Source organism: Ensifer sp. GW101-20A05 (genome assembly GCF_059424735.1).
On sequence record NZ_JBWKZT010000004.1, the window covers coordinates 55,642 to 112,519 of the forward strand.

Annotated in this window: 52 protein-coding genes (1 of these 52 cut by a window edge); 39 read left to right on the forward strand and 13 right to left on the reverse strand. The window is 62.0% G+C overall.

Going from position 1 to position 56,878, the window contains the following annotated elements; translation table 11 throughout:
• The first annotated feature begins 153 nt into the window (after positions 1-153).
• The 22 genes from AC070A_RS12190 (at position 154) to AC070A_RS12295 (ending at position 20,522) form a co-directional block, all read left to right on the forward strand.
• Positions 154-1,101, forward strand: coding sequence for a flagellin N-terminal helical domain-containing protein (locus tag AC070A_RS12190; protein ID WP_192494620.1), 948 nt, complete (start codon positions 154-156; stop codon positions 1,099-1,101).
• A 275-nt stretch (positions 1,102-1,376) separates the two neighbouring features.
• A complete protein-coding gene (locus tag AC070A_RS12195; RefSeq protein WP_058325385.1) occupies positions 1,377-2,324 on the forward strand; it encodes a flagellin N-terminal helical domain-containing protein in 948 nt (315 codons plus the stop codon).
• Positions 2,325-2,682: 358 nt separating this feature from the next.
• Positions 2,683-3,654, forward strand: coding sequence for a flagellin N-terminal helical domain-containing protein (locus tag AC070A_RS12200; RefSeq protein ID WP_058320502.1), 972 nt, complete (start codon positions 2,683-2,685; stop codon positions 3,652-3,654).
• 446 nt (positions 3,655-4,100) lie between these two features.
• Entirely contained in the window at positions 4,101-4,754 is a 654-nt protein-coding gene (locus AC070A_RS12205; protein WP_058325386.1) for a hypothetical protein, read from the forward strand.
• Positions 4,751-5,986: a MotB family protein gene (locus AC070A_RS12210; protein ID WP_058325387.1), complete on the forward strand. Its 1,236-nt coding sequence runs from the start codon at positions 4,751-4,753 to the stop codon at positions 5,984-5,986. Before AC070A_RS12205 ends, AC070A_RS12210 begins: the two co-directional genes overlap by 4 nt.
• Positions 5,987-5,991: 5 nt before the next feature.
• Positions 5,992-7,293 (forward strand): chemotaxis protein MotC, encoded by a 1,302-nt coding sequence (gene motC / locus AC070A_RS12215; protein ID WP_113736756.1) that lies wholly within the window; start codon positions 5,992-5,994, stop codon positions 7,291-7,293.
• Positions 7,290-8,726, forward strand: a complete 1,437-nt coding sequence (fliK, locus tag AC070A_RS12220; protein ID WP_112994595.1) for a flagellar hook-length control protein FliK — start codon at positions 7,290-7,292, stop codon at positions 8,724-8,726. Before motC ends, fliK begins: the two co-directional genes overlap by 4 nt.
• Positions 8,677-9,228, forward strand: coding sequence for a transglycosylase SLT domain-containing protein (locus AC070A_RS12225; protein ID WP_057251064.1), 552 nt, complete (start codon positions 8,677-8,679; stop codon positions 9,226-9,228). The genes fliK and AC070A_RS12225 overlap by 50 nt, the downstream gene beginning before the upstream one ends.
• A gap of 270 nt (positions 9,229-9,498) precedes the next feature.
• Positions 9,499-10,170, forward strand: coding sequence for a transcriptional activator Rem (gene rem, locus AC070A_RS12230; RefSeq protein WP_057251062.1), 672 nt, complete (start codon positions 9,499-9,501; stop codon positions 10,168-10,170).
• A gap of 91 nt (positions 10,171-10,261) precedes the next feature.
• Positions 10,262-11,494 (forward strand): flagellar hook protein FlgE, encoded by a 1,233-nt coding sequence (locus AC070A_RS12235; protein WP_113736745.1) that lies wholly within the window; start codon positions 10,262-10,264, stop codon positions 11,492-11,494.
• 23 nt (positions 11,495-11,517) lie between these two features.
• Positions 11,518-12,966, forward strand: coding sequence for a flagellar hook-associated protein FlgK (gene flgK, locus AC070A_RS12240; RefSeq protein ID WP_057251059.1), 1,449 nt, complete (start codon positions 11,518-11,520; stop codon positions 12,964-12,966).
• Between the two features lie 2 nt (positions 12,967-12,968).
• Positions 12,969-14,027: a flagellar hook-associated family protein gene (locus tag AC070A_RS12245; RefSeq protein WP_057251057.1), complete on the forward strand. Its 1,059-nt coding sequence runs from the start codon at positions 12,969-12,971 to the stop codon at positions 14,025-14,027.
• 34 nt (positions 14,028-14,061) lie between these two features.
• Positions 14,062-14,409, forward strand: a complete 348-nt coding sequence (gene flaF, locus AC070A_RS12250) for a flagellar biosynthesis regulator FlaF (protein WP_034800744.1) — start codon at positions 14,062-14,064, stop codon at positions 14,407-14,409.
• Entirely contained in the window at positions 14,406-14,855 is a 450-nt protein-coding gene (gene flbT, locus AC070A_RS12255; protein WP_025425943.1) for a flagellar biosynthesis repressor FlbT, read from the forward strand. The genes flaF and flbT overlap by 4 nt, the downstream gene beginning before the upstream one ends.
• Entirely contained in the window at positions 14,846-15,256 is a 411-nt protein-coding gene (gene flgD, locus AC070A_RS12260) for a flagellar hook assembly protein FlgD (protein WP_057251055.1), read from the forward strand. The genes flbT and flgD overlap by 10 nt, the downstream gene beginning before the upstream one ends.
• A 7-nt stretch (positions 15,257-15,263) precedes the next feature.
• On the forward strand, positions 15,264-15,530 hold the full coding sequence (fliQ, locus tag AC070A_RS12265) for a flagellar biosynthesis protein FliQ (protein ID WP_043624946.1): 267 nt from the start codon (positions 15,264-15,266) through the stop codon (positions 15,528-15,530).
• A 133-nt stretch (positions 15,531-15,663) separates the two neighbouring features.
• Positions 15,664-17,751 carry a flagellar biosynthesis protein FlhA gene (gene flhA / locus AC070A_RS12270; protein ID WP_058320495.1) on the forward strand — a complete coding sequence of 696 codons (2,088 nt, stop codon included), beginning with the start codon at positions 15,664-15,666 and terminating at the stop codon, positions 17,749-17,751.
• The gene (fliR, locus tag AC070A_RS12275) at positions 17,748-18,500 is read left to right on the forward strand and encodes a flagellar biosynthetic protein FliR (RefSeq protein WP_058320494.1); all 753 of its coding nucleotides are present in this window, start codon (positions 17,748-17,750) and stop codon (positions 18,498-18,500) included. Before flhA ends, fliR begins: the two co-directional genes overlap by 4 nt.
• Positions 18,501-18,504: 4 nt before the next feature.
• Positions 18,505-18,918 carry a hypothetical protein gene (locus AC070A_RS12280; protein ID WP_058320493.1) on the forward strand — a complete coding sequence of 138 codons (414 nt, stop codon included), beginning with the start codon at positions 18,505-18,507 and terminating at the stop codon, positions 18,916-18,918.
• A 103-nt stretch (positions 18,919-19,021) separates the two neighbouring features.
• Positions 19,022-19,573 carry a rod-binding protein gene (locus AC070A_RS12285; protein WP_057251047.1) on the forward strand — a complete coding sequence of 184 codons (552 nt, stop codon included), beginning with the start codon at positions 19,022-19,024 and terminating at the stop codon, positions 19,571-19,573.
• A gap of 14 nt (positions 19,574-19,587) precedes the next feature.
• Positions 19,588-19,956, forward strand: a complete 369-nt coding sequence (locus AC070A_RS12290; RefSeq protein ID WP_058320491.1) for a hypothetical protein — start codon at positions 19,588-19,590, stop codon at positions 19,954-19,956.
• Entirely contained in the window at positions 19,956-20,522 is a 567-nt protein-coding gene (locus AC070A_RS12295; protein ID WP_058325392.1) for a hypothetical protein, read from the forward strand. The genes AC070A_RS12290 and AC070A_RS12295 overlap by 1 nt, the downstream gene beginning before the upstream one ends.
• 128 nt (positions 20,523-20,650) lie before the next feature.
• On the opposite strand, the gene AC070A_RS12300 is transcribed toward AC070A_RS12295, so the two are convergent.
• Positions 20,651-21,640, reverse strand: a complete 990-nt coding sequence (locus AC070A_RS12300) for a glycosyltransferase family 2 protein (RefSeq protein ID WP_057251114.1) — start codon at positions 21,638-21,640, stop codon at positions 20,651-20,653.
• A 155-nt stretch (positions 21,641-21,795) separates the two neighbouring features.
• On the opposite strand from AC070A_RS12300, the gene AC070A_RS12305 reads away from it, so the two are divergent.
• Genes AC070A_RS12305 through AC070A_RS12315 form a run of 3 tightly spaced genes read left to right on the forward strand, consistent with a single transcriptional unit; the run spans position 21,796 to position 24,736 of the window.
• On the forward strand, positions 21,796-23,034 hold the full coding sequence (locus AC070A_RS12305; protein WP_492384489.1) for a glycosyltransferase: 1,239 nt from the start codon (positions 21,796-21,798) through the stop codon (positions 23,032-23,034).
• Positions 23,031-23,846, forward strand: a complete 816-nt coding sequence (locus AC070A_RS12310) for a WecB/TagA/CpsF family glycosyltransferase (protein WP_244495602.1) — start codon at positions 23,031-23,033, stop codon at positions 23,844-23,846. The genes AC070A_RS12305 and AC070A_RS12310 overlap by 4 nt, the downstream gene beginning before the upstream one ends.
• Positions 23,843-24,736, forward strand: coding sequence for a DUF6492 family protein (locus AC070A_RS12315; protein WP_492384490.1), 894 nt, complete (start codon positions 23,843-23,845; stop codon positions 24,734-24,736). Before AC070A_RS12310 ends, AC070A_RS12315 begins: the two co-directional genes overlap by 4 nt.
• A gap of 14 nt (positions 24,737-24,750) precedes the next feature.
• Here AC070A_RS12315 and AC070A_RS12320 read toward each other — a convergent pair whose 3' ends face one another.
• Positions 24,751-26,016, reverse strand: a complete 1,266-nt coding sequence (locus AC070A_RS12320; protein ID WP_057251040.1) for a lipopolysaccharide biosynthesis protein — start codon at positions 26,014-26,016, stop codon at positions 24,751-24,753.
• A 266-nt stretch (positions 26,017-26,282) separates the two neighbouring features.
• Between AC070A_RS12320 and AC070A_RS12325 the strand changes: the two genes are divergently transcribed.
• Entirely contained in the window at positions 26,283-28,292 is a 2,010-nt protein-coding gene (locus AC070A_RS12325; protein ID WP_112994592.1) for a GumC family protein, read from the forward strand.
• A 252-nt stretch (positions 28,293-28,544) separates the two neighbouring features.
• On the forward strand, positions 28,545-29,444 hold the full coding sequence (folD, locus tag AC070A_RS12330) for a bifunctional methylenetetrahydrofolate dehydrogenase/methenyltetrahydrofolate cyclohydrolase FolD (RefSeq protein ID WP_112994591.1): 900 nt from the start codon (positions 28,545-28,547) through the stop codon (positions 29,442-29,444).
• Positions 29,445-29,492: 48 nt separating this feature from the next.
• On the opposite strand, the gene AC070A_RS12335 is transcribed toward folD, so the two are convergent.
• Positions 29,493-30,524 carry a LacI family DNA-binding transcriptional regulator gene (locus tag AC070A_RS12335; RefSeq protein ID WP_057251034.1) on the reverse strand — a complete coding sequence of 344 codons (1,032 nt, stop codon included), beginning with the start codon at positions 30,522-30,524 and terminating at the stop codon, positions 29,493-29,495.
• A gap of 292 nt (positions 30,525-30,816) precedes the next feature.
• On the opposite strand from AC070A_RS12335, the gene AC070A_RS12340 reads away from it, so the two are divergent.
• The 7 genes from AC070A_RS12340 (at position 30,817) to AC070A_RS12370 (ending at position 38,563) form a co-directional block, all read left to right on the forward strand.
• Positions 30,817-32,175, forward strand: coding sequence for an ABC transporter substrate-binding protein (locus AC070A_RS12340; RefSeq protein ID WP_057251032.1), 1,359 nt, complete (start codon positions 30,817-30,819; stop codon positions 32,173-32,175).
• A 192-nt stretch (positions 32,176-32,367) separates the two neighbouring features.
• Positions 32,368-33,381 (forward strand): carbohydrate ABC transporter permease, encoded by a 1,014-nt coding sequence (locus AC070A_RS12345; protein WP_093231965.1) that lies wholly within the window; start codon positions 32,368-32,370, stop codon positions 33,379-33,381.
• 1 nt (position 33,382) lies between these two features.
• Positions 33,383-34,528, forward strand: coding sequence for a carbohydrate ABC transporter permease (locus AC070A_RS12350; RefSeq protein ID WP_093231966.1), 1,146 nt, complete (start codon positions 33,383-33,385; stop codon positions 34,526-34,528).
• A gap of 28 nt (positions 34,529-34,556) precedes the next feature.
• Positions 34,557-36,209 (forward strand): beta-galactosidase BglA, encoded by a 1,653-nt coding sequence (gene bglA, locus AC070A_RS12355; protein ID WP_494773565.1) that lies wholly within the window; start codon positions 34,557-34,559, stop codon positions 36,207-36,209.
• Positions 36,210-36,268: 59 nt separating this feature from the next.
• Positions 36,269-37,357, forward strand: coding sequence for an ABC transporter ATP-binding protein (locus tag AC070A_RS12360; RefSeq protein ID WP_058320484.1), 1,089 nt, complete (start codon positions 36,269-36,271; stop codon positions 37,355-37,357).
• Positions 37,358-37,697: 340 nt separating this feature from the next.
• Positions 37,698-38,108 (forward strand): hypothetical protein, encoded by a 411-nt coding sequence (locus AC070A_RS12365; protein ID WP_057251024.1) that lies wholly within the window; start codon positions 37,698-37,700, stop codon positions 38,106-38,108.
• An 89-nt stretch (positions 38,109-38,197) separates the two neighbouring features.
• The gene (locus tag AC070A_RS12370; RefSeq protein ID WP_058325398.1) at positions 38,198-38,563 is read left to right on the forward strand and encodes a GFA family protein; all 366 of its coding nucleotides are present in this window, start codon (positions 38,198-38,200) and stop codon (positions 38,561-38,563) included.
• A gap of 95 nt (positions 38,564-38,658) precedes the next feature.
• On the opposite strand, the gene edd is transcribed toward AC070A_RS12370, so the two are convergent.
• The 5 genes from edd to AC070A_RS12395 form a co-directional block, all read right to left on the reverse strand.
• Positions 38,659-40,479, reverse strand: a complete 1,821-nt coding sequence (gene edd, locus AC070A_RS12375) for a phosphogluconate dehydratase (RefSeq protein WP_058325399.1) — start codon at positions 40,477-40,479, stop codon at positions 38,659-38,661.
• Positions 40,480-40,674: 195 nt separating this feature from the next.
• On the reverse strand, positions 40,675-41,373 hold the full coding sequence (pgl, locus tag AC070A_RS12380; protein ID WP_057251018.1) for a 6-phosphogluconolactonase: 699 nt from the start codon (positions 41,371-41,373) through the stop codon (positions 40,675-40,677).
• 8 nt (positions 41,374-41,381) lie between these two features.
• On the reverse strand, positions 41,382-42,857 hold the full coding sequence (zwf, locus tag AC070A_RS12385) for a glucose-6-phosphate dehydrogenase (protein ID WP_057251016.1): 1,476 nt from the start codon (positions 42,855-42,857) through the stop codon (positions 41,382-41,384).
• 96 nt (positions 42,858-42,953) lie between these two features.
• Positions 42,954-44,240, reverse strand: a complete 1,287-nt coding sequence (locus AC070A_RS12390; RefSeq protein WP_112994588.1) for an NAD(P)/FAD-dependent oxidoreductase — start codon at positions 44,238-44,240, stop codon at positions 42,954-42,956.
• A 15-nt stretch (positions 44,241-44,255) separates the two neighbouring features.
• Positions 44,256-45,692 (reverse strand): glutamine synthetase family protein, encoded by a 1,437-nt coding sequence (locus tag AC070A_RS12395; protein ID WP_057251012.1) that lies wholly within the window; start codon positions 45,690-45,692, stop codon positions 44,256-44,258.
• A 124-nt stretch (positions 45,693-45,816) separates the two neighbouring features.
• On the opposite strand from AC070A_RS12395, the gene AC070A_RS12400 reads away from it, so the two are divergent.
• The 3 genes from AC070A_RS12400 (at position 45,817) to AC070A_RS12410 (ending at position 50,258) form a co-directional block, all read left to right on the forward strand.
• Complete coding sequence (locus tag AC070A_RS12400; protein ID WP_058320542.1) at positions 45,817-47,001, forward strand: BaiN/RdsA family NAD(P)/FAD-dependent oxidoreductase; 1,185 nt, start codon at positions 45,817-45,819, stop codon at positions 46,999-47,001.
• A 235-nt stretch (positions 47,002-47,236) separates the two neighbouring features.
• A complete protein-coding gene (locus AC070A_RS12405) occupies positions 47,237-47,383 on the forward strand; it encodes a hypothetical protein (RefSeq protein WP_218372965.1) in 147 nt (48 codons plus the stop codon).
• Positions 47,384-47,735: 352 nt separating this feature from the next.
• On the forward strand, positions 47,736-50,258 hold the full coding sequence (locus AC070A_RS12410) for a methyl-accepting chemotaxis protein (RefSeq protein WP_058320479.1): 2,523 nt from the start codon (positions 47,736-47,738) through the stop codon (positions 50,256-50,258).
• Positions 50,259-50,354: 96 nt separating this feature from the next.
• Here AC070A_RS12410 and AC070A_RS12415 read toward each other — a convergent pair whose 3' ends face one another.
• Positions 50,355-50,558 (reverse strand): hypothetical protein, encoded by a 204-nt coding sequence (locus tag AC070A_RS12415; RefSeq protein WP_057251007.1) that lies wholly within the window; start codon positions 50,556-50,558, stop codon positions 50,355-50,357.
• Between the two features lie 89 nt (positions 50,559-50,647).
• Between AC070A_RS12415 and AC070A_RS12420 the strand changes: the two genes are divergently transcribed.
• Positions 50,648-51,517 carry a LysR family transcriptional regulator gene (locus AC070A_RS12420; RefSeq protein ID WP_057251006.1) on the forward strand — a complete coding sequence of 290 codons (870 nt, stop codon included), beginning with the start codon at positions 50,648-50,650 and terminating at the stop codon, positions 51,515-51,517.
• A 58-nt stretch (positions 51,518-51,575) separates the two neighbouring features.
• Here the strand turns inward: AC070A_RS12420 and AC070A_RS12425 are convergent, their stop codons facing one another.
• The 3 genes from AC070A_RS12425 to aceA all read right to left on the reverse strand — a co-directional run bounded on the left by AC070A_RS12425 (position 51,576) and on the right by aceA (position 54,630).
• Positions 51,576-52,685, reverse strand: coding sequence for a helix-turn-helix transcriptional regulator (locus AC070A_RS12425; protein WP_112994587.1), 1,110 nt, complete (start codon positions 52,683-52,685; stop codon positions 51,576-51,578).
• Between the two features lie 281 nt (positions 52,686-52,966).
• Positions 52,967-53,206 carry an SMc00767 family acetate metabolism repressor gene (locus AC070A_RS12430; protein ID WP_034800815.1) on the reverse strand — a complete coding sequence of 80 codons (240 nt, stop codon included), beginning with the start codon at positions 53,204-53,206 and terminating at the stop codon, positions 52,967-52,969.
• Between the two features lie 134 nt (positions 53,207-53,340).
• Positions 53,341-54,630: an isocitrate lyase gene (aceA, locus tag AC070A_RS12435; RefSeq protein WP_112994586.1), complete on the reverse strand. Its 1,290-nt coding sequence runs from the start codon at positions 54,628-54,630 to the stop codon at positions 53,341-53,343.
• 228 nt (positions 54,631-54,858) lie between these two features.
• Between aceA and AC070A_RS12440 the strand changes: the two genes are divergently transcribed.
• Positions 54,859-56,268, forward strand: coding sequence for a helix-turn-helix domain-containing protein (locus AC070A_RS12440; RefSeq protein WP_112994585.1), 1,410 nt, complete (start codon positions 54,859-54,861; stop codon positions 56,266-56,268).
• Here AC070A_RS12440 and AC070A_RS12445 read toward each other — a convergent pair.
• Positions 56,262-56,878: the 3' portion of a fatty acid desaturase family protein gene (locus AC070A_RS12445; RefSeq protein WP_113736746.1), read on the reverse strand. It continues 367 nt past the right edge of the window; only the last 617 of its 984 coding nucleotides appear in the window; its start codon lies off the right edge, out of view; the stop codon is at positions 56,262-56,264. The genes AC070A_RS12440 and AC070A_RS12445 overlap by 7 nt on opposite strands.

The following is a 56,878-nucleotide window of genomic DNA, read 5'->3' on the forward strand; positions in this document are numbered from 1 at the left end:
CCGTTAACCACGATGGTGTTTGCTGTGTCCATCGAAGGAGCGGGTTAACCAACAACAACAACCGGTTAACAGGCATGAGGCTGACCGCTGCTTCCCGGTAGCTCCCGGAATGTCCCTTTTTCACGAGTATTGCCAACAAGGGGCACTCAGCCAATGACCAGCATCATGACGAACACCGCCGCAATGGCGGCTCTCTCCACTCTGCGTTCGATCAATTCGGATATGGAAACCACCCAGGACCGCATCTCGTCGGGCCTGCGCGTCGGTTCCGCTGCCGACAACGCCGCTTACTGGTCGATCGCGACCACCATGCGTTCGGACAACAAGGCTCTCGGCACGGTTCAGGACGCCCTCGGCCTCGGCGCTGCCAAGACCGACGTTGCCTACACCGCCATGGAAAACTCCAAGGACGTCGTCGACGAGATCAAGAAGAAGCTGGTTGCCGCCAGCGAGCCGGGTGTTGACAAGAGCAAGATCCAGAAGGAAATCAAGGAGCTGCAGAACCAGCTCATCAGCATTTCCAAGTCGGCTTCGTTCTCCGGCGAAAACTGGGTCTACAACGACGCCAACAACACGGCTGCCACCAAGTCGATCGTCGGTTCGTTCAACCGCGACGCCCAGGGCAATGTCAGCCTGACGACGCTCCAGTTCGATACGAACAAGAGCTCGCTGATCCAGGTCGACGCTACCGGCGCTAACGTCACGACCGGCGGCACCGGCCTGCTCTCCAGCTACATGGAATACAAGCTGGCGACCAACGGTGCGACGGTTACGACCGGCTACAGCGTGCTGTCGCTCGACATCACCAACATGACGGTGGGCGCTCTGGCCGAAGCCATCTCGGGCGTTGATGCGACGCTCCTGCAGATGACCGACGCTGCTGCCGATCTCGGTGCGCTCAACAGCCGCGTTGAACTGCAGAAGAACTTCGTTCAGGACCTCTCGGACTCGATCGAGAAGGGCATCGGCAAGCTTGTCGACGCTGACATGAACGAAGAGTCGACCCGCCTGAAGGCTCTGCAGACGCAGCAGCAGCTCGGTATCCAGGCGCTCACGATCGCCAACTCGAACTCGCAGAACATCCTGTCGCTGTTCCGTTAATCGGGCGCCAGGCGGCGCGGGTCCCGGCTCGCGCCCGACTGCAGAAAATCGAAACCGCGCTTCGCAAGAGGCGCGGTTTTTTGTTGGTCTATTTCAGCCACGCGTGCCGAAATTATCGACTGAGCTTCAGCATTTGTTAACCACGATGGTGTTTTCTGTGGCCAACGAAACGGCGGGTTAATCAACATTAACAGGCATGAGGCTGACCGCTGCTTCCCGGTAATCCCGGAATGTCCCTTTTCATTCCAAATCAGCCAACAAGGGGCACTCAGCCAATGACCAGCATCATGACGAACACCGCCGCAATGTCGGCTCTTCAGACCCTGCGTTCGATCAATTCCTCGATGGAAACCACCCAGGACCGCATCTCATCGGGCCTGCGCGTCGGTAGCGCTGCCGACAACGCCGCTTACTGGTCGATCGCAACCACCATGCGTTCGGACAACAAGGCACTCTCGACCGTTGAAGACGCTCTTGGCCTCGGCGCTGCCAAGACCGACGTTGCCTACACGGCCATGGAAAACTCCAAGGACGTCGTCGACGAGATCAAGAAAAAGCTGGTTGCCGCCAGCGAGCCGGGCGTCGACAAGAGCAAGATCCAGAAGGAAATCAAGGAGCTGCAGAGCCAGCTAGTGAGCATTGCCAAGTCAGCTTCGTTCTCCGGCGAAAACTGGGTCTACAACGACGCCAACAACACGGCTGCCACCAAGTCGATCGTCGGTTCGTTCAACCGCGACGCCCAGGGCAACGTCAGCCTGACGACGCTCCAGTTCGACACGAACAAGAGCTCGCTGATCCAGGTCGACGCCACCGGCGCTAACGTTACGACCGGCGGCACCGGCCTGCTCTCCAGCTACATGGAATACAAGCTGGCGACCAACGGTGCGACGGTTACGACCGGCTACAGCGTGCTGTCGCTCGACATCACCAACATGACGATGGGCGCTCTGGCAGAAGCCATCTCGGGCGTTGACGCAACGCTTCTGCAGATGACCGACGCTGCTGCCGATCTCGGTGCGCTCAACAGCCGCGTTGAACTGCAGCAGAACTTCGTCCGCGACCTCTCGGACTCGATCGAGAAGGGCGTTGGCCGCCTCGTCGACGCTGACATGAACGAAGAGTCGACCCGCCTGAAGGCTCTGCAGACGCAGCAGCAGCTCGGTATCCAGGCGCTCACGATCGCCAACACCAACTCGCAGAACATCCTGTCGCTGTTCCGCTAAGCGAACGACAGGCAAGACGGGCGACTTTTCGCCCCTCTTTCGCACACAGCAGAAAGACCGCACGCCCAACGGGGTCGTGCGGTCTTTTTCGTTTTGCGCTTCAAATTTTCCCAGGCGCGTTGGCAGCGTGCGCGATCCGCCTTTAACCTTTCATCCATATTCCCTTATTTTTGTTCACCTTTGTTACCGACTTACTAACGGCGTTAACCATTTGTTAACCATGCAATCGTTACATGTTGGTTAAGAGCGAAGGGTCGCCTCCAGGGCAAAACAGGGGCGATTCGCATGATGCCAGTCCCATCGCTGCCGGTTCTGCACTCCGGAATGTCTTCAGAAATTCATTCCGGGCAGGTGACCAATGACCAGCATTATGACCAATACCGCCGCCATGGCGGCGCTTCAGACCTTGCGTTCCATCAATACCGACATGGCCGAGGTCCAGGATCGGATTTCCTCCGGCTACCGCGTGCAGACCGCTGCGGATAATGCCGCCTACTGGTCGATCGCGACCACCATGCGCTCCGACAATGCCGCGCTGTCGACCGTCGAAGACGCACTCGGCCTCGGTGCAGCCAAGATCGACACGGCCTATGCGGCGATGAATTCGTCGATAGACGTCGTCAGCGAGATCAAGCGCAAGCTGGTTGCCGCGCGCGAGCCGGGCGTCGACAAGCTGAAGATCGACAAGGAAATCACCGAACTCAAGAACCAGCTCCTGGCTGCCGCGCAGTCCGCATCCTTCTCCAGCGAAAACTGGCTCTATAACGCGAATGCGGCTTCCGTCGGCACCAAGTCGATCGTTGCCTCGTTCAACCGCGATGCCAACGGCAACGTGTCGGTCACCACGCTCGACTTCGACACGGCGCAATCCATGCTGATCGATACGGCCAACGCGAGCCGTGGCCTCCTGACCAGAAGCTACGACGCCTCGCTGCTCACGTCGCCGGTCGGCACATCGGCCAAGCTTTTCCACCTGATCGGCGCACCGGTGACCACCCCGAATGCGACCTCGTCGGAAGTCAAGCTGACGGCAGCGACCACCGACGCCCAGATGGACGACATGATCCGCGTCGTCGACCACATCCTCGGCCAGTTGACCGATGCCGGCTCCACGCTCGGCGCCATCACCAAGCGCATCGACATGCAGGAAAGTTTCATCGCCAACCTGATGGATACGATCGACAAGGGAGTCGGTCGCCTGGTCGATGCCGACATGAACGAGGAATCGACGCGCCTCAAGGCACTGCAGACGCAACAGCAGCTCGGCATCCAGGCGCTCTCGATCGCCAATACGAACTCCGAGAACATCCTGCGCCTGTTCCAACAGTAAGGCGCATCGGCGGAGAGTGGCCGGCTGCGCCCGGCGGATCCGCCAAAACGCTTCCGCTTTCCCGGAATGGGGGCGGCAAAGTTTGAGTTCTGCCACGTCGTCGGTCACGGCACCCGGTGGAAACGGTTGGACCGCGCTAATTGCCCTGGCGCGGTCCAACACATTCATTTTCGCACAAGTTTGACCGAATAGCCTTCTCTCGCAGTCCTGTCGCATGACTGCCGGCCAAAATGAATCTTGGCCGCCGCCTGCATCGGATCGCTCCGGGAACGACTAGCCCGAACATCGCCGATGTACGTCAAGAATGTTGGGTTCTTCGCATCCGCGGCTGGACCCGTGGGAGACATGTCAGCAGTGCCAGGAGCCATGGAAATCCGCGCCAGAGGGTGCCGTCTCGTGATCAGACGGGGATTGCCGCATCGCTGCGCCGCCGCGAGTGACCGGTCATGAGTGCGATGCTCTCCCGCTACCTCAAGGATTTCAGCGCGCCGAAAGTCGAGCTGTCGCTGATGCCCCAAAAATATTTCCCCGATCTGGACAGCGACTATGCCGATGGCGACCGCCTCGGCGCGAGGCCAGCCATGCCAGAGATTGACATCGACGCGGAGCGCCGACGCGCCTTCGCAGAAGGCCGCGCCGAGGCGACGGCCGAGCTCGTCTTCGAACACGAGCGCCAGATTGCCGACCTGCAGGCGGCCCATGCGGCCGAGCTCGCGGCCTTGACCCAACGCCTCGAAGCAGAGACCGCCAACCGCCTGGCAGAGCGTTTTGCCGACATGGCCGACAGTCTGGTGGCCGCGCTCGGAGACCAGACCGCTCGGGTTCTTGCGCCGGTCATGGAGGATGCCCTCCTGCAGCGCGCCGTCGCCGATATGGCGCAGATGATTAAGCAGGGCCTGGTGGCCGGCGAAGGTTGCACCCTCGTCGTCAAGGGCCCAACCCAACTCTTCGAGGCGCTGAAGCGCCAGCTCGGGGAGGACATGCCTTTGTTCCGCCACGTCGAAACCGACGACATCGATCTCGCTGTCGAAATGGACGGTGCGATCCTGGTGACACGCATGGCCGCCTGGGCCGATACCGTCCGGAAAGTTCTCGCATGAGCGACGAAAACCATCACAACGGCAAACATGAGATCATTATCGTCAAGCGCCACAACGGTGGCCATGACGGGCATCACGGCGGCTCGTGGAAGATCGCCTATGCCGACTTCATGACGGCAATGATGGCCTTCTTCCTCGTCATGTGGCTGATCAACGCTGCCAACGAGGAAACGAAGGCGGCGATCGCCTCCTATTTCAATCCGGTGCAATTGACCGACCAGAAGCCTGCCGAACGCGGCTTGAAGGATCCGGCGAAGGATGCGCAGGGCGAGGAGACGCAGCAGCGCTCCAAGGTCGATGGCGAGCAGGAAAAGTCCGGTGGGTCGGCCAAGACCGGCGACCAGTTGACGGCGACCTCGGGCGAAGAAACGAAGTATTCCGACGCAGACTTCTTCGAGAACCCCTATTCGGTGCTCTCCGAAATCGCCCGCGAAGTCGGCCAGCAGGCCAACATCAGCGTGAAGGGTGAGGGCGGAGCGGCTCAGTCCGGTCCGGCAACCGGCGCCGACGGCGGCGAAGCCTATCGCGATCCGTTCGATCCGGATTTCTGGACCAAACAGGTCGAACTGACCGAAGCGGGCAATACGACCAAGAGCGACGTGGCGCTCGCCGCGGCATCTGCGATGCAGGCAGGTGGCGCGCCCGCGGTCGACAAGACCGAGGATGAAAAACAGGCGGAGCAGGCGAAGGCAGGAGACGGCACGGACAAAACGGCCGAGAGCGACGCCGGCGACAAGCCGAAGACCGACACGGCCGAGGCGACCGCGGAGAAACAGGCCGAAGAACTCCAGGCCGAGCTCAAGAAGGAGCTTGCCGGTGAGGCTGGCCAGCTGGCGGAAGGCCTCGTCGTAACGCCGGCCGAGGGCGGTCTCATGGTTACGATCAGCGAGCGCACGGACGCGCAGATGTTCGCCATCGGTTCGGCCGTGCCGCAGAAGGAACTGGTACTGGCGATGGAAAAGATCGGCCATCTGCTCGCCGAGCGGCAGGGTGCTGTCGCGATCCGCGGCCACACCGACGGCCGCCCGTTCAAGGACGGCACCTATGACAACTGGCGGCTCTCCGCCGCACGCGCCCAGAGTGCCTATTACATGCTCGTTCGCGGTGGTCTGAAGGAAGACCGCGTCAGCCAGATCACTGGCTTCGCCGACCGGCGGTTGCAGATCCCGGCTGATCCCTATGCGCCGGGCAACCGGCGCATCGAGATCCTGCTGCAATCGGCTCCGGGTTAAACATGATGCTGAGACGCCTGCGATCGATCCTGATGACCTGCTGCGTGCTGGCGACCCCGTTTGCAATCGGGAGCGCCAGGGCGAACGATATCGAGGAACTCGCACCCTTCAAGATGATCCGGTCGCTGCAATATGTGCAGGACTCCGTGGTGCTCGGCGATCACTCCGCGATCGAGATGCAGCGTTTCATGCTCGGGGCGATCGACAAGCGGTTGCGCGCCGCCGATGCCTCGGTGTTTAGCGACCCGCGCAACGTCGATGCGGCGCTTGTCTATGCGATGAGCGGCGGCAATCCCGAGACGCTGAAGTACCTTTCGGATCATGACGTGGCCGGCAATTTCGATTCCCGCGTGACCGAAGCGCTACGGCAGTATCTGAACGGCAAGGGTGGTCTGATCGTCGAGAACCTGTCCAAGGCTGCCCCGGAATATCGAAACGCCCGCATCGGTCCGTATCTCTATCTCATTCTTGGCAATGCGACGTCGCAGCAGGATCCGGTTGCGGCGATGAAGTATTACGACTGGGCGCGTTTGACGGCTCCCGGCACGATCATCGAGGAGGCGGCCTTGCGTCGCTCGGTGTTCCTTGCGGTGCAGGCCGACGCGCCGGACAAGGGCTTTCACTACGCGCTGACCTATGCGCGCCGCTACCTGACGTCTCCCTATGCCAGCCAGTTCGCCGACGTCTTCGTCGAGCTTGCCGTCGCGCATTTCGACGGAGAAGCCCAGGGGCGGATCTCCGAGATTCTCGACTTCATGGACGCGCCGCGCCAGCGCGAGGTCTATCTGCGTGTCGCCCGGCGCGCAGCGATTGCCGGCAAGCAGGTATTGGCGAAGCAGGCTTCTGAGCGGGCAGAAGCGCTTGGTGCCGACGGCGCAATGCAGCCGAAGGTGCTCGCGGGCTTCTATGCGGGCCTTGCGTCCGTTCCCTCCAGCGACGTGTTCGCCGCGACAGCGAGCATAGCAGCGATACCGGATGCGGAGCTTTCGCCACGCGACCGTGCGCTGCGAGATGCCGCAAGAGCCGTCGCAGATGCGGTCGTCAGGCCGCCGAATGATGAAAGCCTCACGCAAGCGTTTGCGTCTAAACCCGATAGACCGGTCGAAGCCGACGGCTCGCAAACGGGTGAGGAGACAGGCAGTGGCCTAAGCCCCTTCGGCAATACGCCGATCCCGGTGGCCGCAGCCGAAGGCGCGGCGGAAATCGACGCCGGTGCGGCCGGCGATCCCGAACACGACGGGTTCGTGGCGAAGGGGAGGTCGAAGATCGAAGAGATCGATGCTCTCCTGAAGGGAGAAGGGAAATGAGGGCTCTTGATGATAGCCTGCGCGGCCTGCCCCCGGCCCCTGCCGGCAAGGGAAATGGGCGCGCCGGCGGCAAGGAGCAGGCGGGTGGCGCCTTCGAGGACGCCGTGGCAAATGCTGGACGGCAGAAGGCGAATGATCAGGCGGGAACCGGCAAGGGCCTCGGTGACACCGCTGCCGGCGACGACGCGGAGGCTGGAGCCTTGATCGACAAGGACAACATTGCCAAGACCGCCGGCAGGCACGGTGCGGCGACGCGCAGCATTGCCATCGGCCGCGACGAACAAGCACTTGGCGAACACGCCCCCCACGACCGTTTTCCAGCAACTGAACGCGACCTTGGCGCGCGGCGCGCGGCGAACAAGGCTGAGACGGCCAAGGCGAACGCGGATCCGGCCGGTTTGAACAACGCGACCGTCCCGGACGAACTCGCAGAGCGCATTGCCGCCCTTGCGGAACGGCTGGCAAAGGTGCAGGCAAACGGCGAGACGACGGCGGTAGGCGACGCCGATGCCGCCAATGGCGAGGGCAGCGAAGCGACGTCGGCATCGAAGACGGATATGGATGACCTGTTGACGCTGCTTGGCGGCGGCCAGGCAGTCGGGCAGGCGCTCGGCGAAACGACCAAGGCCGGCCGTCAGCCGGCGACTGGCACGGGCGAGGCTGCAGGCATGCATGTCGCTGGGACCGGCGAGCACGGCGCCAAGGCCGAGTCTGCGGCAGGCGAGGGCGACGCGGATCGGCTCTTCCGCTTCGCCCGGGCCGACGGCAAGGGACAGGCCGTAACCATGAGCCTCTCCAAGGATGGAGAGGCGGCGTTCGACGGCACCCGTTCGCAGGCTGCCAAGGTCGAGAACGTCACGGTGCTTGAGGCTCGGCGCTATCTGGGCATCTCGATGAATCCGAACACGAGCGCCGTGGCGGACGCGATCGCAGGCGAAGTCGGCGCCAGCCCGTTGCAGCCGAGCGCGGCACTCAGCCAGCCAGGCGCCTGGACCCAGGCAGGCAAGACGCTGAACACGCTGAAGATCCAGCTCCATCCGATCGAACTCGGTCTCGTCACCGCCACGCTGAGGCTCAAGGACGACGAATTGCAGGTCGAGCTGAAGGTGGAGACCGGCGAAGCGTTCCGGCAGTTGCGCGACGACCAGAGCGAGATGGTGAAGGCCCTGCGTGCGCAGGGCTTCGCGGTCGACCAGGTCAACATCGTGTTCAATTCGGGCGGCGACACGTCCACGGGCGGAGGCTCGCAGGCTCAGGCACAAGCCCAGGCCGGGCAGCAGGGACGCGAGCGGGCTGACGGCAACGCCCAGGGACGTCAGCAGCGACAGGACGACGGCCAGGCTTCGATGGCGGAAAGGTGGGTTGGCAATGGCGGGACGGACGATGCGGCTGCCGGCACTGAGCGCTCTCGCACTGGTCACGTCTACATGTAGTGCCTTGGCCAGCGCCGGCGTCTGCGAACGCGAGATCATGAACGCCGCAGCGAAATACGACATCCCTGCCGGGATACTCTATTCCGTCGGGCTGACCGAAACTGGCCGCAAGGGCTCGCTGCAGCCCTATGCGATGAACATCGAAGGCAAGGCCTATTTTGGCACCAGTGAACAGGACGTTCTCACGCAGTTCGGCAATGCCCGTGCGCAGGGCGCCAAGCTCATCGATCTTGGCTGCATGCAGATCAACTATTACTTCCATGGCGAGCATTTCAGCTCGCCGCAGGAGATGCTTGACCCGCGCAAGAATGTCGAATATGCCGCGCGCTTCCTGGCCAATCTGCACGCCAAGCATGAGACTTGGACTATGGCTGTCGCCCGCTATCACGCGGGCCCGAACAACGACCCGGCGCAGAAGAAATATGTCTGTCGGGTGATCGCGAATCTTGTCGCAACGGGCTACGGCAAGTGGACGCCGAACGCCACGCAGTTCTGTCAGTGAGCAATCAATAATTGTATTTTTGAAGACGCTGCCGCATTGTGGCGACAATGCGTGGACAATGTGACGGCAAGCAGATTTGTCGTAGTCCGTTAACTTTTCCACATTATTTTAGTGCCGCTGTTAACGGGGTGCCACTAGATATAGATCAAATCGGCGAAACATGGTTAATCAATTATTAATTCCACCCAGTAACTTCCTCTAGTTGTTCATGAATCCCTCGATTCGTACCTCTCGATCAGTGCGGAGCCATACTGATTCGGAGGCGGGCGAATGATCGTAGTGGTTGATGAAAGAGAGCTTGTGAAGGACGGCTATACGTCGCTCTTCGGGCGTGAAGGAATTCCCTCGACGGGCTTCGACCCCAGGGAGTTTGGCGAGTGGGTAAACGCGGCGGCTGATTCGGATATCGATGCCGTCGAGGCCTTCCTGATCGGTCAGGGCGACGCCACCTTCGCACTGCCTCGTGCCATCCGCGACCGGTCGATGGCGCCCGTCATCGCCGTCAGCGACACCCCCTCTCTCGAAAACACGCTTGCGCTCTTTGATTGTGGCGTCGACGACGTCGTGCGCAAGCCGGTTCACCCCCGCGAAATCCTCGCCCGCGTCGCCGCAATCCGCCGCCGCCTGAAGGCGATTACCAACTTCACCGACATTGGTCCGATCCGCGTCTTTGCCGACGGTCGTGATCCCGAGATCAACGGCGACGTCTTCGCACTGCCGCGCCGCGAACGGCGGATTCTCGAGTATTTGGTCGCAAACCGCGGCCGCCGCGTATCCAAGTCGCAGATCTTCAACGCGATCTACGGGATCTTCGACGAGGATGTCGAAGAAAACGTCGTCGAGAGCCACATCAGCAAGTTGCGCAAGAAACTGCGCAAGAAGCTCGGCTTCGATCCGATCGATTCCAAGCGCTTCCTTGGCTACTGCATCGACTGGAACTGAACGCCACGCGGTTGAGCGGGCGCCGAACCAAGACAGGTTCACGCAAGGCCCGCTTCCTAGTGTCGCCGTAACAAGGAAATGAGGATCCGATATGAGTCTCTATGGCAGCATGAGAACGGGCGTGTCCGGTATGAACGCCCAGTCCAACCGTCTCGGCACGGTCGCCGAAAACATCGCGAACGCGAACACGACGGGCTACAAGCGCGCCTCGACCGAGTTCTCGTCGATGATCCTGCCTTCGGGCGGCGGCAACTACAATTCCGGCGGCGTCGAGACCCAGGTGCGCTACAGCATCTCGCAGCAGGGCGGCACGAGCTACACGACGTCGGCAAGTGACTTGGCCATCAACGGTGGCGGCTTCTTCATCGTCCAGGGCAATGGCGGCCAGAATTTCCTGACGCGTGCCGGCTCCTTCGTCCCCGACAAGGACGGCAACCTCGTCAACACCGCCGGCTTCACGCTGATGGGTTACGAATACAAGGCCGGCGCTGATCCGACGGTTGTTGTCAACGGCTTTGACGGCTTGACGCAGGTCAAGCTCAAGGACGAAGGCCTGGTGGCCTCCGGTTCGACCAAGGGCGCGATGGAAGCCAACCTGCCGTCGGGTGCAGCGATCGGCGACGAAAAGCCGACCTCGCTCGTCGTCTATGACAGCCAGGGCAACACCCGTATCCTCGATTTCGTCTACAAGAAAACCAACGTCAATGAGTGGTCGCTGGAGATCCGCGACCGGGCGACTTACTCGGCCGGCCCGCCGATCACCGGTGTGATCGGCTCTCAGGTCATGACTTTCGACGCGGCCGGCAAGCGCACCGGCGCGGTCCCTGCCACACTGACGACGACGGCTATCAACAACCTGCCGGGCACCGGCGCCAATCTCGGCGCTCTGACGATCGACACCACTAAGACCACGCAGCTCGGCGGTGACTTCACCAGCACCGGCGGCGGCATCGACGGCAGCAAGCCGAGCAAGATGTCGGGCTTCGAGATCGACAAGGAAGGCATCGTCTACGTCAAGTACGGCGACGGCAACCTCGTTCCGAAGTATCGCATCGCGCTGGCGACCGTGCAGAGCCCGGACAAGCTGCAGCCGGAATCGGGCAACGTCTATTCGCAGGGCACCGATTCCGGCGTCATCGTCACCGGTTTTGCCGGCTCCGGGGCATTCGGCAACATCCAGTCCAAGGCGCTTGAAAACTCCAACGTCGACATCGCCAACGAACTGACCTCGATGATCGAGGCGCAGCGCAACTACACGGCAAACTCCAAGGTGTTCCAGACCGCCTCGGACCTGCTTGAAGTGCTGGTCAACCTGAAACGGTAATTGAAAGAGATACGGTCCGCGTCATGTCGCTGTCCTCCGCAATATCCATCGCACAGCAGGCCTTCAGCAATACGGCGCAGCAGACCGCGACCGTGTCGAAGAACATCGCGAATGCGGGCAATGCGGATTATTCGCGTCGTCTCGCTCTCTTGGGCAGCACGCCGAACGGGGCGCAGGTCGTATCCATTTACCGGGCCCAGAACGAGGCGCTGCTCAAGCAGAGCATCGCCAGCATCGGCGAAGCCTCGGGCCAGGCCCGACTTCGCGACGGGCTGGAACTGCTGAAGTCGGCGCTCGGCGGCAACAACTATGAAACGGCGCCGTCGAAGCTGCTCTCGGACTTCCGCAACAGCCTACAGACCTTGGCTGCGACGCCGGGGAACAAGACGATCGCGGCGACGGCCGTCTCCGATGCGCAGGATCTCGCCGACTCGCTCAACAAAACCTCCACCACGGTGCAGGACCTGCGCAAGGATGCCGACAAGGAAATCGCCCTTGAGGTCGACAAGCTGAACGGCTTGCTGGCGGATTTCGAGAAGGCCAACAACGCCGTCAAGTCGGCGACGGCTCTAGGCAGTGACGCCAGCGACGCGCTCGACCAGCGCGACAAGATCCTGAAGCAGGTTTCGGAGATCATCGGCATCTCCACCGTCACGCGCGGCAACAGCGATACGGTGATCTTCACCACCGACGGCACGGTGCTCTTCGAGAACATTCCGCGTCAGGTCACTTTCGCTCCTACCACCACATTCGACGCCACCGTCACAGGAAACAAGATTTTCGTCGATGGCGTGCCGATCGCAGCCGGAACCGGCGCGGACACGACAGCCAAGGGCAAGCTCGCGAGCCTGGTGCAGTTGCGCGACGATATCGCGCCGAAGTTCCAGTCGCAGCTGGACGAGATCGCGCGCGGTCTGGTCGAGCTTTTCAAGGAAGGCAGCCCGCCGGCAATCGCGTATCAGCCCGGTCTGTTCACCTGGGGAAGTGCTGGCGTTCCGCCAACGGGCACCATCGTCCCCGGCATGGCGTCCAAGATCACCGTCAACGCCTTGGCCAAAGCGAACCCGTTGCTGCTGCGAGACGGCGGCTTCAATGGCGTGGTGTCGAACCCGGGCGGTGCGGCCAATCCGAGCCCCGGCTATACCGCGCTGCTCGACGGCTTCATCAACAAGATGGGCGAGAACATGTCGTTCGCCCCGTCCACTGGCCTCGATAGTAATAGCAGCCTTTTGAACTTTGCGACCGGTTCGGTTGGCTGGCTCGAGCAGACACGCAAGACGGCCTCGACCGCGGACGACAACAAGCAGGCAATGCTTGCGCGCACCCAGGAAGCACTCAGCAAGCAGACGGGCGTCAGCATCGACGAAGAACTGTCGCTGCTGCTCGATCTCGAACAATCCTACAAAGCATCGGCCAAGCTGGTCAGTACCGTGGATGCCATGATGGCAGCCCTTATGGAAGCCGTGAGGTAATCATGAAGACGTCCTACGTTTCTAATCTGGCGATCCAGAGCGCAATGCGCCTGACGATCCAGCAGAATCAGTCGGAGCTGCTCAAACTCACCCAGGAGCAGACCACCGGCCGCCACTATGACGTTGGCCTGGCGCTTGGTGCGACGGCGTCACGTTCACTCAACCTTCAGCGCGAGCTGGACCGGCTGAACTCGATGAAGAGCACGAACTCGGTCGTGACCCAGCGTCTCTCCGGTTCGCAGGGCGCTCTCGAGACCATGGCGAAGGCGGCGGAAAAGGTGCGCGACACGCTCGTCACCTACAAGGGCAACGATGCTGCCAGCCAGTTGAAGATCCAGAAGACCGAGATCATGGGCGCGCTGCAGACCTTTACTGCTGCGGCCAACACTTCTTTCAATGGCGAGTTCCTGTTTTCGGGCATCAACACGGATGCCAAGCCGGTTGCCGATTACGACACGACACCGCCGTCGGCCGCCAAGACTGCTTTCGACAATGCACTCTCGACCTTCATGGCTGCGCAGGTTCCGCCGCTGACCGGCATGAACCAGTTCTCCGTCACGCAAATGCAGGACTTCATCAAGAACACCGTCGAACCGATGTTCACCGGACCTGGCTGGGATGCCAACTGGTCCGACGCTTCGAACCAGAACATGACGAGCCGGATCAGCACCAGCGAAGTCATCGAGAGCTCGACCAACGCCAATACCAAGGGTTTCCGGATGTTCGCGGTGGCAAGCGTGATCGCCGCTGAACTGATGGACAAGAACGTAACGCCTGAGGTGCGCTCGGCCATTGGCGTCGCAGCCCTCGACTACGCGGAACAGGGGATTGCCGGCCTCAACGCGGAGCGCAGCTCGCTCGGTATCTCTGAAGCGCGCGTCAAGAAGGCGAATACCTCCATCGAAGCGCAGCTCAAGCTCGTCAACACGCATGTCGCCGACATCGAGGGCGTCGATCCGATCGAGACATCGACCCGGATCAACACGCTAAAGGTGCAGTTGGAAACGTCCTATACACTAACGTCGCGACTACAGCAGATGAGCTTGCTCAATTTCCTCTAGTATGGGGAACCGGACAAACATGAAGGATGTCTGAATGTATCAGTTTTCCTATGCCGAGATCATGGAGGACGGCGTCGCCGACTCCAAAAATCGAGAACGGCAGGTACTCGATCGCTCGATCGCGCTCATGGAAGCAGCGAAACAGCAGAAAGGGTATTCGAGAGAGGCCATCGAGGCCATCTACTTCACCCGGCGTCTGTGGATCCGCTTCATCGAGGATCTGCGCGCTCCGGAAAACCAGCTCAACGAAGAGCTGCGCGCCAATCTGATTTCGATCGCCATCTGGATACTCAACGAGACAGAGAAGATCCGCAAACGCGAATCCTCCAACTTCCAGGGCATAATTGACATTACCACCATCATCAGGGATGGACTGAAATGAAGAGCACACTGCGTATTTCGCTGAAGTCGGGCGAACGGATTTTTGTTAACGGCGCGGTGCTTCGCGTTGACCGCAAGGTCGCAGTCGAATTTCTGAACGACGTGACCTTCCTGCTCGAAAACCACGTGCTGCAGCCGGAAGACGCGACGACGCCGCTGAAGCAGCTCTACTTCATCGCGCAGATGATCCTCATCAATCCGGAAGGTGCGGAACAGTCGACCGCCATGTTCCGCAAGTCGGTCGTCATGCTGCTCAACTGCTTCAAGAACGAAGAGATTCTGGCCGAACTGAAGCGCGTCGACGGTCTCGTCACCAACGGCCGCGCCTTCGAGGCGCTGAAAGCGATCCGTGGCCTCTACGCGATCGAAGATCGCATTCTCAACACGCAGGAAATCACGCCGGCGACGGTCGAGCAGATTCGCAAGGAGATCGCACCGTGGCGGTAAGCGGCGTCAACAACAACAGCTACACCCCGATCGTTTCCGGCCAGGATTCGGGCGGCGACGCGGCCAAGGCATCGCTCAACTACGAGAGCTTCCTGAAGCTGCTGGTCGCCCAGATGAAAAACCAGGATCCGACGCAACCTATGGATGCGACCCAGCAGATCGCCCAGCTCGCGACCTTTTCGCAGGTGGAACAGACGATCAAGACCAACAAGAACCTCGAGAGCCTCCTCCAGCGCACGTCGCTGAGCGAAGCCGATGCCGTGATCGGACGCACCGTCACCAGCGAGGACGGCAAGACCACTGGCGTGGTTAAGGAAGTGAAACTATACTCTGACGGAATCATTGCGGTGCTGGATAGCGGCAAGGAGCTTGTTATCGGCCCGGGCGTCAAGGTGAAGTGAACCATCCATGAATGAGGCGGATGCCCTCGATATCGTACAGGCCGCGATCTGGACCGTGATCGTGGCCTCGGGGCCCGCCGTACTCGCCGCGATGATCGTCGGCGTCGTCATCGCCTTCATTCAGGCGCTGACGCAGGTTCAGGAAATGACGCTGACCTTCGTGCCGAAGATTCTTGCGGTCATGATCACGGTTGCCGTTTCTGCGCCCTTCATCGGCGCCCAGATCTCCATTTTCACCGACATCATCTTTTCGCGCATCCAATCCGGTTTCTGATCCGCTCGCAGTGCGGGGCGATCTGCACGTGCGGCCGTGAAACCCTCGCGCAAGCTTGGGCCGCTATTTCCATCTCTAAAGTGGGGCAGCGCGTGTGAATGCTGCCTTGTTCTCATGATGAGACGGAAGAGACATGGCACAACAAGCAGCGCTGATCATCCCGAAAGTCGCACCGAAGGGCCGCGACGTCGGCTTTGCGCTCGGCATCGTGATGATCCTGTCGATCCTCTTCCTGCCCATTCCACCGTTCCTGATCGACATGGGGCTGGCGTTTTCGATCGCCTTTTCGGTTCTGATCCTGATGGTCTCGCTGTGGATCCAGCGCCCGCTCGAGTTCTCCTCATTCCCGACGATTCTGCTGATCTCGACCATGGTGCGTCTGGCGCTGAACATCGCCACGACCCGCGTCATCCTTTCGCATGGCCATGAAGGTCATGGTGCTGCCGGTGGCGTCATTTCGGGCTTTGCCAGCCTCGTCATGTCCGGCGATTTCGTCATCGGTCTGATCGTCTTCCTGATCCTGATCACCGTGAACTTCATCGTCATCACCAAGGGTGCGACGCGTATCGCCGAAGTTGGCGCGCGCTTCACCCTCGATGCGATCCCAGGCAAGCAGATGTCGATCGACGCCGACCTCTCGGCCGGCCTGATCGACGAAAAGGAGGCCCAGCGCCGCCGCCGCGAACTCGAAGAGGAAAGCTCCTTCTACGGCTCGATGGACGGTGCCTCGAAATTCGTGCGCGGCGATGCGATCGCCGGCCTCATCATCACCGCGATCAACATCTTCGGCGGCATCATTATCGGCTATCTCCGCCACGGCATGCCGATCGGAGAAGCGGCCGACGTCTTCGTCAAGCTCTCGGTCGGCGACGGTCTCGTCTCGCAGATCCCGGCGCTGATCGTCTCGCTCGCCGCGGGCCTGCTCGTGTCGCGCGGTGGTACTTCCGGTTCGACCGATCAGGCCGTCGTCGGCCAGCTCGGCGGCTATCCGAAGGCGCTGATGGTCGCCTCCGGTCTGATCATTCTCCTGGCGGTCGTCCCCGGCCTGCCGTTCCTACCCTTCGCCGTTCTCGGCGGCGGCATGGCGTTCCTGAGCTGGCTCGTGCCACGCCAGATCGAAGCGGCCAATGCGGCCCGCCGCGCCGAGGAGGCCGCCAAGGTCCAGCAGACCAAGGAAGGCGAGGCGGATTCCGTCAAATCGGTGCTGAAGACCGCCGAGATCGAGCTTCTCCTCGGCAAACAGGTCTCGACGCGTCTGCTCGGCGCCCACCAGGAACTGGCCTTCCGCGTCGGTAAGATGCGCCGCAAATTCGCCGGGCAATACGGCCTCGTCATTCCCGAAATCAAGGTGTCCGACGACATCAGCATTCCGGACAAGGCCTATCATATCCGTATCCACGGTACGACGATCGCCTCGAACACTGTGCGTGTCGGCGAAGTGCTGGTGGTGACAGGCGGCGGCCGCCGGCCGAGCGTGCCGGGCGACGAGATCCGCGAACCCGCCTTCGGCATGCCGGCGGTTTCTATCCTCGAAACCTTCACCGAAGACCTGAAGCGCGAAGGCTTCCACCCGATCGATAACGTCTCGGTGGTGCTGACGCATTTGAGCGAGGTCATTCGCAACAACCTGCCGCACCTGCTCTCCTACAAGGACGTGAAGGTGTTGATCGAACGGCTCGACCCGGAATACCGCAAGCTCGCCGACGAAATCTGCACCTCGCACATGTCCTATTCCGGCCTGCAGGCCGTGTTGAAGCTGCTGCTTGCCGAGCGTGTCTCGATCCGCAACCTGCACCTGATCCTGGAAGCGGTTGCCGAACTTGCGCCGCATGTGCGCAAGACCGAACAGATCGTCGAGCACGTGCGCGTGCGCATGTCGCAGCAGCTCTGCGGCGATCTTGCCGACAATGGCGTCTTGCGCGTGCTGCGCCTCGGCAACAAGTGGGACATGGTCTTCCATCAGGCGCTGAAGCGCGACGCCAAGGGCGAAGTCGTCGAGTTCGACATCGACCCGCGCCATCTGGAAGAATTCAGCGAACAGGCGACCAAAGTTATCCGTGAACATCTCGATCGCGGCATGCCCTTCGTACTGGTAAGTTCGCCCGAATCCCGCTCTTATGTTCGCATGATCATCGAGCGTCTCTTTGCCACTTTGCCCGTGCTCTCGCATGTCGAGCTTGCCAAGGGCCTCGAGATCAAGATCATCGGCTCCGTTTCATGATCACCGACCCGGAGGGATCGGTTCTCGCGCTGTTCGCGGCCTTTTGCCGGATCGGTGGCTGCATCATGATCATGCCCGGGTTTTCTTCTGCCCGCGTTCCAATGCAGGTCCGGCTCTTCATCGCGGTCGCGGTGTCCATGGCGATCCTGCCGGTGATGTGGACGGACATCTATCCTGAGGTGACCGGCAAGGGGCACACCTACATCTATCTGATCGCCGCCGAGACGGCCGTCGGCGTGGTCATGGGTCTCGTCGCCCGCTACTATGTGCTCGGGCTGCAGTTCGCCGGCGCGGCGATCACCATGTTGATGGGCTTCAGCTCCCCGCCCTCGTCGGATGTGATTGAAGACACGCCGGAAAACCAATTGACCAGCCTCATCAGCTTCGCCGGGTTGATGGTGCTCTTCATGCTCGATTTCCATCACGTGATGATCGAGGCGATCGTGCAATCCTATCGCGCCATGCCGATCGGTACCGCCTTCGATCCGCAGGGCGTGCTGATCACGCTCACGGACTCGCTGGCGCAGACCTTCATGATCATGCTGAGGCTCGCGAGCCCCTTCGTCATCTACGGCCTGCTTTTCAACGTAGCGATCGGCATGGTCAACAAGCTCGCCCCGCAGATCCCGATCTACTTCATTTCGCAGCCCTATCTGATCATGGGCGGCATGTTCCTGCTCTATCTCGGCATTGCCGCAATGCTGCGCCTGTTCGGCGACGGTTTCGCGCCGGTCATGCAGGGAGGATAGCCAGATGAAGACGCGTTCGCAGAAGCTCAAGCGCCTGGTGGCCGTCCAGCGCCATCTCGAGCAGATGGCCGAGGCCGACTATGTCGAGATGGTGCGCCAACGCGAGGCCTTGGCCGAGACGATCGACGTGGTCGTCGATGCCATGGGTTCGGCCCATCCGATGCATCGCATGTTCTCCGGCCACTATTCCTCGCAGGTCGGGCGTCTGGTGCAGAAGGACCAGATGTTGCTCGGCATCCAGCAGACGCATGAAGCGCGGATGCTGAGGGAGCGGGCAAAGGCCGACCGGCTCGAGGAAAACATGAAGGAAGCGCGCCAGTCCGAGGAGCGCGAGGAAGCCGACAACTCCATCTATGACCTGATCGATCAACACGTTACCGGGCAGGCGCCAGCTTCCGGTAAGGTTGACGGGCGATAGTACGCCATCCGGGGATGCTCCGACGGTGGAGCGATGCCGGTCCGACTATTGCCTTTGTGCGTCGCCCTTGGTCGATGCAGGCTCGATTTTGAGAGGATTCGTCATGGCCATCTCTCCGCCCAGCGATCTGGTGATGGATGTCGTGCGCGCCGCCGACCCGACCGAGGTGCAGGAAGCGCAGGCGCGGCTGAAGGCCAATCGTGCGGCTTTCAAGGCGACGAGCCTCGCGGAAAACGGCAACGGTTTCACCGCCGCCGTCAACATCCTCAATTCTTCCGACGGCTCGACCGGGCTCGGCGACATCAACAACCGCGTCGAGCAGAAGAAGATCCCTGAAACCTATCGAAAGTTCGAGGCCATGGTGCTGCAGAACTTCGTGAAGTCGATGTTGCCGACCGACAGCGAGAACGTGTTCGGTAAAGGGAACGCAGGCGATATCTGGAAGAGCATGATGGCCGAGCAGATCGGCGACGTCATCTCGAAGAGCGGCGGCATCGGCATCGCCGATCAGCTGGCGAGCGGCAGCGCGACCGATCGGGTCCAGGCCTCGCTCGATGGCAACAGCCGAAACCTCGCCGCAAGCCTCGTGCAGGAATATGAGCGCAAGACGCTGACCGGCTTTACGCCTGAAGACGACAAGAACAAGCAAGCTTAATTGGGAGTTGATTCATGGAAGCTGTGGCATCCAATGACGTCCGGATCCAGAACGTGCTCGGGCGACTGGAAATGATCCTCGACAACGAGAACAGCCGCATCGGTCTCGACCCGGAATTCGACATCAAGACGTCGAACGCGCACAAGAGTCGTTGCCTCTACGAACTGACGATGTTGCATCGCGACATGTTGCCGGGAGAGACGTCGTCGACCTTCTCCTCGCATGCTCGTCACCTGCGTGACAAGCTGGCGATCAACTCGCAGAAGGTGGAAGCGCATCTCGAAGCGGTGCGCTCCGTCGTCGACCTCCTGAAGACGGCTGCACAGGATGCCGATGCGGACGGCATCTATTCCGAAGCGCAGTTCCGCTATAGCGATTTCTGATGCTCAAGCTCATTCTCACCGGGGTCTGGGTCTGCGCGGTCACGCTCGGATCGGTCTATTTTTCGATGCAAAGCGCTTCGGCGCCCGTCGTCACGGACGGCGAGGCAGCTCGTCGCGCGTCGGAACAATATGTTCCCGGTGAGATGATCACCATTCCGGTGATCAAGGAGGGCTCGGTCCAGGGCTATTTCCTCACGAAGCTTTCCTTCTCTGCGACCAAGGAGGGGATCAACAATCTCCGTGCTCCGCTCCGGCAGATGGTCACCGACGTGCTTTACGATCTGCTCGTCGGCTCGAAGTTCATCGACGTTGCCGATACCGGCACCTTCGATCTGCCAACCTTCAAGACCACGGTGAAGGATGGCCTGAACAAGAAGCTCGGTGAAGAGGTGATCACGGAGGTGCTCGTCGAGCAGCTCGAATACCTCACCAAGGACGACGTCAAGCGCGTCGCCAACAGCCAGAACGTGCCGCGGCAGAAGCCGGTTCCAATCGTCGACAAGAACGGCCATGTCGCCAGCGACAAGCTGCCGGAAGGCGCGGTCAAGGCAAGCAGCTCGCATTGACCGGAGAAACGCGAGCGCTTTGTCCGCTCGCTTTCCGACCTCGACCATTTCCTTTTTGACGTCGCGGAATTCCGGGCGGAGGCCGCTCCAGGCTTTTCCTGGATGCGCTCCTGCAAATGCTACTGCCGTCAGTTTTTCTCCGGCGTGCGGTACTGTTCGTTGACGAGGCCAAACTCGGCCATCAACCGGCCGATCGCCACATAGAAATGATAGAGCCCGGCGCTTGCCAGCCCGCTCTTGCTCCAGAGCTCGATGCCGCGTGGGATCGAAGCGCCGAGCAGCGCCAGCGATTTGCCGAAGGTTCGCATCCGCCCGCCGAAACTTGGGTCGCGTCGATGTTCGAGCATCGTCGAGATCGCGCCATTGCGCAGGCTACGCGCCCGGATCCAGGATGCGCTCGTGCGGCGCGCCGGCACGGTTTCGGCGACCCAGGCATCCGCCGCCCAGGCGAAGCAGAAGCCCTGTTCTTTGCTGCGGCTGTAGAAATCCGCATCGCCGCCGCCGATAAAGTTGAATGCCGGGTCCAGGAACGGCCGCGGCATCCTGTCGAGCACCGGCCGGGTAACGAGAACGTTGCCGGAGGAATAGAGGATCGGCACCGGTCCGGTCGTGTCATAGTGGGGCGTGAAAACCGGGTGGCGCTTCCACTTCTGCCCGCCGTCGCCCTCGAAGACCGGGAGCTGCGGCCCGCCGACCATGTCGGCGCCCGTCGTTTCCTGTACCGTGATGAGGCAATCGAGCCACTCGGGTGCCGCGACCTCGTCGTCATCGATGATCGCGATCGCCTTGAGGTTCGGATAGGTTTCGAGCGCCATCGACCAGCCGGCATTGTACGCATGGCAGTTGCCACGCTGATGCGCGACGATGACGATCGATTCGGAGGGATGGCCCAGGAAAAAGTCCTTGGCGGCCTGAGCGCCGGCCAATCCTTCATCGTCGTTCTCCACGACGACCGTGGCGAAGGAGACATCAGGCCTCTGGGAAACAATGGTTTTCAGCGACTTGACGACGTGTTCGGGCCGGCGAAACGTCGGCAGCACGACGACGAGTTCGATGTCGCCGGCGTCCTCCAGCTCTGTCCGGAAGTAGACGGAAATGTCCTGGCCGGTCGACGTCATGGCGAAACCTGTGCAAGCAAAATTGATGTGCAATACAACAAATCTTCCTAAACAGATGCTGAACCCGGACGGCAGATTTTGAAAGGGGGCTTTAAGCGCTCTTTCACCCCATGCTGTTAAAGAAGTGCCCAGTTCCATTCATGACGTGTGGCAAAATGCATCTTGTCCTGGTTTCCTCGCTCGTTCCCGTCGCCAATCCGGCGTCCGGCTTCGACATCGCCAACCGGGCCGTGCTCGACGGCCTTCGTGCTCTCGGTCACCGGGTCAGCGTCATCGGATTTCTCCAGCCGGGACAAACACCCGCGCTGGATTGCGAGATGCACCTCCTCGGCGAGCTCGAGGTTACCAATGCCAAGGTCGGCACGCTTCGGAAACTGCGCTGGCTCGCGACCGCCTTCCTTAACCGCACGTCGGTTTCATCCGGCAAGATGCTTACGGTATCGGCAAACCGGATCCAGTCGATCCTCGACAGCCTCGCCCCGTTCGATGGGTTGGTGCTCAATTCGGTGCAATTGCCGGCCGCCTTCGCGCAGGTCTTCCGACCCTATCCGTCGGTCTATGTCGCCCACAATGTCGAGGCGGATTCCGCCTTCGAGAGTGCCGAGCGGGCAAAGGGCACCATCGAGCGCTTTCTCTTCCGGCGCGAAGCGCAATATCTCGAGCACTACGAGCAGCACCTGGCGCACAATGCGGTTGCTGTCTGGACTTTTGCCGAGGCGGATCGTTTCGGTTTCGGCCGCGCTGTCAGTGAGCGTGCCTTCGTTCTGCCGCTGGTAACGGGCTGGCACGCGCCGGCGGCTCGGACCGGCGAACCTGATCAAGACCTCCAGCACGATCTCGGCCTGATCGGTACATGGAGCTGGCGGCCGAACAGGCTGGGCCTCGACTGGTTCCTCGCCGAGGTCGTCCCGCATTTGCCGGAGGATATGACGATCGCGATCGCCGGGCAGATGGATGGCGTGCCGACGGTCTCCCATCCCGGTGTCCACTTCGTAGGCAGGGTGCCGGACGCGCGCGCCTTCGTCACCGAAAGCGCGGTCGTCCCGCTCATCAGCCGTGGCGGCACCGGCGTGCAGCTGAAGAGCCTCGAGACCTTCGAACTCGGCATGCCCTGCGTCGCGACGCAGGCGTCGTTGCGTGGCATCGAGGCTATCCCCGACAATTGCTCCGCGGCCGATGATCCCTCGGAATTCGCGCGCCTCTTGGTCGACAAGGTTGCCAAGGTGCGGGCCGGCGATCGTCAGTGTCTCGACGGCTCGGTCTTCCACCGTGCCCAGAAAGTGCGGCTGATGCGGGTGATGCGCAATGTGCTGGCGGGCCTTGCGCCTGCGAGCGCAGCGGACGGGCCGTCGCTGCCGCCGGACTTGACGATTCATGAAGGGGGACGATCGTGACGAAAATCGTTGCCACAAAGAACGTTTCTCTATCGCGGCGTCTGATCCTCGGAATGCCGGTCGTCGATCTCGGCTGGACGAAGGCTTTCGCCTTTGCTGCAGAAGCGCTTTCGCGGCCAGGCGGACAAACGGTCCTTGCCTTCCTCAATGCCAACAATGCCAACCTGATGATGCGCGACGGAGAATACCGTGCGGCGCTGGCGCGCCAGGTTGTCTTTCCGGATGGGCACGGCGTCGATATCGCTTCCTATCTTTTTTACGGCCGCATGTTTCCTGCCAATCTGAATGGCACGGACTTCGTGCCGTCGCTGCTGACCTATATCGAAAGACCGCTGCGCATCGCCATGATCGGCGCCAGGCCGAAGGTGCTCGCGCGCGCCGCCGAGAATTTCCAGGCGCACGCACCGTGGCACGAGTTTCTGCCGGTTTCCGATGGTTTTTTCGACCGGGAACGGTCCCGGGAGATTCTCGCTGAAGTCCGTGCGTTGAAGGCCGATATCCTTTTGGTCGCGATGGGCAGTCCGGGCCAGGAGAAATGGGTCGATGCCCATGTCGGCCCCCAGGACGCCCGGCTGGTCATTTCCGTCGGCGCGCTCTTCGACTTCGTCGCGGAGGAGTTTCCGCGGGCGCCAAAATTCCTGCGCCGGCTGCGGCTGGAGTGGTTCTTCCGTCTGGCGATGGAACCGCGGCGCATGTGGCGCCGCTACGTTCTCGGAAACCCGCTTTTCCTGTGCCATGTCCTCTGGCACAAACTGTCTGGACGCTCGCGCGAAACGATCGCCGACACCAACCTTCGAACGGGGACATCGTGAACGGTCCGACCATGCGCACTGCGGTTGTCACAGCGTCCTATGCGAACGATTTCGAGCGTTGCCGGCTCATGTGCGAAAGCATGGACCGCAAGCTTCAGGGCGATTGGAAGCACTATCTGCTGGTCGCCGATTTTGACGTGACGCTCTTTCGGCAACTCGAAGGCGTGCGGCGGGTGGTCGTCAGCGAGGGCGATCTTTTGCCCTGGTGGCTGCATCCGGTTACGGATCCACTATCCGCCGGTCGCAGGAAGGTATGGCTCAGTCCCTTCGGTTTGCCGTTGCGTGGCTGGCATGCGCAGCAGCTTCGTCGCCTGGCGCTCGCGCGGCATATCGACGAGGCGGCGATGTTTGCGGTCGACTCCGACGTCGTGTTCCTGCGTGCCTTCGATCCCGCCAGCCTCTGGCAGGCGGACCGGCTGACGCTCTACCGCAAGGATGGCGCGATCGACGCGCATATGCGCTCCAACCATCTCGAATGGCTCGCCCATTCCGATCGCGTTCTCGGCATCGGCCCCTGTAACCTGCCGGCCAATGACTACATCAACACGCTGATCGCCTGGCGCACGGACACGTGCCGGAAGCTGCTCGACCACATCGAGGCGCAGCACGGCCGCAATTGGGTTCGGGCGATCACGCGGACCCGCGCCTTCTCCGAATGCACGATCTATGGCCGCTTCGTCGACGAGGTACTCGGCGGGGAGGGGCATGTGCCCTCCGATGCCGCGCTCTGTCACGTGCTCTGGTTCGAGGACAGCTACCGGCAGGACCTCTCCGGCCTCAGGGACTTCCTGAAGGATATGGAGCCGCACCAGATCGGCATCGGCGTTCAATCCTTCGTCGGGCACGACCTCGATGACATCCGCAGGGCGGTGGTCGAACTCGCCGCCTGAGGGTTCGACCGGCGTCAGATGACGCGTTCAGCCGGCTTCCGGAGCGCCGTGTAAGTCAGTACGAAGGAGAGGGCGTAGAGCGCGAAGAAGATCGCGTTGAGCGACGGCGCCCAGGCGGTAACATCTGTCGTTGTCCGCAGCAACAGCACCAGCAGAGCCACCTTGACCACGCCGGCGATCAGCAGGTTGAGCATGCGCCGCACCGTCCGGCCCGTCGCATAGAGCAGTTCGGAGTGATACTCGATCAGGTTGCGGAACGAGGGAACGAGAAGGATCATCGCGATGATCGGAGCAGCGGCCGATACGTTGCGGCCGAGGCCGTTCGGGAAGATCCAGAGATAGAGAGCCATGGCCGCCATGGCTGCAAGCGAAGCCAGCGCCACCAGGAGTTCGATCGACAACCTGATCCGCCAGCGCGCGATCGCCTCGGGCGTACGCATGATGCGCTGGACGAGCAGGGTGTTGAACGACCGCACCGGAAGCGCCGTCAGGTCCGCAAGCCGCATCAGGATGGCATAAAGGCCGGAAACCGCCGGACCGCCGATGGCAAGCACGGCGATCTTGTCGAATTCCGACTGAATGTAGAACAGCACCTCGGCACCGGCGACGGAGACGGAATCGGACCAGCGCCGGAAATAGAGCCTGGGCTTCCAGCGCAGCCGGACGCGAGGGTAGAACCACAAAAGCGCCACGACGAGGCCAAGCGCATTCGCAGCCAGGTAGAAATAGGACCAGGCCTCAAGCGTCTTCCAGGATAGGAGAGTAAAGAGCAAGGCAGCGCCGGTGCGGATCGCCGTACCGATCACCACGAGCAGCGCCCCGCGTCCGAAACGGCCAAGGCCATTCAGCACGATGACCGCGGTTTCCAGTCCGCGCCAGCAGATGATTTCCGCCAGCATGAACGCAGAAAAGGCGCTCGCCGTCATGTCCCGGGAAAAAAGGGCGAGGAAGATGATGGCGCAGATGATCGCGATCAGCGGCAGCGAGAGCACCGCACCCACCAGGAAGCCGGCGCTGTAGGTCCCGACCAGCAGGGGCTTTACGGTGGCGACCCGATAGAGCGGCGACATGAAGCCGAAGGCAAGCACGCGCGAGATCATGATGCCGGCTGCTGACGCTGTGGCAAAGAGACCAAAATCGGCGATGACAAGCGTGTTCGCGACGGCGATGAAGTAGACGAGCGACAGCACGAGCCGCCCGGCCGAGCCTCCGGTCATGGAGAGATAGGCGTGGATCAGCGCCTGGTGGCGGAGATAAAGCGCTTTGACGCGATGAGGCACGGCCGACGTTCCAACAGCGCGTCTCCCGGCACGGCCGTTGGAAGCGCTCTATCTCTTTGTTTATGCTGAGTTCCGAGCGCAAGGCGCGTGTCGCATTTGCTGGAACTGCTTTGCTGCCTTCCGTCATAGGCGGGAAAGCTTAATAAGGCGTGAGATTGACCCGTTTGCGTGCGTCGATCCACAGAAATTAACCATTTGTTTTCCATGTTTCCTTAGGTTGGCTTCACTATTCGGAATTCGCCGTCTCGGCAGCCGCGGGATCAGTCATGTTCAACATCGACGACGAGAAACGCCCGGTTCCGCGTGCATCGTTGCTCGATTTCGTAGCCGAGGACACGCGCGGTTCCGCGCGCGCGCAAAAGCCCCGTGTGGCCGGCGCTTCCGCGGCCAATTCTCCTCTGCTCAATCGCCTGTCCGCAGCCGAAGGCCCGACGGGCGAGTCCGGCGCTCGCGAGGCGACCCGTTCGGCGGCGCAACCGACAATAGGCAAGAATGCCTCGAAGGGAACGAGTGGAACGGCCAAGCATCGTCGCGCCCTGAGCGGCATGGGCGACAGGCTGGTACAATGGTTGACCGATAGCCGGGACGATGCCCAGGCGACAGCCGCGCCCGCCACTGACGCACCCGGTGACCGTCCTCTCGTCGACATCAAGACCGTCCTGCGCTCCGTCTGGCAACTGCGCAAGATCATTATTGCGACGACTGCGCTCGGTGCTGTGGGCGGCATACTGCTCGCACTTTCCACACCCAGCGTCTACGTCTCCGAAAGCAAGCTCTACATCGATCCGCGCGAGGTGCGGCTGACGGATTCCGATCTGTCAAAACAATCGCTGGCGACCGAAGGCATTCTCGCGCTCGTCGACAGCCAGCTTGAAGTGCTGCGCTCGCGCACCGTCATGGAGAAGGTTGCAACCGGCCTCGACCTCGAGAAGGATCCGGAATTCGCAGGAAAGGCCGGCGGCGACGCGTCCGCCCGTATGCTGAAGAAGCTGAGCGAGGCCATCCAGGTTTGGCGCGACCCGAAGACCTTCATCGTCACGGTCGAGGCGCAGACGCGCAACCCGGAGAAATCGGCGCTCATCACCAACCGGCTGGTCGAAACTTTTCTCGGTGAAGAAACCGCAGCGCAATCCGGCTTCTTCCAGAAAACAACGGTGGCGCTCGACGTCCGCATCAAGGAATTGAAGGCCGAGCTCGATGCGGCCGAGAAGGCGGTCGAGGACTATAAGGCGAGCTACGACATCGTCGGCGCCGGCGGCGAGCTGATCGCTGACAAGCAGCTCCTGAGCCTCAGCGACCAGGTGGCCGCCGCCCGCAACCGCATCGCCGAAGCAAAAGCGAAAGCGGAAGCCTCCGGCAAGGTGCAGCTGAACGACGTTTTGACCGGGGCCTATCCGGAGGAAATCAGCTCGCTGGCGCTGTCCGAACTGCGCAAGCAATTTGCCGCGACCAGGGCGCAATTGAGTGCGCTTGACGCGAGCCTCGGACCACGCCACCCGCAACGGATCGCCACCCAGCAGGCGCTGGAGGCCTCGCGCTCCGAAATCGGCAACGAACTGCGCCGCATTGCCGCCGCGGCCGGAACCGAGCTTGATCGCGCCCAGCGCACCGAGCAGGACCTGCTGCAGCAGCTTGCGGTGCAGAAGGCGCGGCAGATCGATTCTTCCGCCGAATTCGTCGAACTGCGTGAGCTGCAGCGGAAAGCCGCGGCCACCCGCGCAATTTACGAATCCTTCCTGAAGCGCGCCGGCGAAACGCGCGAAGAGGAAAAGCTGACGGCGAAGAATATCCGGGTGATCTCGAAGGCCGAGCCTGCGCTGCAGGCGAAGGGTCCTTCGCGCAAGATCATCGTGATTGCCGCCACCATGGCCGGCTTCTTCGCCGGCTTCGGCCTCGGCGTTTTGCTCGGCATCTACCGCAGCATGCGCGGTTTGTTTGCCGGCCCTGGTGCAGAGCCGCGGCGCGATCAGGATCCGGAGCCGCCAGAGCCGGAGGGCGATCCCGAACCTTCGCCGCGCAAGCAGCCGCAGGCCGATCCCACTCCTGCCAAGTCCGATCTACCGCCGCCGTTCAGCCCAGCGGCGCATCATGCTCAATCGCTGACAGCCGCCTACGCCGCTGCGCGTCGTGGCGAAGCTGAAGGGGCTATGGTCCGGCGCACGCCACCATACGCGGAAGCGGAGAACGATACCGAAATCGCCAAGGTCCAGGAAGATCTTCGAGCGCTGAGAACCCGCGTCGAACACTACTCCCTTCAAAAGCTGGCACGCGGTTAAGCCATCGCCGACGGGTGGGCTCTATTCCCCGACTGTGCGACGTTGCGATCGCTCTCTCATGATTTTGAGCGAAGCCGTCTCTCCTCTCACCCGTGAAAGGAAATGCCGCGCGGTGGAACGAAACATCCGCCAACCTCGCCGCCGCCTCTTGCATTTATGCGTTTGGAACAGCATAGGGCGCTTTGAGGCCATCGCCTTTTCCCGGGCGAACTAGAGTGTGCCGCGTGAACAGGAAGCCAGGAGGAACATGCCGTGACGACTGTGATTGATGGCAAGAAAGTCGCCGCTTCGGTCATCGAGACTGTGAAGGCCGCGACCAAGGCGCTCGAGACGGATGCCGGTGTTCGCGCAGGCCTTGCCGTCGTGATCGTCGGCGACGATCCGGCAAGCCACGCCTATGTTTCCTCGAAGAGCAAGATGGCCAAGGAGTGCGGCTTCCTGTCGATCCAGCACACACTGTCGGAGGCAACCACGCAGGAAGAACTCGCCGCGCTGGTTGCGGAGCTCAATGCGGATCCCTCCATTCACGGCATCCTCGTGCAGCTGCCGCTGCCGAAGCACCTGAACTCCGAGCCGATCATCCAGTCGATCCTTCCGGAAAAGGACGTCGACGGCCTGCATATCGTCAATGCCGGCAAGCTCGCGACGGGCGATCTCGAAGGCGGTCTCGTCTCCTGCACGCCGGCCGGCGCAATGGTCTTCGTGCGCCAGACACACGGCGATGACCTCTCGGGGCTGAACGCTGTCGTCATCGGCCGTTCGAACCTCTTCGGCAAGCCGATGTCGGCGCTGTTGCTCGCCGCCAATGCGACGGTGACGACGGCGCATTCGCGCACCAAGGACCTGGCCGCCGTCTGCCGCAATGCGGATATCCTCGTTGCCGCCGTTGGCCGCCCAGAGATGGTGAAGGCTGACTGGGTGAAGCCCGGCGCGACCGTGATCGACGTTGGCATCAACCGCGTGCCGGCGCCGGAAAAGGGCGAGGGCAAATCCAAGCTGGTTGGCGACGTCGCCTTTGCCGAGGCCGCCGAGGTCGCAAGCGTGATTACCCCAGTGCCGGGCGGTGTGGGCCCGATGACCATCGCCATGCTGATGGCCAACACCGTGATTGCCGCTCACCGCAAGGCTGGCCGCAAGCCGCCGCGCTTCTAATTCCTGCTCACATCGAATGACGAGACGCGTCGCGATTGCGGCGCGTTCTCATTTTTGCGGGGCGGGCCCGGTCGAGGCGCGCACGATCAGTTCGGCGCGCCAGAGTTCCTGTTCCGGATAGTCGCCACGTTTCAGGATTCCGCCGATCAACCGTGTGGCAATCCGGGCTCCGGCCGCCCTGAGCGACGAGCGTGTCGTCGTCAGCGGCACGCTGAAATTCTCAGGCTTCAGCATCGGCAGCACGTCGTCATGGGCGATCAGCGAGATGTCCTCGCCGATTTTCAAGCCCGCCTGATTGATCGCCCGGACGGCGCCGAGCGCCAGCACCGTACTGGAGCAGAGCACCGCGGTCGGCGGCTGCGCATGCTGCAGGAAGCGCTGCATGCTGCGGTAGCCGTGCTCGTCGGTCATCAGCGAATGTTCGACCAGCGCCTCGTCGAGCGTGAGGCCGTGTTCGGTAAGCGCCCTGAGCATTCCCTTCTGGCGGCGGATGGAAAAAGTCAGATACTCCGGGCCATTGATCAGCGCGATCCGTTGATGCCCGAGTTGAATGAGAAGTCGCGCCGCATCGTAGAAGGCACTGGTGTTGTCGATGTCGAGGAAGGGGTAGTCGCGGCTTTCGCCGATCGAGCGCCCGTGGACGAGAAACGGGATCGACAGCGACTTCAGCATGGCGATGCGCGGGTCGTTGGCGCGCATATAGGCAAGGAACAGGGCATCGACGTTGCCGCTGGCTGCCAGCCGCCGGAACGTCACTTCCTCGTCCTCCGGCGCACTCGGATTGAGCACGAAATGGAAGTCGTGCTTGACCGCTTCTTCCGCAAGCCCCGCCAGGAACTCGCCAAAGTGCACGTCGGAATCGATACCGGGGGCGATCGGCATGACCATGCCGATGGAGAAGGCTCTGCCGGTGGCCAATCGCTGGGCGGCGCGGTTCGGCCTGTAGCCGGTCTCGCGCACGGCCTGCAGCACGCGCTGACGGGTCTCGGCATTCACTTCCGGATAGCCGTTCAATGCGCGGCTGACCGTCGTCTGGGACAGGCCGAGCAGTTCCGCAAGTTGCTTGAGATTGACCGCCATGGTCAGGATTCCTCCCAAAGCGCTTTGGATATCCGTATGATTTTTGGTGTTTGGTCCCAGCGCCTCGGGTTGGTGTAGCATCCGTTTTTCGAGCAACAAAGCGGAATTCAACCATTGCGCGGTGCAAAACGTTACCGCAAAGCACAAATTCGTCGCATTGAGGACAGGGATGGGAAATCTCTTGACTCCTCGCGTGTCGCAATGGTTTGTTAGCGAACTCAAAGCGCTTTGAATTTTCGCGCATCATCGTCTGCCCGGTGGGATCCGGGTTCATCTTTGGGAGGAGAAGAACGTGAAGAGATCATTGCTGTTGGGCGTGGCGGCGTTTGCCCTGTTGGCAGGTGCTGCCGGCGCCGCTGACCTCAAGTTCAAGCCGGGCGAGGATTCGAAGTTCAACTGGGCGAGCTTCGAGGAGTTCAAGAAGGGTCATGACCTCAAGGGCCAGACGCTGACGATCTTCGGCCCCTGGCGCGGTGAGGACGAGGCGCTGTTCAAGAGCGTCTATGCCTACTTCACCGAAGCGACGGGCGCCGAGATCAAATATTCGTCCTCGGAAAACTATGAGCAGCAGATCGTCATCGACACCCAGGCCGGCAGCCCGGCCGAAATCTCGGTCCTCCCGCAGCCGGGTCTGATCGGCGATCTCGCCTCCAAGGGTTACCTGACGCCGCTCGGCGACGACACCCAGAAGTGGCTGCTCGACAACTACGCCGCCGGCCAGTCCTGGGTCGATCTTTCGACCTACAAGGGCAAGGACGGCAATGCCGCGCTCTATGCATTTCCCTACAAGATCGACGTGAAGTCGCTCGTCTGGTACTCGCCCGAAAACTTCGAGGACGCCGGCTACGAAGTGCCGAAGACCATGGAAGAGCTGAAGGCGCTGACCGAGAAGATCGCCGCTGACGGCGGCAAGCCATGGTGCATCGGCCTCGGCTCGGGCGGCGCGACCGGCTGGCCGGCGACCGACTGGGTGGAAGACATGATGCTGCGCACCCAGCCGGCTGATGTCTACGACAAGTGGGTCAAGAACGAGATTCCCTTCACCGATCCGGCTGTCGTTGGGGCGATCGACGAGTTCGGCTGGTTTGCCAAGAACGACAAGTTCGTCGATGGCGGCGCTGCAGCCGTTGCCTCCACCGACTTCCGCGACAGCCCGAAGGGCCTCTTTGCCTCGCCGCCGAAGTGCTACCTGCACCACCAGGCGTCGTTCATTCCGTCCTTCTTCCCTGAGGGCACCAAGATCGGCGAGGACGCCGACTTCTTCTACATGCCGCCCTACGAGAGCAAGAAGGAGCTCGGCAATCCGGTGCTCGGCGCCGGTACGCTGGCGATGATCACCAAGGACACGCCGGCCGCGCGCGCCTTCATCGAATTCCTGAAGACGCCGATCGCCCATGAAGTCTGGATGGCGCAGACGAGCTTCCTCACGCCGTACAAGAGCGTCAACGTCGACACCTACGGCAACCCGCCGCTGAAGAAGCAGGGCGAGATCCTGCTCAACGCCACCACCTTCCGCTTCGACGGTTCCGACCTGATGCCGGGCAAGATCGGCGCGGGCGCGTTCTGGACCGGGATGGTCGATTTCGTCGGCGGCAAGTCGTCGGCAGATGTCGCGGATGGCGTGCAGAAGGCGTGGGACGCCATCAAGTAAGAACCGGATGACGGGTGGCGGCGATGCCGCCCGTTGCCGATCCGGGTTCGCTGCAGAGGCGGGCAGAGGAAAAGTGTATGCGGTTTTCCGCTCGCTTCCCGCCTTCGTCTATGAGAAGTGGCGCACCCCAATGAGAACGGCGACAATCGCCAGCCCTGCACGCGACCGTGCACCGAGGGGGAGGGACATGTCATGTTGTTTCAGCTTTTGAAGGCTGCAGGGTTCATGTTGGGCGGGGTCATCGGCTGCGCCGCCTATTTCTGGGGAACCAGTTTCATTCTCGACCTGATGTTCCCGTCGAAGGGAAAATCAGGTGCCGTCGCGTCAAGAAATCTGCGTATCACCAACGCCATCCGTCCGTGGTTGTTTCTGGGACCGGCGCTCCTTGCGCTGACAGTGTATCTTATCTATCCCGTCTTCATGTCGCTCTGGTACAGCGTCCATGATCGCGCCGGACAGAACTTCGTCGGCGTCAGCAACTATGCCTGGATGGTCAACGACGGTGAGTTCCGCCAGTCGATCTACAATAATTTCCTCTGGCTGCTGGTCGTTCCAGCGCTCGCGACCTTCTTCGGCCTGGTCATCGCAGCACTCACCGACCGCATCTGGTGGGGCAACATCGCCAAGACGCTGATCTTCATGCCGATGGCGATCTCGTTCGTCGGTGCCGCGGTCATCTGGAAGTTCATCTACGATTTCCGTCCCGAAGGCGCAGAGCAGATCGGCCTCCTGAACGCCATCGTCGTCGCCTTCGGCGGCGCGCCGCAGGCCTGGATCACGCTGCCCTTCTGGAACAATTTCTTCCTGATGGCGATCCTCGTCTGGATCCAGACGGGCTTTGCGATGGTCATCCTGTCCGCTGCCCTTCGCGGCATCCCTGAGGAAACGATCGAAGCCGCTGTCATCGACGGCGCCAATGGCTGGCAGATCTTCTTCAAGATCATGGTGCCGCAGATCTGGGGCACGATCGCCGTCGTCTGGACGACCATCACCATTCTCGTGCTGAAGGTCTTCGACATCGTGCTGGCGATGACCAACGGCCAATGGCAGAGCCAGGTGCTCGCCAACCTCATGTTCGACTGGATGTTCCGCGGGGGCGGCGACTTTGGCCGCGGTGCGGCGATCGCCGTCGTCATCATGATCCTCGTCATTCCGATCATGGTCTGGAACATCCGCAATGCGGCCAAGGAAATGAAGGGGCACTGAGATGAATCCAGCGACACGCTCACCCCTCATGTGGGTCGTCCACCTCTCGGTCCTTTTGATCGTCGCGCTCTGGACGTTGCCGACCGCCGGCCTGTTGATCTCGTCTCTGCGCGACAAGGATCAGCTCGCCGTTTCCGGCTGGTGGACCGCACTTTCGACCTCGTCGCAGAACACCGTCGTCCGTGCGCCAGGCCCAGAAAGCCAGGTCGAGCGCGAAGGCAAGTTCGTGATCTCCGGCAACCTGCTCGAAGGTCAGCCGGGCCAAATCTCCGCCTTCGGCTTTAACAGCCGCGAGCCGACTGCGTTCAAGGCCGGCGAAACCGCCGAACTCAACGACGGCGAAAAGCTGACCGTTCAGGCCGACGGCAATTTCGAGATCGTTTCCGACAAGAAGATGGAGGGTTCGCGCGGCCAGCGCGTCTTCGTCACCGCGTCTTCGCCGCCGCGCTTTACCTTCGACAACTATGTCGAGGTGTTAAGCGCTGAGGGCATCGGCCGCTCCTTCATCAATTCGCTCACGGTTGCCGTACCCGCGACGATCATCCCGATCATGATCGCGGCCTTCGCCGCCTATGCGCTTGCCTGGATGCCGTTCCCCGGCCGGGCGATCCTGATCGCCGTGGTCGTCGGTCTTCTCGTCGTGCCGCTGCAGATGTCGCTGATCCCCCTGCTGAAGCTCTACAACGGCGTTGGCACGATCCTGGGCGTGCCGGCCAAGACCTATGTCGGCATCTGGCTGGCCCATACCGGGTTCGGCCTGCCGCTGGCGATCTATCTGCTTCGCAACTACATGGCCGGCCTGCCGCGCGAAATCATGGAATCCGCCCGCGTCGACGGTGCCAGCGATTTCGATATCTTCGTCAAGATCATTCTGCCGCTGTCCTTCCCGGCGCTCGCCTCCTTCGCGATCTTCCAGTTCCTGTGGACCTGGAACGACCTGCTGGTGGCGATCGTGTTCCTGGGCGCAGGCCCCGATGAACTGGTTCTGACCGGCCGGCTCGTCAACCTGCTGGGCTCGCGCGGCGGCAACTGGGAAATCCTGACGGCTTCCGCCTTCATTACCATCATCGTTCCGCTGATCGTCTTCTTCAGCTTGCAGCGCTATCTCGTGCGCGGTCTGCTGGCGGGCTCGGTCAAGGGCGGCTGACTATCAAGGACCTCCAGAGAAAATGAGCATGACCGAAATGAGCACTTCCACTTTGCAGCCGGATCGGGACTGGTGGCGCGGCGCGGTGATCTACCAGATCTACCCGCGCTCCTACCAGGACTCCAACGGCGACGGCATCGGCGACCTCAAGGGCATCGTTGCCCGGTTGCCGCACATTGCCGCCCTCGGCGCCGACGCAATCTGGATTTCGCCGTTCTTCACCTCGCCGATGAAGGACTTCGGTTACGACGTCTCCAATTACACCGATGTCGACCAGATCTTCGGCAGCCTTGCCGATTTCGACGCCGTGATCGCGGAAGCGCACCGCCTCGGCATCCGGGTGATGATCGACCTCGTTCTCTCGCATACCTCGGATCAGCATCCCTGGTTCGTCGAAAGCCGCGCAAGCCGGACCAACGCCAAGGCCGACTGGTACGTCTGGGCCGACTCCAAGCCGGATGGCACCCCGCCTAACAACTGGCTGTCGATCTTCGGCGGCTCGGCCTGGGCATGGGATCCGACGCGCCTGCAATATTACCTGCACAACTTCCTGACCTCGCAGCCGGATCTCAACCTGCACAATACGGAAGTTCAGGAAGCGCTGCTTGGTGTCGAGCGTTTCTGGCTGGAGCGCGGCGTCGACGGCTTCCGCCTCGATACCATCAACTTCTACTTCCACGACAAGCAGCTGCGCGACAATCCGGCGCTGGCGCCGGAACGCCGCAACGCCCAGACCGCACCGGCGGTCAACCCGTACAACTATCAGGAACATCTCTACGATAAGAACCAGCCGGAGAACCTGGCATTCCTGAAGCGGTTCCGCGCCGTCATGGACGAGTTTCCGGCGATTGCCGCTGTTGGCGAGGTCGGTGACAGCCAGCGCGGCCTGGAGATCGCCGGCGAATACACTTCCGGCGGCGACAAGATGCAGATGTGCTACGCCTTCGAATTCCTAGCGCCCGATCCGCTGACACCGGCGACCGTCGCCGAGGTTCTCCGCAATTTCCAGAAGGCAGCGCCCGAGGGCTGGGCCTGCTGGGCCTTCTCCAACCACGACGTCGTGCGCCATGTCAGCCGCTGGGGCGCTGGCGTTGCCGATCGCGACGCGCATGCAAAGCTGCTTGCGAGCCTCTTGATGTCGCTGCGCGGCTCGGTCTGCATCTATCAGGGCGAGGAGCTGGCGCTGAGCGAAGCCGAACTCGCCTATGAGGACCTGAAGGATCCCTATGGCATCCAGTTCTGGCCCGACTTCAAGGGCCGCGATGGCTGCCGTACACCGATGGTCTGGGACGGATCCGCGGTCAATGGCGGCTTCGGCAGCGCGAAACCCTGGCTGCCCGTGCCGCCAGAGCACCTCCAACGCGCCGTATCGGCGCAGCAGGGCGACCAGGCGTCGGTGCTCGAGCACTACCGCCGCTTCCTGCATTTCCGCAAGGCGCATCCGGCTTTCGCCAAGGGCGAGATCGAGTTCCTGAACACGGATGGACAGGTGCTCGCCTTCGTGCGCAGCTATGGCAACGAGAAGCTTTTCTGCCTGTTCAACATGAGCGGTACGCCGGCTGCGGCCACGCTGCCGAACGAACCGGTCGCCGCGCTTGAAGGGCACGGCTTTGCAGCCGAGGTGAAGGACAGAACGGTCAACCTGCCGGCCTGGGGCGCGTACTTCGCCCGGTTGGTGTGACGCCGGCTGAACAATGATGAGAGCAAGAACTGACGGGAAGAACCGAAGGGGAGGGTGCAATGACGGGTCTGCTGCTTAAAGATATCCGCAAGTCCTACGGCGCGGTCGATGTCATTCACGGCATCAATCTCGACATCAAGCAGGGCGAGTTCATCGTCTTCGTCGGTCCGTCCGGCTGCGGAAAGTCGACGCTGCTGCGCATGATCGCCGGTCTCGAGGAGATCACCGGCGGCGACATGTTCATCGATGGCGAGCGCGTCAACACCGTGCCGCCGTCGAAGCGCGGCATCGCCATGGTGTTCCAGTCCTATGCGCTCTATCCGCATATGACCGTCTACGACAACATGGCCTTCGGCATGCGGATTGCCAAGGAATCGAAAGAGGAGATCGACCGGCGCGTGCGCGCGGCCGCCGATATCCTGCAGCTCACCAAATACCTTGATCGTCTGCCGAAAGCGCTTTCGGGCGGTCAACGCCAGCGCGTTGCGATCGGCCGGGCGATCTGCCGCGACCCCAAGGTCTTCTTGTTCGACGAGCCGCTGTCGAACCTCGACGCGGCCTTGCGCGTTGCCACCCGCATCGAGATCGCCAAGCTCAACGAGCAGATGGCTGACACGACGATGATCTATGTCACCCACGACCAGGTGGAGGCGATGACGCTCGCCGACCGCATCGTCGTGCTGTCGCAGGGCCATATCGAGCAGGTGGGTGCGCCGCTGGAACTTTACGAGCGGCCGGCCAATCTCTTCGTCGCGCGCTTCATCGGCTCGCCGGCGATGAACATCATCCCCTCGGCGATTACCGCCACCGGCGCGCAGACCACGGTGAAGCTGACCGGCGGCAAGAGCGTCACGCTCGATATAGCCACGGACGCATCGCAGAACGGCAAGATGGCGAGCTTCGGCGTCCGGCCGGAAGACCTGCAGGTCTCCACTGGCGAGGACTTCCTGTTCGAGGGCACGGTCGCCATCGTCGAGGCACTTGGCGAAGTGACGCTGCTCTATATCGAAGGTCTGGTCGACAAGGAGCCGATCATCGCCAAGATCCCCGGCATCCTGCCGGTTCATCGCGGCGACAAGGTGCGCTTCACCGCCGACAAGGCCAAACTGCACCTGTTCGATGCTGACGGTCGCAGCTATCGCGCGTAAGCAATTCCAGGAAAAGTGCGCAGCGGTTTTCCGTCCGGAATTGCGGCCTGGAAGATCAGTTCCAGGAAAAGTGCGCAGCGGTTTTCCGTCCGGAATTGCGGCCTGGAAGATCAATTCCAGGAAAAGTGCGTAGCGGTTTTCCGTCCGGACTTGCGGCTTGGAAGATCAGTTCCAGGAGAGGTGCGTAGCGGCCCTCCGTCCGGATTTGTCTAACGAACAGATGGTCATCTCGACCCGCCCGTAAAATCGGGCGGGTTTTTTCAATGCAACCTACGGATCAAACCCTCTGTTAAATCTCTGCCGCTAATCTGTTTCAAAAGGGGATAGGAAAGGCATATCGATGAGAGGCGCGGCGCCCGCAATGCAGCAGCACTTCCTGAACAAGGAAGAGTCCTTCATGTACGATCGGGAAGCGAACTTTCCGATGGAGGACACACGGAACGAGGCGCGCATCGAATATACCGAGAAGGGCATGACGCAGCTGAGTTCCCGCCGCTGCGAGATCATCAAGCTCTCCAAAAGCGGCGCCGTCATCAGTATCCTGACGCAGTATCAGCTTCCGCAGAACTTCTATCTCGATATCCCGAGTGCCCGCATCCAGATGGTCGGCTGCCTGCTGAAGCGCGTGCATGCCAACAACGTCATCGAAGCGCGGTTCCTCCGCCTGCTGACCGACCGCGATCTCAATCGGATCTTCGTTTACAGCACCCATCCGAACCATCGCAACCGAACGCTCGATATCTATCGCTGAGGCCGAACGCGGCTTGAGGTGTGGGGCTTGACCGTCCTGTCGGCGCAATGAATGGTTGCGGTCTTATTCAACAGACTCGGACCGGAACCATGCAGCGACCCTATCGGCTTTCCTGCCATTGCGGCGACATCGCAGTCGAGGTTGACGAGGAGCTTTCTGGCCTCGTCGAATGCAACTGTTCGACCTGCCGGCGCTCCGGCTTCCTTCATTGGAAGGTGGACGCCGCCAAGGTGAAGCTGCTCACCGAGAAACGTCGCCTGTCGAGCTACATCTGGCGCGGTCTCAACGAGGGCCATCACTTCTGCCCGACCTGCTCGACGCCGATCATGCGCGGCGGCTATCCGGACAACAAGATCTCCATCAATGCCCGCTGCATCGAAGGAGTCGATGTATTTACGCTGGAGATCGAGCGCTACGATGGGCGCAATGACATGTTCCCCGGTCCGCTGCCGTAAGCGGGCAGTGAGGGCGGAGAGCTTGCCGCTGCCTCGAAGAAAAGTTCGCTAGAAAAGGGCGCCGCCCCGGCTGAGGAGGCGGCGCTATTTGCGTCCTAGTGGAAGAGAACGCTCGCTCCATGGTCGGCAGCGCCTGCAATCGCCCGGAACGGCGCGAAAAGCTCACGGCCCATGCCGAAATCGTTGTCCGAGAGGTCGGCATGCGCAGGTACCCGCGTCTTCAGCGCGATGTCCTCGACCAGCACCTCGATCGTCCCGGCGACCGCGTCGATGCGCACGATGTCGCCTTCCTGGATGCGGGCGATCGGCCCACCGTCCTTGGCTTCCGGGGTGACGTGGATTGCCGCCGGCACCTTGCCGGAGGCGCCGGACATGCGCCCGTCGGTGAGGATGGCGACGCGCTGGCCGCGATCCTGCAGGATGCCGAGCACGGTCGTCAGCTTGTGCAGCTCCGGCATTCCGTTCGCCTTTGGGCCCTGGAAGCGCACGACGGCGACGAAATCGCCCTCGAGCTTGCCCGCCTTGAAGGCGGCATTGAGCTCGGCCTGGTCGTGGAAGATCTTGGCCGGGGCCTCGATGACGTGGCGATCCGGTTTCACGGCTGAAATCTTGATGACCGCCTTGCCGAGATTGCCGGTCAGCATCTTCAGGCCGCCGGTATGCTGGAAGGGTTGGTCGATGGTCGCAAGCACCTTCGGGTCGGCGCTTTCCTTCGGTGTCGGCACGCGCTCGACGCCGCCGTCGGCTCCAAGCCGAACGTCGATCTTGTAGGCATCGAGGCCCTGGCCGACGACGGTGTGCACGTCATCGTGCAGCAGCCCGCCCCGCAGCAACTGGCTGATCAGGAAGCCCATGCCGCCGGCGGCATGGAAGTGGTTCACATCGGCAAGGCCGTTCGGATAGACGCGCGCGAGTAGCGGCACGATATCCGAAAGCTCGGAGATATCCTGCCAGGTGAGCACGATGCCGGCGGCACGCGCCATGGCGACGAGGTGCATCGTGTGGTTGGTCGAGCCGCCGGTCGCATGCAGGCCGACGACGCCGTTGACGATCGAGCGCTCGTCGATCATCTCGCCGGCGGGGGTGAACTCGTTGCCCATGGCGGTGATCGCCAGCGCCCGCTTGGCGGCTTCCTTCGTCAGCGCGTCGCGCAGCGGCGTGCCGGGATTGATGAAGGAGGCGCCGGGCAGGTGGAAGCCCATGATCTCCATCAGCATCTGGTTGGAATTGGCCGTGCCATAGAACGTGCAGGTGCCCGGCCCGTGGTAGGACTTGGACTCTGCTTCGAGAAGCTCGTCGCGGCCGACCTTGCCTTCGGCGAAGAGCTGGCGCACCCGCGCCTTCTCGTCGTTCGGGAGGCCCGAGGTCATCGGACCTGCGGGCACGAAGATGGCGGGCAGATGGCCGAAGGTCAGCGCCGCAATGACGAGACCCGGTACGATCTTGTCGCAGACGCCGAGATAGACGGTGGAATCGAACATGTTGTGCGACAGGCCGACGCCGGCAGCCATGGCGATCAGGTCGCGCGAGAAGAGCGAGAGCTCCATGCCCGGCTGCCCCTGGGTGACGCCATCGCACATGGCCGGCACACCGCCGGCAACCTGTGCGACGCCGCCCGCTTCGCGCGCCGCATCGCGGATGAGCGCCGGATAGGTCTCGAACGGCTGGTGCGCCGAGAGCATGTCATTATAGGAGGTGATGATGCCGAGATTGGCCACGCGGTCGCCCGCAAGCGCCACCTTCTCGGCGGGGGAACAGACGGCAAACCCGTGCGCTAGGTTGCCGCAGCCGAGCACGCTGCGGTGCGGGCCGCTCGACGCCGCCCGGCGGACGCGGTCGAGATAGGGTTCGCGGTGCGGTTTCGAGCGCTCGACGATGCGAGCGGTGATCGCGGCAATGCGGGAATCGGCGGACATGGCAAATCCTGTTCCGGAGCCTTGAAGCTCCTCATCTTCATCCAGTCATCGGTCCGGAGCGCGGCGAGCTTGGGAGAGCGCACGTCGCGTCCCGGCATGTTCTCAGAAACACTTTCCCGTTCCGGCGGGAGCGCGCCACCGGCTGAACGTGTCTCCACTTTGATATTGGGCCAATTCAACCCAACAGCAGTCGATCTACGGCGCCCAATAAATCTGCACCGGCGATGCGGCACGGCGCAGCATCGCGCGGATCGGCATGTCCTTCTCGTCGCCGGCCTCTTCAGCCTTGGCGAGAACGGTCTTCTTGCCTTCGCCTTCGATGTGCAGCACCAGAAGCCGCGCATCCTGAAGGCTGGCGAAGGTCAGCGTCAGGCGGGTTTCGCCGGCACCTTCCGCCTCCATGGTGATCACGCCGCGCGGCGTCGCCGGATCGATGGCACGCGCGAGTTGCGATCCGCCCGGGAAGAACGACGCGGTGTGCCCGTCCGTTCCCATGCCGAGAATGGCGACGTCGAACGGCGCGCCGATTGCTGCCGTTTCCCGGCTTGCGATTTCAGCGGCCGCCTCGGCGGTCGGGGCCGCATGGTAGAGCGGCAGGAACTTGGCCGCGGCCGCCTTGTCCTGAAGCAGGTTGCTGGCAACCAGGCCATGGTTGGAGCGATCACTTTCCGGCGGCACGAAACGTTCGTCAACGAGCGTCACGGTTACCTTGTCCCAGGCGATGTCCTTTTTGGACAGCGCCTTGAAGAAAGCCTTGGGGGTCGAGCCGCCGGAGACTGCGATGCTCGCCGAACCGCGTGCTGCAATGCCGGCAGAAAGTGCGCTGCTTACGGCGTCAGCCAAGCCCTCTGCGAGTGCCGCACCGTTTTCAAATGTATGAAGCTCTGTCGTCATGGTCGCACCTATATCGCATCGTTCCAAGTGCGGCCGTCGCGCTCGATCAGCGCGATCGACTGGCTCGGACCCCAGGTGCCGGCGGTATAGCCCTGAACCTGCTGCCCGGTTTCCTCCCAGGCCTTCAGGATCGGGTCGACCCACTTCCATGCGGCCTCGACCTCGTCGCGGCGTACGAACAGCGTCTGGTTGTTGCGGACGACGTCGAAGAGCAGCCGCTCATAGGCGTCGGCATTGCGCACGGCAAATGCCTCGGCAAAGCTCATATCGAGCGAAACGTTACGCAGGCGCATGCCGCCCGGGCCAGGATCCTTGATCATCAGCGACTGCTTCACGCCTTCGTTCGGCTGCAGGCGAATGACCAGCTGGTTGGCGGAGATACGGCCGGCGTTGTTGTCGAAGATCGAGTGCGGAATCTGCTTGAAGGTGATGACGATTTCCGACATGCGGCCGGCAAGGCGCTTGCCTGTACGGATGTAGAAGGGCACGCCGGCCCAGCGCCAGTTGCTGACCTCGGCCTTGATCGCCACGAAGGTCTCGGTGTTCGAAACGCCGCCTTCGAGCTCTTCGAGATAGCCCTTGACCGGACCGCCGGCAGAGGCGCCGGCGCGGTACTGGCCGCGCACCGTCACCTGTTCGACGTTGGACGAGGTGATCGGCTTCAGCGCGCGCAGAACCTTGAGCTTTTCGTCGCGGACCGCTTCCGCGTCCATCGAGGTCGGCGCTTCCATGGCGACGAAGCAGACGAGCTGCAGAATGTGGTTCTGCACCATGTCGCGCAGCGCGCCGGCCTTGTCGTAATAGCCGGCGCGGTTTTCGAGGCCGACGGCTTCCGCCACGGTGATCTGCACGTGGTCGATATGGGCGGAGTTCCACAGCGGCTCGTAGAGCGCATTGGCAAAGCGCAGCGCCATCAGGTTCTGCACCGTCTCCTTGCCGAGATAGTGATCGATGCGGAAGATCTGCTCTTCGCGGAAGACCTTGCCGATCGTGTCGTTGAGCTCGGTCGCCGATGCGAGGTCGCGGCCGATCGGCTTTTCGACGACGATGCGGGTATTCTTGGTGATCAGCTTGTGATCGCGGATGCGTTCGGAAATGTCGCCGAAGATCGCCGGGCCGACGGCGAGATAGAAGGCGCGGATACGCTCCTTGCCCTCTTCGAGGATCTTCTTCAGCGCATCCCAGCCCTGGTCCGATTTGGCGTCTACAGAAACATAGAACAGGCGCGCGGCGAACTTGGCGACTTCCTCTTCCTTGTACTCATCAGCCTTCAGATGTTCCTTCAGCGCATCGACGGCGAATTTGCGGTAGTCCTCATGGCTGAGTGCTGCGCGCGACGCCCCGATGATGCGGGTCGGCTCGGTGATCTGGCCTTCCAGTTGCCGGTGATAGAGCGCCGGCAACAGCTTGCGCTCCGCAAGATCGCCGGTGCCCCCGAACACCACATAGTCAAATGGTTCGACGGGAATGATCTGGCTGCTCATGGGATATCTCGATCTGTTCAGGTCACGGACACATATAATCTAATCGATTTAAATGCGCTAGGGTGCGGCGCAATAAAATGCCGCCGCGAGGGCTTCTCAGAACCTGTCGCGTAATGCGTACCAGCTTAACGCGAGGAAGAGAAGGGCGGAGCGGAACCGTGTACCACCGGGAAAAGCCGGGATTTTCAGGGCTTTCAGCAGATCGAGCTCGGTATCCTTGCCGAGCGCCAGGTCGGCATAGAGCTTGCCGCAATAGTTGGAGAGCATCACGCCGTGGCCGGAATAGCCGCCGATCGAGGTGACGCCGGGCATCACTTCGCGACAGAAGGGCGTGCGCGGCATGGTGATGCCGACCGAGCCGCCCCAGGCATGGGTGATCTCGATATTGGCAAGTTCCGGATAGATCTCGCTGATCTGCCGGCGGATGTGGGTCGAGATATCGAGCGGATTGTCAGCGGTATAGGCCTCGCGGCCGCCGAAGAGCAGCCGCCCGTCCCGCGACTTGCGGAAATAGCGCACGACGAAGCGCGAATCATCGACCGATTCGCCGCCGGGAATGACCTTTGGGTGGTCGGAAAGCACCGTCGTTGCGCCGATGAAGGAGCGGATCGGCATGACGTGGCTGGCGCTCACCGGCTCGAGATTGCCGATATAGGCGTTGCAGGCGACGAGCGCGCGGTCGGCGGTGATCGTGCCGCGGTCGGTGGTGATGACGATCGTGCCGCTTTGGCGCTCGATCTTGGTTGCCTTCGTCTGCTCGAAGAGATTGGCACCGGCAAGGGCGGCCTGTTTCGCAAGGCCGACCAGCAGCTTCATCGGGTGGATATGGCCGGTGCCGGCATCGCGGATGCCGAAGTGGTAGTGGCTCGATCCGAGCCGGCTTGCGGTTTCCTCCCGATCCATGAAGGAGAGATGCGGATAGCCGAAGCGCGTTGCCATCGCTTCCGCATGGTCGCGATAGTCTTTTTCGAGGCTCTTCTTGTGGCCGACCGAGAGCTGGCCGGGCACGAACTCGATGTCGATTTCGTGGGCGCTTGCGAAGTCGAGCACATAGCGCTTGGCATTCTCCGCCATGTCGAAGAGCGCCTGTGCCCGCTCATGACCAAGGCTTGTCTCGGTCTCGTCCGCCCAGGCGCGCTGCCCGGTGCCGAACTGGCCGCCATTGCGGCCAGAGGCACCGTCGCCGAAGCGGCAGGCGTCGATCAAGGTGACGTCGACGCCCTGCCGCGCCAGGTTCCAGGCGGCCTGCAGCCCGGTATAGCCACCGCCGACGATCGCGACGTTGGCTTTCCGCGATCCGGGCATGGCGGGATACTCCGGTCGATCCGGAACGGTCGCCTCATACCAGGAGTAACCGGGCGAGATCGGGCTTTGCCAGGGCATGGAGAACCTCTGAGGTCAGACGTTGAGAAGCAGGAATTCGCGTTCCCAGGGACTGATGACCTGCATGAAGGTTTCGAACTCGCCACGTTTGACGCCGGCATAGATGGCGATGAACTCAGGGCTCAGCACCTCCGCAAGCGATGGTGCCGATTCGAGCAGAGCGACAGCTTCGAGCAGGCCGCGCGGCAGGTCGATCTCGCCCTCGTTGGCCGTGTCCTCGGTCGGTGCCGTCGGCTCCCGCTGTTCGACGATGCCGAGATAGCCGCAGGCAAGCGAGGCCGCGAGCGCCAGGTAGGGGTTGGCATCCGAGCTCGGCAGCCGGTTCTCGATGCGCCGGGCGACCGGTTCCGACACCGGGATGCGGAAGGCGGTCGTGCGGTTGTCGTAGCCCCAGGCGGTATTAACCGGCGCCGACATGTCGGGCGTCAGCCGGCGGAAGGAGTTCACATAGGGCGCCATCATGACCAGCGTGCGCGGCACGTAGTGCTGCATGCCGCCGATGAAGTGGAAGAATTCCTTCGATGCCGATCCATCCGGGTTCGAAAACAGGTTCCGGCCGGTGTTGATTTCGACCACCGACTGGTGGATGTGCATCGCCGAACCCGGCTGGCCCTGCATCGGCTTGGCCATGAAGGTGGCATAGATGCCGTGTTTCAGCGCCGCCTCGCGGATCGTGCGCTTGAACAGGAAGACCTGGTCGGCCAGCTCGATCGGGTCGCCGTGGCGAAGGTTGATCTCGAGCTGCGCCGGTCCCTCTTCATGGATCAGCGTGTCGATTTCGAGACCCTGCTTCTCGGAGAAGTGGTAGATGTCGTCGATCAGCTCGTCGAACTCGTTGATGCCGGCAATCGAATAGCCCTGACCGCCAAGGATCGAGCGACCGGAGCGACCCTTCGGTGGATGCAGGGGATAGTCAGGGTCGTCATTGGTGGCGACGAGGTAGAATTCGATTTCCGGTGCGACGACCGGTTTCCAGCCCTTCTTCTTGTAAAGGTCGACCACGCGCTTCAGGACGTTGCGCGGTGTGTAGCTGATCTGCTCGCCCTGCGAACCGACGATGTCGCAGATCACCTGCGCCGTCGGGTCGGTCTCCCAGGGCACGACCGAAAGCGTCGAGAGATCAGGCACGAGCTTGATGTCGCTGTCGCGCGAATCGTAGCGGAACTGCCCGGTTTCGTCAGGATACTCGCCCGAGATCGTATGCCGGTAGACGGCCGAGGGGAGCGCCAGCGAGGTGTTGGACGTGAATTTCGAGGTCGGCATCATCTTGCCGCGCGGCACGCCGGCAAGGTCGGGCGTGATGCATTCGACGTCTTCGATGCCGCGGATCTTGAGCCAGTCCGTGGCTTCCTTCCAGGTCTTCACACCACGGAGGGAGTGCAAGGCGGGGGGTATTTTCGAAGTTTTGCTGATTTTCGTTGTTTGTTGGGCAGCACTTCTCTTGGAGGGCATAAATCACCGGTTTTGGCTTCGGATGACGCATCATAACCACAGATTGGCAATTGGCTAGATGGGCTTGGTCATTGACTTTCTTCTTTGCCACCGGGAAGGAAAGACAAAAGAGCTGGGGTGTTTCGTGGCTGAGAAGAAGGATGTGGTCATCATCGGCGCCGGTGCCGCGGGCATGATGTGCGCCATCGAAGCGGGCAAGCGCGGCCGCCGTGCGGCTGTGCTCGACCATGCCAAGGCACCCGGTGAGAAGATCCGCATCTCCGGCGGTGGTCGCTGCAACTTCACCAATATCCATGCGGGGCCGAAGAACTTCCTTTCGGCAAACCCCCATTTCTGCAAGTCGGCGCTGGCGCGCTTTACGCCGCGCGATTTCCTTGGCCTTGTCGAAAAGCACGGCATCGCCTGGCACGAAAAGACGCTCGGCCAGCTCTTCTGCGACCACTCGGCCAAGGACATCATCAGGATGCTGCTCGCGGAAATGCGCGATGTGCACGCCGAGTTGCGGCTGGAGACAACGATCGAAAGCGTCGAACGCCACGGGGCGGGCTTCCGCGTCATGACGGATGAGGGGCCCATCGATGCCCAATCGCTCGTCATAGCCAGCGGCGGCAAGTCGATCCCGAAGATGGGTGCGACCGGGCTCGCCTACCGGATCGCCGAACAGTTCGGACTTGGCATCGTCGAAACGCGGCCGGGCCTCGTGCCGCTGACCCTCGATCCGGCGCAACTCCAAACGATCGGCGAACTGGCGGGTGTCGCAGCCGACGCCGAAGCCCGGTTCGGCAAGGCGGCCTTTCGCGAGGCGGTGCTGATCACCCATCGTGGCCTGAGCGGCCCGGCGATCCTGCAGATCTCTTCCTATTGGCGCGAGGGACAGGAGATCGAGTTGCGGCTGATGCCCGATATCGACATCGCCGCGATCCTCAAGGAGATCCGCCGCACCCACGGTAAGCAGGCGGTGCAGACGGCGCTTGGCGATATCCTGCCGCGCCGGCTCGCACAGTTTTTCGCCGACGGCGCGAAGCTGACCGGCCGTCAGCTTGCCGACCTCTCGGACAAGACGATCAACCAGCTTTCGGCCTCGATCCAGGCCTGGACGATCAAGCCCGCCGGATCGGAAGGCTATCGCACGGCCGAGGTCACGCTCGGCGGCGTCGATACCAAAGGGCTCGATTCCAAGACGATGCAGGCGAAGGCGGTGCCGGGGCTCTACTTCATCGGCGAATGCGTCGATGTGGCCGGCTGGCTCGGCGGCTACAATTTCCAATGGGCCTGGGCATCGGGCTTTGCTGCCGGGCAGGACGCCTGATCTCCCCGCTTTTGGTGGGTCGTGCTTCAGCGATTGTTAACGGGTCTGATCGAACCTTGTTTCTCGTCGGCACAGCCGGCGGTTGGTGTGATCGGATTGTCGCGTAAACGGAAATAACACTGTTTCCTATTTTTTGACTTTCCTCCGCCACGGCATGGCTGCAATATACGTGTGACTGGCAAGCCGGTTCATCCGGGCCGATGGTTGCCGGTGAATGTGACAAGGACAGGATGCCATGAACCAACCACGCCGCCGTCCCCGCGCCATCGCGGTCGCCCGCACCGATGAAAGCCGTCAGCAGAAGGCCGCGATCACGCGCCTCGCCCTCATCGCTTTCTTCGCTGTAGCTGCGCTCGCAACCGTTCCGGACCTTTGGTTCTGATCTCAGGCAACCGGCCCTAGACGGCCGGTTCCTCGGGCGCCATTGAAGCGCCCCGCGCCCTTCGGATTTTCTACCGCAGGCGAAACGCGCTTATATAAATTTTAATCGTTCAAATTGGATAGTGCGACGATGTGAGTTCGTCAGGTCCACGTTGCCTAGGAGTGGTGACGCGGATCCGCAATGATTGCCGACGGACTTGCGGCGTGCGCCGTATGATTTTCCGAAAAACATCAGCCTGTTTGCGCATCGGGTGGCTCTCGATCGCTCGCACCTTCACGCCCTGTCGTTGAAGGCGGAGACGTCTCGAGCTGCCGGGGGAGGCGAATGCGAGCTGCGAGCCAAGGTGTTTTCAATGTTCATTGATAGAATTCTTGCCCGTTTCAAGATCCAGACGAAGGTGCTCTTTTTCATCCTGCCCTTCGTCGTCAGCATCTGTGCCGTCGGTATCACCGGTCTCTATGCATCCGGCCTGCTTCAGGGCCGCATGGAGATTTCCAACAGCGTGCTGCAGACATTGAGCGGCTTCAAGGATGTCTATGCGGGCATGAACGCCTTCCTGCATTCGACGACCGAGGAAACCAGGCAAGCCGTCCAGTCGAAGATTTCGGCCCAGAAGGACGTGCTTGCGGCAACGGCCGCACAGGTCGCCGGTCAGAGTGGTCAGGATGAGCTGACGGCCGCGATCGCCGCCACAAACGACATCGAGGCACGAATTGACGGCCTCTGGAAGCTGCATGTCGGCGAGCAGGAGCTGCGCGCAGCGATGGCTGCCAACCTCGACGCGCTGCTGATCGAGCGCTCCAAGATCAACGAGGAATCGAACCGGCTGCAATATGCCGTGCGGAAGAACGAAAACGCTGCCAAGACCATGTTGCGTGAAGCCGAGAAGCTGATGCGCGCCAGCCGCTTCTTCAACGAGTTCGGCACCGAGGTCAGCAAGGCGATCACCGTCGACGATAAGCTGAAGGCGGTCAAGGAACGCTTCCCGATGATCGGCCGTACCGAGCGTGACATCTTCCGTCTGCTGCCGAAGGACGAGAAGTCGCTTGCCGAAACGATCACGTCGGCCTCAAGCGAGATCGGTTCGCTGCTGAAGGCGCCCGCCGGCCCTGAGACGCTTGCCGGCATCTCCAAATATGTCGACCGTTTCCGCACTGCGAGCTTCCGCCTGGAGGCGGCGTCGGTCGGCAAGATGCGTGACGCGACGCGGATCTTCGCTGAGCTCGACGAGCAGATCGTCACGACGGAATCGGTACTGACTGCAACCCGCCGGCTCGCCGCGTCGATCACCGACATCCAGATTTCCGCTGCGACTTTCATGGGGCAGACGAATGAAGAGAACCGCCAGAAGCTGCTCGACAAGTCGCTTGCCGTTCAACAGAACATGGCGACGCTGCGTGGTGTTGCCAGTGACGGCGCTTCCTTCGACAAGATTGCCGATACGCTGATGCCGATCCTGACGGCGATGAAGAAGGATGCCGCAGCGCTCGTCGAAATCACCGTCAAGCGGACCGCCGACTTCGACGCTGCCGGCCAATCGATCGACCAGATCTGGGGCGATCTCACCGGCTTTGCCGAGCAGCAGAAGGTGGCCGCCGGAACAGAACGCCAGGAAGCAAACCAGATCTCGGTGGCCGCAACCGTCGGCGGCGTCGTCATCGCGCTGCTTGCCGGCATTGCGTTGACGCTGACGTTGAAGAAACCGATCGGCCAGATCACCGCTGCCATGCGTCGCCTCGCCGATGGCCGCCTCGACACGGCGATCGACGGCGACGCCCGTCGCGACGAAATCGGCGACATGGCGCGCGCGCTCGGCGTCTTCAAGGAGAACGCGCTTTCCAAAGTGCGTATCGAGGCTGAGAGCGAAGAGCAGCGTACCCGCGCCGAAATGGAGCGCAGCCGCAACGATCAGGAAAAGCGGGAGCTCGATCGTCAGATCGATCTGGCCGTCAGCGAGCTTGCAGCCGGTCTCGGCCGTCTCGCGCAGGGCGACCTCTCGCGCCAGATCGAGGTTCCGTTCCACGGTCGTCTCGAACAGTTGCGCGAAGACTTCAACGGCTCGCTGATCCGGCTGCAGGACACGCTCTCCCAGATCCGTGCCAATGCGCAGGCGATCCAGGAAAGCGGTTCCAGCATGCATCATGCCGCCGACTCGCTGTCGAAGCGGACGGAAGCCCAGGCGGCCTCGCTTGAAGAAACCGCTGCTGCGGTCGACCAGATCACCGTGACCGTTCGCTCTTCGGCCGAGCGTGCCGGCGAAGCCAACCATGCCGTGATCCAGACGAAGCGCAGCGCCGACAGCTCGGCGACCGTTGTCACCAACGCGATCGCCGCCATGGGACGCATCGAGGAGGCCTCGCGCCAGATCGAGCAGATCATCGAGGTGATCGACGACATCGCCTTCCAGACGAACCTCTTGGCGCTGAACGCCGGCATCGAGGCGGCGCGCGCGGGCGAAGCAGGCAAGGGCTTTGCCGTTGTCGCCCAGGAAGTGCGTGAACTGGCGCAGCGCTCGGCAGAGGCCGCGCGCGAGATCAAGGGGCTCATCAACAAGTCGACGAACGAGGTCAATGCCGGTTCGCACCTGGTCAAGGAAACGGGCGAAGTGCTGGCATCGATCAGCGCGCAGATCGTCACCGTCAGCCAGCATGTGGAGATGATCGCGACCGCTAGCCGCGATCAGGCCGTTGCGCTCAACGAGGTCAACGGCTCGGTCAACCAGATGGACCAGATGACACAGCAGAACGCTTCCATGGTCGAGGAAGCCACGGCGACGAGCCGGTCGCTCGCGCACCAGGCCGACACGTTGATGATGCTTGTCGAGCAGTTCCGGCTGGAGCCGCAGGCAGACGACTACAATTACCGGGCCGCCTGAGGCGGCCGGCAATCGAATTCGCTGACGGCGGACGTTCCGCCTTCAGGCGAAGGCACGGCAAACCGGTATCGCCGTGCGACATAACAAGGGCAGGGGCTAACATTGCACCGCGTGGCCGCAGGGCTCCGCGGTGCTCTTTTCTTCAGCGTCAAGGCGCCTCATGCGCCGCTGGGCAATCCTGACGGACAGGGCGTTAAAGAGGCGCCGAAGATATCCCGGCGGCTTCGGATCGAAGTCTTCGTCCCAACGCCGGTTCTTCAAGGCCATGTCGGCGATATAGACCATTGCCATCATTTCCATGGTGATGCTCCTCACTTGGTGGGCATCACGTCTTTTATGCATCCAAAGCAGTTTTACATACACCGGATATCGCGCTATATTTTTCAGTAATGAAAAACCTGGATTGGGATATCTACCGCTGTTTCATGAGCGTGGCGCGCACCGGGGGCCTGACCGGCGCGGCACAGGCGCTCGGTTCGAGCCCGGCCACGGTCGGGCGGCGGATGCTGGAGCTCGAGGAGCGGACGGGCCGCGCCCTATTCCTGCGCAGCCAGACCGGCTATCAGCTCACTGGCGACGGTGAGCTTCTTTTCGAGCAGCTTCAGGAGATGGAGACGGCGGCGCGCCTGGTCGAAAGCTGGCGGCGCGAGGGTGAAGGCGCGACAGTCCGCATCACCGTCGGCACCTGGAATGCCTGGCTTCTTGCCGAGAATTTCCCGGCACTTTGCAGCGAGAGGGATGGTTTCAGCCTGGCGATAACGGTTGGCGAGACACGCGCAAGCCTCGCCTATCGTGAGACCGATATCGGCATCCGTGCTTTCGAGCCCGAGGAAAGCTATCTGGCGGCGAGCCTGATCGGTGACGTCGCCTACGCCGCCTATCGCCAGAAGAACGCAGCGTCAGCTGCCAACAGTCGGTGGGTGGCCGTGGGCGAAGAGGAGGCGATCTCGGCCTATCTTCGCTGGCCTCACCAGCAGGCAGAGGGCAGGATCGTCGCGACGATCACACGGCCGCGTTCGCTCCTGGATCTCGCCCGTGCCGGCGCCGGGTGCGCCGTGCTTCCCTGTTTCGTCGGCGATCTCGATCCGATGCTGGAGCGGGCGGGTGACGAAATCCCGGCGCTCAGGCATCGGCAATGGATCGTGATGAACAACGAGGATCGGCACCGAAAGGAAATCCGCACGGTGGTCGATCGCATGACGAAGCTGTTGCGTAGCCATGCTGACGTCTTTGCCGGAAAACGGCCGCGTCGCGGCTGAGCATGCGCGCGACCGGCCCGCATCCAGAACGACGGGTCGTGGGTTCTGGCGCCTTCGGTCAGCGCATCAGGAGCTTGACCAGGGCGGCCTGAGAATTGACCCGGGTCTTGGAATAGATGCTTTTAAGCTGCGTACGGGTCGTCTCGTAGCTGACGCCGTTGGCATGCGACATTTCCTTCAGCGTCAGGCCGGCAACGACGCCTGACGCGATGCGGTTTTCGGCCGGCGTGAGGCCGTAGCTGTCTTTCAGGTGGGTGAGGCGTTGGTCAAAAACCAGCGAGGACGCCGGCTCGACCAGCACCGCGACGGTGGGGCCATCGAGGAGTTCGGTGAAGATACTGGCGCTTCGCCGGACGAGCGTGATCCGAAAGGCGCCATTCTCCGCGGTCCTGACGATGCGAACCTGCGGCTGTGCGGGAGTGCCGACCGGTGAGGCCAGAAGCTCCAGTGCCGCGTTGGCTTCCGGTTCGTCCATGAACAAGCGTCCGCCGATCGTGACGCGAAACGGAGAGCCCTTCGCCGCCATCCGCTGCGCGCTCTCGTTCATGGAGCGGATGCGAAGATTGTCGCCGACATAAATGGCGCCGACACCGATCGTATCGAGCAAGGTCTGGCCTTCGTGCTGCTCCGCCACCATCAGGTCGCGCCGGCGCAGGAAATCGAAGGCGCGTTTCAGATGAGGGGCAAGAAGGGTATATTGATCGGCTGCCTGCCGGTTGAGTTCCTCGTCCGTGGACGATGTACAGGTCGATACGAGCAATGTGCGCGTCGCGCTGCGCACGATGGTAACGCCCACGGTGGTCTCGCAGCCGGTCTGGCCCTTCAGCCAGTCATTGTAGAACTCCGACTTCACCAGATCAGCGCGCGAGACAATGTGTTCGCCGGCGAGACCGCGGCCCACGGGCACGAGCACGGACTTCGGTATCCAGGGATTGATCGCCGCGAAATGGCTGTTGAACTGATCGATCGCCTCCGGAGTAAAGCCGGAGACATAGGGCACGCATGCCGCTGGCGATGTGAGATCGTGGTAATGGAGCGCCGAGCGCCCGCCGGGCATCGTCGTGGTCAGCCGGTCAAGAAAGTCCTGCCAGCTGCAGTCACCAAATGCGGCGCCGTAGATCAACTCCGTCAGTTCGGCCGTATCTGCAGCTTTCGTCGATCGATGCATGCGCACCTCTGCCTAAGGTAGGTTCGGCTAATATAGGCAGGAGCGGGCGGTTCGATCAACCTGAAATAGTGGGTTGCCGGTGATCGTTGCATCGTGAACGATCACCGCGAGCACGGAAAGGCCGGCATCGCTGCCGGCCTTTCCGATCTTGTGCGCCGAGATCTCGCGCTGCAGTTTCAATGATGTTCAACGATAAATTGTGCTTCGAACGAAAGATGCAGCGAGCGGACGAAGCGAGACGGATGAAAGCAAGGCCATCGCAAGCGTCATCGCCACGAGTGTCATGGCCTGCCCTGGGTCACGATGACCGGGATCAGGAGGTCGCCCCAGTTGCCTTCACCGCCGTGGTGGCGGGCCGAGCGAACGAGCTCGACCGAAACGCCGGCATCGACGGCCTTCATGACGGACTGGTTGAGGCGGTGCAGGTCGTTGGCGACCATGCGGATCGCTGCCTGCTGGTCCGGGGTCATCGCCGAAGACTGTTCCTCGGCCCGTTCCTTGACGCGTGTCTGGACTGTCATTGGACTTCTCCTTGAGGTTCGAGGCTAGAGTGGGATGCGGAGGCGTGTCTGCGGTTTCCGTCCGTGTCCCGCTCTGATTTATGAGGATCGGCAGGAGCGCAGCGGGCAGGGATTGCCGCGCTCCCGCCGGGCTTTCACTCCGCGGCCGGGCGGAACTGGTCGTGCTCGGTCGATTCCTTCATCGCGGTCGTTGAGGACTGGCCACCGGTAATCGCCATCGAAACGGCGTCGAAATAGCCTGTGCCCACTTCACGCTGGTGCTTGGTCGCGGTGTAGCCGTTGACCTCGGCTGCGAATTCCGCTTCCTGCAGCTCCGAATAGGCGGCCATCTGTCTCGCCTTGTAGCCGCGCGCCAGTTCGAACATGCCGAAGTTCAGCTGATGGAAGCCGGCAAGCGTGATGAACTGGAACTTGTAGCCCATCGCGCCCAGCTCGCGCTGGAACTTGGCGATCGTCGCGTCGTCGAGGTTCTTTTTCCAGTTGAACGACGGCGAGCAGTTGTAGGCGAGCAGCTTGCCCGGATGCGCTTTGTGCACGCCTTCGGCGAACTTGCGGGCCTGCTCCAGATCTGGCTTCGAGGTCTCGCACCAGATGAGGTCGCAATGCGGTGCATAGGCGACGGCGCGGGCGATGCAGGGCTCCAGCCCGTTCTTCACCTGGTAGAAACCTTCGACCGTGCGTCCGGCGTCATAGTCGACGAAGGGACGATCGCGCTCGTCGATGTCAGAGGTCAAAAGCTTTGCTGCTTCCGCATCCGTGCGGGCGATGACCAGCGTCGGCGTGCCCATGACGTCGGCAGCAAGCCGTGCCGCGTTCAGGTTGCGGATATGGGCGGCCGTCGGGATCAGAACCTTGCCGCCGAGGTGGCCGCACTTCTTTTCAGACGCGAGCTGGTCCTCGTAGTGCACGCCGGCAGCACCTGCCTCGATGAAGGCCTTCATAATCTCGAAGGCATTGAGCGGGCCGCCGAAGCCGGCTTCGGCATCGGCAACGATCGGCGCGAACCAGGTGTCGACCGAAAGACCCTTGCCTTCGGAGGTCTCGATCTGGTCCGCACGCTGCAGCGTGCGGTTGATGCGCTTTGCGAGCTCGGGCGCCGCATTGGCCGGATAGAGCGACTGGTCCGGATACATTGCCGAAGCGGTGTTGGCGTCGGCAGCAACCTGCCAGCCGGAGAGATAGATCGCCTTCAGGCCGGCGCGGACCATCTGCATGGCCTGGTTGCCGGAGAGCGCTCCAAGCGCGTTGACGAAGTCATCCTCGTGAATGAGTTTCCACAAGCGGTTCGCGCCCATTTCGGCCAGCGAATAGCGGATCTCGACCGACCCGCGCAGCCGCTTCACGGTCTCGGCGGTATAGGGGCGTTCGACGCCATCGAAGCGGCCTTGCGGTGCGCTCGGAACCAGCTTGTAAAAATCAGTCATTACATCCTCCTGTCAAAATCGGACATCCATTCGACTTTCGTCGCACGGCGCTTTGTGTTTCGAGTTCATGTGACAGGTTTTACATTGCGCTGCGATATTCGGCTATTGGAAACAATGAAATGGCCTGGTCAAAAGGGTTATCTTGTCTTGCCTTTGACAGAAGCGCGAAGTAAATTTGTAAAAAGTGTAAAGCGTCGCGTTCGTTGCAGATTGTAAAGGTAGTTACAAATGGCCGAGAACAAGATCTTCGCCGGTCCGCGGGTCAGGCGTATTCGCAACGGTCTCTCGCTGACGCAGACGGCCATGGCCGAGGCCCTCGGCATCTCGCCGTCCTACCTCAATCTGATCGAGCGCAATCAGCGGCCGTTGACTGTTCAGCTGCTTTTGAAACTCGCGTCGGTCTACAAGGTCGATCTCGACGAGCTGCAGGGAGAAACCGGTGGCAGCCTCACGCAATTGCGCGAGGTTTTTGCCGATCCGCTGTTGTCAGCCGAATTGCCCGGAGAGCAGGAGCTGATCGAGGTGGCGGAAGCCGCCCCCAATGCCGCCGGCGGTGTCGTCAAACTCTATCGCGCCTATCGCGAGCAGGCGGCGCGCCTGAAGGACCTCGCCGACCTGCTGGCGGGGCAGGGGCATATGGAGGCGCTTTCGGGCACGCGGCTGCCGATGGACGAGGTGCGCGAAACCTTCGAGGCGCGACCCAATCATTTTGCTGCGATCGAGGCAGCGGCGGAAGCCTTTCATGAGGCTCTGTCGCCAGGCGATGATCTCGTGGGTGCACTCAAGAATTGGCTGAAGAAGGAGCATGGCCTGGTGGTGCGCAGCCTGCCGGCGCATGCCATGCCCAATCTGCGCCGCCGTTTCGATCGGCATTCCATGCGCCTCTTCATCTCCGAGCGGCTATCGCCCTATGACCAGCTCCGCGAGATCGCCATGGAGGCCGTATCGATCGCCTGCCATGAGGCGATCATCACCGAACTCGAGCCTTTGCGTTTCTCGACGGCGGAGGCGCGCCGCATCGCCCGTTTCGAGCTTGCGCGCTATGGCGCGCATGCGCTGATGATGCCCTATGCCGCCTTTCTCGCCGCCGCGCAGCGCGCGAAGTATGATGTCGACGTGCTGCGTGCGCGCTTTCAGGTCTCCTTCGAGCAGGCAGCCAATCGGCTGACCATGCTGCAGCGGTCGGGCGCACAAGGCGTGCCCTTCTTTCTGATGGAGATCGACAATGCCGGCCACCGCTTGCGGCGGGCCGGCGCTTCAGGCTTCCCGCAGGCGAAATTCGGCGGCGGCTGTCCGAAGCTCAATATCCATGCCGCCTTCTCGGTGCCGGGGCAGGTTCTGGTCGATCGTGTCGAAATGCCCGATGGCGCTGCGTTTCTGACGGTGGCGCGCACGCTGGATGGCCCGCAGGCGGCGTTTCAGGAGCGGGTTCGGCGCACGGCCTTACTCCTCGGTTGCGAAGCGTCCTTCGCTGATGAGGTGGTCTACGGTGCGGGGATGCCGCCGGCGGTCGCGATTGGTGCCGCCTGCCGGCTCTGTGAACGGCAGGGCTGTCTGGCACGCGCCGAGCCGCCGGTCACGCGGCCGCTGGGGCTCGATGAGATGGCGACCGGGCTCAGCGTTTTCGATTTTCAATAGCTGACGGGATGCTGGTTCGGCAGCAGCGGTGCATCCGGCGCGAAGCATTCCGCCGGAAGGCCCGTCGTATAGCCGCGGGTGATATGCGCCTTGTCCGCATAGGCCTTGTTGCGCATCAGGATCGCGTGCAACTCCGGCAGGTTGTAGAACGGCACGCCCGGATAGAGGTGGTGCTCGAGGTGATAGTTGATGTTGTGGGGGGCGAAGAACAGCGTCTCCCAGGCATGCGGATAGACCGTGCGTGAACTCGTGAGTTCGTCGCTATAGTCCATGCTGCCAAAGTGCTCGGCGACGCTGCGTATATAAAGGAACAGGCAGAAGAAAGTGAGGAACGGCACCACCCAGTAGAGCGCCACTTCCCGCCAGATGCCGAGCAGCGTGAAGATCGCCGCGGCGGCCACATAGAAGCCGATGCGCAGCAGCTTGTATTGAAGCGTCGAGCGGTCGTTCTTTCCCATGCGTTTGGCCATGTGCAGCATGTCGCGCAGCGAATTGACCGCAACGAGGTAGCCAAGCAACTGTGTTATGCCGCGAGCAAGCTTCTGCGGGAAGGTGAATTGCGGCATGCCGAGCTTCGCCGTCCAGTCCGGATCCTCGTCGGTATTGGCAT

Bases quoted from the DNA above. Each gene is read 5' to 3' on its own strand.
- AC070A_RS12190 (WP_192494620.1), top strand. From the start codon at position 154: ATGACCAGCATCATGACGAACACCGCCGCAATGGCGGCTCTCTCCACT.
- AC070A_RS12195 (WP_058325385.1), top strand. From the start codon at position 1,377: ATGACCAGCATCATGACGAACACCGCCGCAATGTCGGCTCTTCAGACC.
- AC070A_RS12200 (WP_058320502.1), top strand. From the start codon at position 2,683: ATGACCAGCATTATGACCAATACCGCCGCCATGGCGGCGCTTCAGACC.
- AC070A_RS12205 (WP_058325386.1), top strand. From the start codon at position 4,101: ATGAGTGCGATGCTCTCCCGCTACCTCAAGGATTTCAGCGCGCCGAAA.
- AC070A_RS12210 (WP_058325387.1), top strand. From the start codon at position 4,751: ATGAGCGACGAAAACCATCACAACGGCAAACATGAGATCATTATCGTC.
- motC (WP_113736756.1), top strand. From the start codon at position 5,992: ATGCTGAGACGCCTGCGATCGATCCTGATGACCTGCTGCGTGCTGGCG.
- fliK (WP_112994595.1), top strand. From the start codon at position 7,290: ATGAGGGCTCTTGATGATAGCCTGCGCGGCCTGCCCCCGGCCCCTGCC.
- AC070A_RS12225 (WP_057251064.1), top strand. From the start codon at position 8,677: ATGCGGCTGCCGGCACTGAGCGCTCTCGCACTGGTCACGTCTACATGT.
- rem (WP_057251062.1), top strand. From the start codon at position 9,499: ATGATCGTAGTGGTTGATGAAAGAGAGCTTGTGAAGGACGGCTATACG.
- AC070A_RS12235 (WP_113736745.1), top strand. From the start codon at position 10,262: ATGAGTCTCTATGGCAGCATGAGAACGGGCGTGTCCGGTATGAACGCC.
- flgK (WP_057251059.1), top strand. From the start codon at position 11,518: ATGTCGCTGTCCTCCGCAATATCCATCGCACAGCAGGCCTTCAGCAAT.
- AC070A_RS12245 (WP_057251057.1), top strand. From the start codon at position 12,969: ATGAAGACGTCCTACGTTTCTAATCTGGCGATCCAGAGCGCAATGCGC.
- flaF (WP_034800744.1), top strand. From the start codon at position 14,062: ATGTATCAGTTTTCCTATGCCGAGATCATGGAGGACGGCGTCGCCGAC.
- flbT (WP_025425943.1), top strand. From the start codon at position 14,406: ATGAAGAGCACACTGCGTATTTCGCTGAAGTCGGGCGAACGGATTTTT.
- fliQ (WP_043624946.1), top strand. From the start codon at position 15,264: ATGAATGAGGCGGATGCCCTCGATATCGTACAGGCCGCGATCTGGACC.
- flhA (WP_058320495.1), top strand. From the start codon at position 15,664: ATGGCACAACAAGCAGCGCTGATCATCCCGAAAGTCGCACCGAAGGGC.
- fliR (WP_058320494.1), top strand. From the start codon at position 17,748: ATGATCACCGACCCGGAGGGATCGGTTCTCGCGCTGTTCGCGGCCTTT.
- AC070A_RS12280 (WP_058320493.1), top strand. From the start codon at position 18,505: ATGAAGACGCGTTCGCAGAAGCTCAAGCGCCTGGTGGCCGTCCAGCGC.
- AC070A_RS12285 (WP_057251047.1), top strand. From the start codon at position 19,022: ATGGCCATCTCTCCGCCCAGCGATCTGGTGATGGATGTCGTGCGCGCC.
- AC070A_RS12290 (WP_058320491.1), top strand. From the start codon at position 19,588: ATGGAAGCTGTGGCATCCAATGACGTCCGGATCCAGAACGTGCTCGGG.
- AC070A_RS12295 (WP_058325392.1), top strand. From the start codon at position 19,956: ATGCTCAAGCTCATTCTCACCGGGGTCTGGGTCTGCGCGGTCACGCTC.
- AC070A_RS12300 (WP_057251114.1), bottom strand. From the start codon at position 21,640: ATGACGTCGACCGGCCAGGACATTTCCGTCTACTTCCGGACAGAGCTG.
- AC070A_RS12305 (WP_492384489.1), top strand. From the start codon at position 21,796: ATGCATCTTGTCCTGGTTTCCTCGCTCGTTCCCGTCGCCAATCCGGCG.
- AC070A_RS12325 (WP_112994592.1), top strand. From the start codon at position 26,283: ATGTTCAACATCGACGACGAGAAACGCCCGGTTCCGCGTGCATCGTTG.
- AC070A_RS12335 (WP_057251034.1), bottom strand. From the start codon at position 30,524: ATGGCGGTCAATCTCAAGCAACTTGCGGAACTGCTCGGCCTGTCCCAG.
- AC070A_RS12345 (WP_093231965.1), top strand. From the start codon at position 32,368: ATGTTGTTTCAGCTTTTGAAGGCTGCAGGGTTCATGTTGGGCGGGGTC.
- AC070A_RS12350 (WP_093231966.1), top strand. From the start codon at position 33,383: ATGAATCCAGCGACACGCTCACCCCTCATGTGGGTCGTCCACCTCTCG.
- bglA (WP_494773565.1), top strand. From the start codon at position 34,557: ATGACCGAAATGAGCACTTCCACTTTGCAGCCGGATCGGGACTGGTGG.
- AC070A_RS12360 (WP_058320484.1), top strand. From the start codon at position 36,269: ATGACGGGTCTGCTGCTTAAAGATATCCGCAAGTCCTACGGCGCGGTC.
- AC070A_RS12365 (WP_057251024.1), top strand. From the start codon at position 37,698: ATGAGAGGCGCGGCGCCCGCAATGCAGCAGCACTTCCTGAACAAGGAA.
- AC070A_RS12370 (WP_058325398.1), top strand. From the start codon at position 38,198: ATGCAGCGACCCTATCGGCTTTCCTGCCATTGCGGCGACATCGCAGTC.
- edd (WP_058325399.1), bottom strand. From the start codon at position 40,479: ATGTCCGCCGATTCCCGCATTGCCGCGATCACCGCTCGCATCGTCGAG.
- pgl (WP_057251018.1), bottom strand. From the start codon at position 41,373: ATGACGACAGAGCTTCATACATTTGAAAACGGTGCGGCACTCGCAGAG.
- zwf (WP_057251016.1), bottom strand. From the start codon at position 42,857: ATGAGCAGCCAGATCATTCCCGTCGAACCATTTGACTATGTGGTGTTC.
- AC070A_RS12390 (WP_112994588.1), bottom strand. From the start codon at position 44,240: ATGCCCTGGCAAAGCCCGATCTCGCCCGGTTACTCCTGGTATGAGGCG.
- AC070A_RS12395 (WP_057251012.1), bottom strand. From the start codon at position 45,692: ATGCCCTCCAAGAGAAGTGCTGCCCAACAAACAACGAAAATCAGCAAA.
- AC070A_RS12405 (WP_218372965.1), top strand. From the start codon at position 47,237: ATGAACCAACCACGCCGCCGTCCCCGCGCCATCGCGGTCGCCCGCACC.
- AC070A_RS12410 (WP_058320479.1), top strand. From the start codon at position 47,736: ATGTTCATTGATAGAATTCTTGCCCGTTTCAAGATCCAGACGAAGGTG.
- AC070A_RS12415 (WP_057251007.1), bottom strand. From the start codon at position 50,558: ATGGAAATGATGGCAATGGTCTATATCGCCGACATGGCCTTGAAGAAC.
- AC070A_RS12420 (WP_057251006.1), top strand. From the start codon at position 50,648: ATGAAAAACCTGGATTGGGATATCTACCGCTGTTTCATGAGCGTGGCG.
- AC070A_RS12425 (WP_112994587.1), bottom strand. From the start codon at position 52,685: ATGCATCGATCGACGAAAGCTGCAGATACGGCCGAACTGACGGAGTTG.
- AC070A_RS12430 (WP_034800815.1), bottom strand. From the start codon at position 53,206: ATGACAGTCCAGACACGCGTCAAGGAACGGGCCGAGGAACAGTCTTCG.
- aceA (WP_112994586.1), bottom strand. From the start codon at position 54,630: ATGACTGATTTTTACAAGCTGGTTCCGAGCGCACCGCAAGGCCGCTTC.
- AC070A_RS12440 (WP_112994585.1), top strand. From the start codon at position 54,859: ATGGCCGAGAACAAGATCTTCGCCGGTCCGCGGGTCAGGCGTATTCGC.